This is a genomic window from Burkholderia sp. Bp9143 (assembly GCF_003853645.1).
In the GTDB taxonomy this organism is placed as follows: Bacteria; Pseudomonadota; Gammaproteobacteria; order Burkholderiales; family Burkholderiaceae; genus Burkholderia.
Map to the genome: position 1 here is coordinate 171,730 of NZ_QTPO01000005.1, position 48,697 is coordinate 220,426.

General features: G+C 68.6%; 42 protein-coding genes and 1 pseudogene. 22 read left to right on the top strand and 21 right to left on the bottom strand.

Annotated features, from left to right (window positions below; genetic code table 11):
* Nucleotides 1-51: 51 nt before the first annotated feature.
* The 4 genes from DIE23_RS05510 to DIE23_RS05525 form a co-directional block, all read right to left on the bottom strand.
* Nucleotides 52-2,283 (bottom strand): TonB-dependent siderophore receptor, encoded by a 2,232-nt coding sequence (locus tag DIE23_RS05510; protein WP_124611180.1) that lies wholly within the window; start codon nucleotides 2,281-2,283, stop codon nucleotides 52-54.
* A gap of 494 nt (nucleotides 2,284-2,777) precedes the next feature.
* Nucleotides 2,778-2,981: a DUF2970 domain-containing protein gene (locus DIE23_RS05515; RefSeq protein ID WP_124611181.1), complete on the bottom strand. Its 204-nt coding sequence runs from the start codon at nucleotides 2,979-2,981 to the stop codon at nucleotides 2,778-2,780.
* 132 nt (nucleotides 2,982-3,113) lie between these two features.
* Nucleotides 3,114-5,201, bottom strand: a complete 2,088-nt coding sequence (locus DIE23_RS05520; protein WP_124611182.1) for a pyridoxamine 5'-phosphate oxidase family protein — start codon at nucleotides 5,199-5,201, stop codon at nucleotides 3,114-3,116.
* A gap of 39 nt (nucleotides 5,202-5,240) precedes the next feature.
* Nucleotides 5,241-5,885: a glutathione S-transferase family protein gene (locus DIE23_RS05525; protein ID WP_124611183.1), complete on the bottom strand. Its 645-nt coding sequence runs from the start codon at nucleotides 5,883-5,885 to the stop codon at nucleotides 5,241-5,243.
* A 126-nt stretch (nucleotides 5,886-6,011) separates the two neighbouring features.
* On the opposite strand from DIE23_RS05525, the gene DIE23_RS05530 reads away from it, so the two are divergent.
* Nucleotides 6,012-6,965, top strand: a complete 954-nt coding sequence (locus DIE23_RS05530) for a LysR family transcriptional regulator (protein WP_124611184.1) — start codon at nucleotides 6,012-6,014, stop codon at nucleotides 6,963-6,965.
* Nucleotides 6,966-7,057: 92 nt separating this feature from the next.
* On the opposite strand, the gene DIE23_RS05535 is transcribed toward DIE23_RS05530, so the two are convergent.
* Complete coding sequence (locus DIE23_RS05535; protein ID WP_124611185.1) at nucleotides 7,058-7,714, bottom strand: TetR/AcrR family transcriptional regulator; 657 nt, start codon at nucleotides 7,712-7,714, stop codon at nucleotides 7,058-7,060.
* A gap of 88 nt (nucleotides 7,715-7,802) precedes the next feature.
* Here DIE23_RS05535 and DIE23_RS05540 point away from each other — a divergent pair, with 88 nt between their 5' ends.
* From DIE23_RS05540 to DIE23_RS05550, 3 genes are read left to right on the top strand one after another with little or no spacing between them, the layout of a single operon-like run.
* A complete protein-coding gene (locus tag DIE23_RS05540) occupies nucleotides 7,803-8,729 on the top strand; it encodes an SDR family oxidoreductase (RefSeq protein WP_124611186.1) in 927 nt (308 codons plus the stop codon).
* Complete coding sequence (locus tag DIE23_RS05545) at nucleotides 8,726-10,288, top strand: NAD(P)/FAD-dependent oxidoreductase (protein WP_124611187.1); 1,563 nt, start codon at nucleotides 8,726-8,728, stop codon at nucleotides 10,286-10,288. The genes DIE23_RS05540 and DIE23_RS05545 overlap by 4 nt, the downstream gene beginning before the upstream one ends.
* A 7-nt stretch (nucleotides 10,289-10,295) precedes the next feature.
* On the top strand, nucleotides 10,296-11,282 hold the full coding sequence (locus DIE23_RS05550; RefSeq protein WP_124611188.1) for an alpha/beta fold hydrolase: 987 nt from the start codon (nucleotides 10,296-10,298) through the stop codon (nucleotides 11,280-11,282).
* Between the two features lie 83 nt (nucleotides 11,283-11,365).
* Here DIE23_RS05550 and DIE23_RS05555 read toward each other — a convergent pair whose 3' ends face one another.
* On the bottom strand, nucleotides 11,366-11,764 hold the full coding sequence (locus tag DIE23_RS05555; protein ID WP_124611189.1) for a carboxymuconolactone decarboxylase family protein: 399 nt from the start codon (nucleotides 11,762-11,764) through the stop codon (nucleotides 11,366-11,368).
* Between the two features lie 377 nt (nucleotides 11,765-12,141).
* Nucleotides 12,142-12,978 carry a hypothetical protein gene (locus tag DIE23_RS40690; RefSeq protein WP_311767803.1) on the bottom strand — a complete coding sequence of 279 codons (837 nt, stop codon included), beginning with the start codon at nucleotides 12,976-12,978 and terminating at the stop codon, nucleotides 12,142-12,144.
* Between DIE23_RS40690 and DIE23_RS40695 the strand changes: the two genes are divergently transcribed.
* The 3 genes from DIE23_RS40695 (at nucleotide 12,962) to DIE23_RS05575 (ending at nucleotide 16,322) form a co-directional block, all read left to right on the top strand.
* Nucleotides 12,962-14,152, top strand: coding sequence for a collagen-like triple helix repeat-containing protein (locus tag DIE23_RS40695; RefSeq protein WP_311767804.1), 1,191 nt, complete (start codon nucleotides 12,962-12,964; stop codon nucleotides 14,150-14,152). The two genes, DIE23_RS40690 and DIE23_RS40695, sit on opposite strands and share 17 nt — an antisense overlap.
* Nucleotides 14,153-14,272: 120 nt before the next feature.
* Complete coding sequence (locus tag DIE23_RS05570; RefSeq protein ID WP_124611192.1) at nucleotides 14,273-15,556, top strand: isoprenylcysteine carboxylmethyltransferase family protein; 1,284 nt, start codon at nucleotides 14,273-14,275, stop codon at nucleotides 15,554-15,556.
* A 193-nt stretch (nucleotides 15,557-15,749) separates the two neighbouring features.
* Nucleotides 15,750-16,322 carry an NADPH-dependent FMN reductase gene (locus tag DIE23_RS05575; protein WP_124611193.1) on the top strand — a complete coding sequence of 191 codons (573 nt, stop codon included), beginning with the start codon at nucleotides 15,750-15,752 and terminating at the stop codon, nucleotides 16,320-16,322.
* A gap of 29 nt (nucleotides 16,323-16,351) precedes the next feature.
* On the opposite strand, the gene DIE23_RS05580 is transcribed toward DIE23_RS05575, so the two are convergent.
* Genes DIE23_RS05580 through DIE23_RS05595 form a run of 4 tightly spaced genes read right to left on the bottom strand, consistent with a single transcriptional unit; the run spans nucleotide 16,352 to nucleotide 21,439 of the window.
* A complete protein-coding gene (locus DIE23_RS05580; protein WP_124611194.1) occupies nucleotides 16,352-16,987 on the bottom strand; it encodes a DUF2894 domain-containing protein in 636 nt (211 codons plus the stop codon).
* Nucleotides 16,984-17,628, bottom strand: coding sequence for an OmpA family protein (locus DIE23_RS05585; RefSeq protein ID WP_124611195.1), 645 nt, complete (start codon nucleotides 17,626-17,628; stop codon nucleotides 16,984-16,986). The genes DIE23_RS05580 and DIE23_RS05585 overlap by 4 nt, the downstream gene beginning before the upstream one ends.
* A 3-nt stretch (nucleotides 17,629-17,631) precedes the next feature.
* On the bottom strand, nucleotides 17,632-20,679 hold the full coding sequence (locus DIE23_RS05590) for a DUF802 domain-containing protein (RefSeq protein WP_124611196.1): 3,048 nt from the start codon (nucleotides 20,677-20,679) through the stop codon (nucleotides 17,632-17,634).
* A 10-nt stretch (nucleotides 20,680-20,689) separates the two neighbouring features.
* Complete coding sequence (locus tag DIE23_RS05595) at nucleotides 20,690-21,439, bottom strand: DUF3348 domain-containing protein (RefSeq protein WP_124611197.1); 750 nt, start codon at nucleotides 21,437-21,439, stop codon at nucleotides 20,690-20,692.
* Between the two features lie 495 nt (nucleotides 21,440-21,934).
* On the opposite strand from DIE23_RS05595, the gene DIE23_RS05600 reads away from it, so the two are divergent.
* Entirely contained in the window at nucleotides 21,935-23,146 is a 1,212-nt protein-coding gene (locus DIE23_RS05600; protein WP_124611198.1) for a hypothetical protein, read from the top strand.
* Nucleotides 23,147-23,278: 132 nt separating this feature from the next.
* Here the strand turns inward: DIE23_RS05600 and DIE23_RS05605 are convergent, their stop codons facing one another.
* The gene (locus DIE23_RS05605; RefSeq protein ID WP_124611199.1) at nucleotides 23,279-23,917 is read right to left on the bottom strand and encodes a LysE family translocator; all 639 of its coding nucleotides are present in this window, start codon (nucleotides 23,915-23,917) and stop codon (nucleotides 23,279-23,281) included.
* Nucleotides 23,918-24,080: 163 nt separating this feature from the next.
* On the opposite strand from DIE23_RS05605, the gene DIE23_RS05610 reads away from it, so the two are divergent.
* From DIE23_RS05610 to DIE23_RS05620, 3 genes are all read left to right on the top strand, one after another.
* Nucleotides 24,081-24,545: a GNAT family N-acetyltransferase gene (locus DIE23_RS05610; RefSeq protein ID WP_044845332.1), complete on the top strand. Its 465-nt coding sequence runs from the start codon at nucleotides 24,081-24,083 to the stop codon at nucleotides 24,543-24,545.
* Between the two features lie 8 nt (nucleotides 24,546-24,553).
* Nucleotides 24,554-25,144 carry a hypothetical protein gene (locus DIE23_RS05615; protein ID WP_124611200.1) on the top strand — a complete coding sequence of 197 codons (591 nt, stop codon included), beginning with the start codon at nucleotides 24,554-24,556 and terminating at the stop codon, nucleotides 25,142-25,144.
* A gap of 183 nt (nucleotides 25,145-25,327) precedes the next feature.
* The gene (locus DIE23_RS05620) at nucleotides 25,328-26,704 is read left to right on the top strand and encodes an FAD-containing oxidoreductase (RefSeq protein WP_124611201.1); all 1,377 of its coding nucleotides are present in this window, start codon (nucleotides 25,328-25,330) and stop codon (nucleotides 26,702-26,704) included.
* Nucleotides 26,705-26,757: 53 nt separating this feature from the next.
* Here the strand turns inward: DIE23_RS05620 and DIE23_RS05625 are convergent, their stop codons facing one another.
* Nucleotides 26,758-27,651 carry an SDR family oxidoreductase gene (locus tag DIE23_RS05625; RefSeq protein WP_124611202.1) on the bottom strand — a complete coding sequence of 298 codons (894 nt, stop codon included), beginning with the start codon at nucleotides 27,649-27,651 and terminating at the stop codon, nucleotides 26,758-26,760.
* Between the two features lie 95 nt (nucleotides 27,652-27,746).
* Between DIE23_RS05625 and DIE23_RS05630 the strand changes: the two genes are divergently transcribed.
* The 4 genes from DIE23_RS05630 (at nucleotide 27,747) to DIE23_RS05645 (ending at nucleotide 32,800) form a co-directional block, all read left to right on the top strand.
* The gene (locus tag DIE23_RS05630) at nucleotides 27,747-28,616 is read left to right on the top strand and encodes a helix-turn-helix transcriptional regulator (RefSeq protein ID WP_124611203.1); all 870 of its coding nucleotides are present in this window, start codon (nucleotides 27,747-27,749) and stop codon (nucleotides 28,614-28,616) included.
* 195 nt (nucleotides 28,617-28,811) lie between these two features.
* Nucleotides 28,812-30,041, top strand: coding sequence for a cyanate transporter (locus tag DIE23_RS05635; RefSeq protein WP_124611204.1), 1,230 nt, complete (start codon nucleotides 28,812-28,814; stop codon nucleotides 30,039-30,041).
* A gap of 150 nt (nucleotides 30,042-30,191) precedes the next feature.
* Complete coding sequence (locus tag DIE23_RS05640) at nucleotides 30,192-30,962, top strand: ABC transporter substrate-binding protein (protein WP_124611205.1); 771 nt, start codon at nucleotides 30,192-30,194, stop codon at nucleotides 30,960-30,962.
* 275 nt (nucleotides 30,963-31,237) lie between these two features.
* Nucleotides 31,238-32,800, top strand: coding sequence for a methyl-accepting chemotaxis protein (locus tag DIE23_RS05645; RefSeq protein ID WP_124611206.1), 1,563 nt, complete (start codon nucleotides 31,238-31,240; stop codon nucleotides 32,798-32,800).
* 107 nt (nucleotides 32,801-32,907) lie between these two features.
* Here the strand turns inward: DIE23_RS05645 and DIE23_RS05650 are convergent, their stop codons facing one another.
* From DIE23_RS05650 to DIE23_RS05675, 6 genes are all read right to left on the bottom strand, one after another.
* Complete coding sequence (locus tag DIE23_RS05650; RefSeq protein WP_124611207.1) at nucleotides 32,908-33,291, bottom strand: hypothetical protein; 384 nt, start codon at nucleotides 33,289-33,291, stop codon at nucleotides 32,908-32,910.
* A gap of 131 nt (nucleotides 33,292-33,422) precedes the next feature.
* The gene (locus DIE23_RS05655; protein ID WP_124611208.1) at nucleotides 33,423-34,895 is read right to left on the bottom strand and encodes an amidohydrolase family protein; all 1,473 of its coding nucleotides are present in this window, start codon (nucleotides 34,893-34,895) and stop codon (nucleotides 33,423-33,425) included.
* A gap of 103 nt (nucleotides 34,896-34,998) precedes the next feature.
* Nucleotides 34,999-36,477 (bottom strand): sodium:solute symporter, encoded by a 1,479-nt coding sequence (locus DIE23_RS05660; RefSeq protein WP_124611209.1) that lies wholly within the window; start codon nucleotides 36,475-36,477, stop codon nucleotides 34,999-35,001.
* Nucleotides 36,474-36,695, bottom strand: a complete 222-nt coding sequence (locus DIE23_RS05665) for a DUF3311 domain-containing protein (protein ID WP_124611210.1) — start codon at nucleotides 36,693-36,695, stop codon at nucleotides 36,474-36,476. The genes DIE23_RS05660 and DIE23_RS05665 overlap by 4 nt, the downstream gene beginning before the upstream one ends.
* A 39-nt stretch (nucleotides 36,696-36,734) precedes the next feature.
* Complete coding sequence (locus DIE23_RS05670) at nucleotides 36,735-37,862, bottom strand: porin (protein WP_124611229.1); 1,128 nt, start codon at nucleotides 37,860-37,862, stop codon at nucleotides 36,735-36,737.
* A 292-nt stretch (nucleotides 37,863-38,154) separates the two neighbouring features.
* Nucleotides 38,155-39,054, bottom strand: coding sequence for an IclR family transcriptional regulator (locus DIE23_RS05675; protein ID WP_124611211.1), 900 nt, complete (start codon nucleotides 39,052-39,054; stop codon nucleotides 38,155-38,157).
* A gap of 294 nt (nucleotides 39,055-39,348) precedes the next feature.
* Here DIE23_RS05675 and DIE23_RS05685 point away from each other — a divergent pair, with 294 nt between their 5' ends.
* From DIE23_RS05685 to DIE23_RS05715, 7 genes are read left to right on the top strand one after another with little or no spacing between them, the layout of a single operon-like run.
* Nucleotides 39,349-40,431 carry an ABC transporter ATP-binding protein gene (locus DIE23_RS05685; protein WP_059532006.1) on the top strand — a complete coding sequence of 361 codons (1,083 nt, stop codon included), beginning with the start codon at nucleotides 39,349-39,351 and terminating at the stop codon, nucleotides 40,429-40,431.
* Complete coding sequence (locus DIE23_RS05690; protein WP_124611212.1) at nucleotides 40,432-41,433, top strand: ABC transporter permease; 1,002 nt, start codon at nucleotides 40,432-40,434, stop codon at nucleotides 41,431-41,433.
* Nucleotides 41,430-42,224 (top strand): ABC transporter permease, encoded by a 795-nt coding sequence (locus tag DIE23_RS05695; RefSeq protein ID WP_057925826.1) that lies wholly within the window; start codon nucleotides 41,430-41,432, stop codon nucleotides 42,222-42,224. The genes DIE23_RS05690 and DIE23_RS05695 overlap by 4 nt, the downstream gene beginning before the upstream one ends.
* A 2-nt stretch (nucleotides 42,225-42,226) precedes the next feature.
* Nucleotides 42,227-42,571 (top strand): (2Fe-2S)-binding protein, encoded by a 345-nt coding sequence (locus DIE23_RS05700; protein ID WP_124611213.1) that lies wholly within the window; start codon nucleotides 42,227-42,229, stop codon nucleotides 42,569-42,571.
* A complete protein-coding gene (locus tag DIE23_RS05705; RefSeq protein WP_124611214.1) occupies nucleotides 42,568-44,007 on the top strand; it encodes an NAD(P)/FAD-dependent oxidoreductase in 1,440 nt (479 codons plus the stop codon). Before DIE23_RS05700 ends, DIE23_RS05705 begins: the two co-directional genes overlap by 4 nt.
* Entirely contained in the window at nucleotides 44,000-45,151 is a 1,152-nt protein-coding gene (locus tag DIE23_RS05710) for an FAD-binding oxidoreductase (RefSeq protein WP_124611215.1), read from the top strand. The genes DIE23_RS05705 and DIE23_RS05710 overlap by 8 nt, the downstream gene beginning before the upstream one ends.
* Nucleotides 45,148-46,194, top strand: coding sequence for an ABC transporter substrate-binding protein (locus DIE23_RS05715; protein WP_124611216.1), 1,047 nt, complete (start codon nucleotides 45,148-45,150; stop codon nucleotides 46,192-46,194). The genes DIE23_RS05710 and DIE23_RS05715 overlap by 4 nt, the downstream gene beginning before the upstream one ends.
* Before the next feature lie 627 nt (nucleotides 46,195-46,821).
* Here DIE23_RS05715 and DIE23_RS05720 read toward each other — a convergent pair.
* Both DIE23_RS05720 and DIE23_RS40010 read right to left on the bottom strand, forming a co-directional pair.
* On the bottom strand, nucleotides 46,822-47,712 hold the full coding sequence (locus DIE23_RS05720) for a hypothetical protein (protein WP_260435979.1): 891 nt from the start codon (nucleotides 47,710-47,712) through the stop codon (nucleotides 46,822-46,824).
* Nucleotides 47,678-48,697, bottom strand: a pseudogene (locus DIE23_RS40010) (type VI secretion system tip protein VgrG); the annotation flags it as partial. The gene DIE23_RS05720 and the pseudogene DIE23_RS40010, both read right to left, overlap by 35 nt.

The window sequence follows — 48,697 nt, forward strand, 5'->3', positions numbered from 1 at the left end:
CTCTCCTGGTTAGCTGCCGGAGCTGCGCGTCACGCGGCCGGATCCGGACGATCAGAAATCATAGGTCAACGATACGCGCGCGGTGCGCGGCGCGCCCGGGAACAGGTACGCATCGCCCTGCTGCTCGCCCGCGTCGCGCCAGTAGAACTTGTTGAACAGGTTGTCCACCGATACGCGCAGCACCGTGCGATGGCCCGCGATCTTCGTCGTATAGCGCGCGCCGAGATTGAACACGAACCACGACGGCACGCGCGCGGTGCCCTCTTCGTTCGCATTGCGGCCCGCGCTGTACTCGACGCCGCCCAGCATGTTCAGGCCCGCGACGCCCGGCACCGCATAGTCCGCATACAGCGACGCACGCAGCGCCGGCACGTTGATGATCTGGTGCCCTTCGTACGCCGGCGAACCCGAATCGTACGCGCGCGCGCGAATCGCCGCGGCGCTGGCCGTCAGCGACAGCCGCTCGGTGAGCCGCCCGGCCGCGCCGAGCTCGATCCCCTGGTGGCGCTGCGTGCCGCGCTGCACGAAGGTATAGCTCGTGCCCGACGCATCGGGGTCGGCGAACTGGAACGGCTTGCTGATCGAGAACACGGCAGCCGTCAGGCTCAGCCGATCGAGCCAGTCGTATTTCGCGCCGAGCTCGAACTGGTGCGATTCGACCGGCGGCAGGAACGCATACGCGTTGGTCGCGCGCACCGGCGCCTGGTCGCCGAGCGACAGCGCCTTGCTGTACGACGCGTACAGCGACAGCACGTTCACCGGCTTGTAGACGAGCGCGACCTGCGGCAGGAACACCGAGCGGTCGGTGTGCGTCGCGTCGCCGTCGAGGCTGCTCCAGCTGCGCTGGCGCAGCAGCACTTCCTTGCCGCCCGCGAGCACCTGCCAGTGCTCGCCGATGCTGATGCGGTCGAGCCCGAACACGCCGTACTGCCATGAGTCGAGCTGCGGATACGACGGCCCGGCCGTATTCGGCGACGGTGCGAACGCGACGTCAGGCCCGTAGATATTCTCGCTGCCCACATAGTCGTAAACGGCATTCGCCATGTGCACGACGCGGCGCTGCACGCTCACGCCGAGCGTCAGCTCGTGGCGCAGCGGGCCTGTCGCGAACCTGCCCGTCGTGACCGCGCGCAGGTCGTCGTTGCGGCGGTATTCGCCCGGGCTGCGGAAGTCGTACACGTCGTAATCGCCGTTCGCGCCGAAGAAGAACGGCGACGTCGTGCCGGCCGCACAGCTCGCCGCGTAATAGCAGCCGTACGCGAACGCGCTGTTGTCGTCGATCATCGTGCGGCTGCGGCCCGCGGCGATGTAGGCCTTCCAGTCGTCGTTGAACTGGTAGTCGAAGCGCGCGTTCAGGTTCAGCGCGTCGGTCGTCACCGGCTTCGCCCACGGCTGCGTGCCGAGCGCCTTCGACGTCGTGTTGACGGACGGCACGACCGTGCCGCCGAGCAGCTGGTAGCCGGGCGCGGAACGCTGGATCCACTGCTGGAATTCCGCGTTGAGCTGCAGGCTCGCACGCGGGCTGATGTCCCAGTCGGCGGCGATCGAGCCGAACGTGCGCCGTCCGTTCGTGCCGTCGATATACGAGTGCATGTTCTCCTTCGCGGCATTGATCCGGAAGCCGAACTGGTTGTCGGGGCCGAAGCGCCGGCCGAGATCGACGGCCGCCGACGTCGAGCCGCGGCTGTCGACGCCGGTCGTCACGCTCGCGACGTTCGCCGAGCGTTTCGTCACGAAGTTGATCACGCCGCCCGGCGCGACCACGCCGCTGTCGATGCCGGCCAGCCCCTTCAGGATCTCGACGCGCTCCTTGTTCTCGAGCGGCACGTTCTGCTCGCCGGACACCGTCAGCCCGTCGATCCGGATCGCACTCGCGAGATCGACCGGGAAACCGCGGATCGCGAAGCCTTCGAAATAGCCGACCGGCGCATAGTCGTTGACGACCGACGCGTCGTTGCGCACCACGTCGCTCAGGCGCTTCGCCTGCTGGTCGTCGATCTGCGCGCGCGTGACGACGTTGACGGAGGCCGGCGTGTCACGCAGCGGCGCATCGTCGAGCCCCGCGACCGATGCTTCGCGCACGCGAAACGCGCCGCCGCGCTCGCCGCTGACCGTGATCGTCGGCAGCGTCGCGCTGCCGGCCGCGTCGGCGTCGGATACCGCCGTGTCGCCCTGTGCCGCGGCAGCCTGCGCCGCGAAAAGCGTGATGCCGAGACCGACGCCAAGCCCGACCTTCGTGCGCCGCCGCCATGCGGGCGCCGCTGTTGTTCTATTCACCGTCATTGTTCTGGATGGAAAACTCGCCACTCGACCCTGTCGACACACTCGAAACACGTTACGCCGCCGCGAAGCGCGACCTCGCGCAAGAACCCGCGACGGTCCCGGCGGACCGCCTGGGACATACGTCGACACGATATTCATCAAACGAATCGGACGATCGGGCCGCATGCGTGCCGATCGATCGGGAAAGCGCAGGATGGGACATCGGATAGCGGTGACGCGCCGGGCACCGACGCAGCCGCCGATCCGTGGATCGCGAGCGGGTCGGGCGGCCGGCGACGCCGCGCGGTCTTGTCATGCGGGGGGACGCTTCGAACGCCCCGGCGCGGGCGCCGGGCATTTGCGTGCGCCGTTCGTCGGAACGGCGGAATGCCCGTCGCGCGCGACATCGCGGCGTGGCGCGCATTTTACCCCGGGTGGGGCTGACGGCAGGAGAATCGGCCGAAACGGGAGGCGGGAACGCGGGAGTGGGGCAACCCGCGTGATTCGGCGAGCGCTCAGAACCCCTGCATCGTCACCGTCGGATCGACGACCAGATGCACGACGCCGTAAATCACCGCGCCAACCAGTATCGCGAGAATGATCGCGACGAACGGCAGCAGCGTGAAGTTGACGTTCGCGAGATCGGACGCGTGCGCCTTGCTGTTGCGCACGCCGAAGAAACTCCACAGAACCAGGCGGATCATGCTGAACAGTTTCATGATGCTGCTCCTTTTCTCTATCGGTTGACGCTATCGTCGATCCGACAGGTCTCCGGAAAAAGAAGCAGTTGCGCGCGGTTTTTGCGCAGCACGCGTTGTGCGACCGCGTGTCGCATGGTCGTCGCATGCACGTCAGCGGTCGAGCACGAGCGGCTCCGTGGCCCCTTCGGCGGGTCGTGCGACGCATAGCAGCGCGCAGCCGGGTTCGATCGCCGCATCGTGCGACTGCACGTAATCGACCGCACCGGACAGCACGCGCGTCGCGCACGTGCCGCACGACCCCGACCGGCATTCGGACGGCACCGCCACGCCCTGGCCTTCGGCGAATTCGAGCAGCGTACCGTCGGCGGCCGTCCATGCGGCGTCGCGCGCCGAGCGGCGGAACACGACGGACCTGCTGACCACCAACGGCGCCCCAGCCGCGCGGGTCGCGCTGCGCACGACGCTCGACGGCCCGAACGCCTCGAACCGGATACGCTCGTCCGGCACGTTCAGCGCACGCAATCCGTCGTACAAATCGCGCATGAACGCGGACGGCCCGCACAGGTAGAAGTCGTAGTCGTCGAACGGCAGGATGCGCTTCAGTTGCGCGATGTCGATGCGGCCCGGCCGCGCCGCGCCGTCGCGCTGCGGCCGGCTGTCGAACCAGTGCAGCGATACGCGCGGGTCCGCGTCCGCGATGCGCGTCAGGTCCGCTGCAAACGGCCGGTCAACCGTGTCGCGCGCGCCGTGCACGAACACCACGCGGCGCGACGGTGCGTCGTCGGCCAGCGCGCGGCGCAGCATCGCGATCATCGGCGTGATGCCGATGCCGGCCGACACCAGCACGGCCGGACGCGGGCTCGCGACGTCGAACGTGAAGCGGCCGCGCGGCATCTGCGCGTCGAGCGTCATGCCGGCACGCGCGTGGTCGTGCAGCCAGGCCGATACACGTCCTTCGCGCTTCACGGTGATCCGGTAATGCGGCGCGCCGGGGGCGTCCGACAGCGTGTAGCTGCGGATCGTCGGCGCATCGCTGTCCGGCAACGCAACGCGCAGCGTCAGGTGCTGTCCGGCTTCGTAGCTCGGCAACGCGCCGCCGTCCGCCGGTTCGAAATGAAACGAGCGGATCGCGCGCGCTTCGTCGACGATCCTCACGATGCGCAGCGGGTGCCAGCTGGAGGCCGATGCCGATGTGGGCACGGACGCGGAGGTCGACAGCGATGCCGATGTGGCGACCGATGCCGCCTGCCCACCCGCGAGCGCAGCCCCCACCATCCCCGCGAACTGCGGCGCCCGCTCGACCGCCGACCACCGGAACGGCAGCACGCCCCGTGTGCGCCGCACCTCACGCACATGAAACCGCACGACCCGCTGCGCGCCGTCGAACGACGCGACGAGCGGCCCGTCCCACACGATCTCCGCATCCGCGGCGAGATACAGCAGGTCGCCGCTGTCGAAATCGACGAACAGCAGCCCCGCGCGCGGATCGTGCTGCAGGTTGCCGAGCGTGTTGAAGAAGCGGTTGCCGCTGAAATCCGGCGTCGTCAGCGTGTGTGCGTCGTCGACGCGCACGAAGCCCGGCATGCCGCCGCGATGCGACACGTCCGCGCCGCGCGCGGCCCCCGCAGCGGCCGCAGTGTTCGCACTCGCGACGAAGAACGTATCGGCCTGTGCGAGCAGCGCGCGGTCCGCGTCGCTCAATCGGTCCGACACGTCGGGCACGATGGACGCCCCGGCTTCTCGCGTCACGAACGTCGGCTTGCGCCCCTGAATGTACTTCGCGCAGTTGCCGAAGCTCTGCTCGACCGCGATCGTCAGCGCACCGCCGTCGACCGCGCGCACGACGCCGTTCACGCGATTGCGCCGGCGTGTGTCGAACTCGATCCCGAGCCCGCCGAGCGGCACGCCAGGCTGCCACGCACCGGTCAGCGGATCGCCGGGCAACCCATCGCCGTCGATGCGCAGCGTGCGGGCGTCCGGCGTCGTCACGAAGCCGGGCATCCCGACCCGCAGCGTCGCCCACGGCTGGCCGCCCGCATCGACGCCGCCGAGCACGAAGAACGGCAGCTGCGCGAAAAACGTCCGGTGCTGGTCCGGCATGAAGCGCCTGATCCCGCGCCGGCCGGCCGCGCCCGCGGCCTCCGTCACGCCCGCGCGCTGCTGCACGGCGAGTTCGCCCGCATGAAACGGCGCAACGTCGAGTTCCCAGCCCGGTACGGCGGCGGTCGGCGCGGTCATCGCATTCTCCCGGTAAAGGCGTGTCGTGGCCGCGCAGGGTCAGGCGGCGAGCAGGCCGGCACGGGTCGACGGCATCGCGACGAAACCCGGCAGCGCCTCGACGCGCGCGAGCCACGCGCGCACGTGCGGATACGGTTCGAGCGACACGCCGCCTTCCGGCGCGTGCGCGATGTACGTGTAGGCGGCGATGTCGGCGATCGTCGGCTGCGCACCGGCGGCGAACGGCTTGCCGGCGAGTTCCTGATCGATCACGGCAAGCACCTTCACGGCCGTGCGCTTGGCCGCGTCGTGATCGAGCGGCGCGCGGAACACGGTGACGAGCCGCGCGGCCGCCGGCCCCGTTGCGATCGGCCCGGCCGCGTACGACAGCCAGCGCTGCACGGTCGCCGCGCCGGCGGCATCGTCGGGCAGCCAGTGCGCGTCGCCGTAGCGCTTCGCGAGATAGACGAGGATCGCGTTCGAATCGGCGAGCACGGTTCCGTCGTCGTCGATCACCGGCACCTGGCCGAGCGGATTGAGCGCGAGAAACGCGGGTTCGCGCTGCGCGCCCGCCGCGAGATCGACGTCGACGGTCTCGAACGGCAGCCGGAGCAGCGACAGGAACAGCCGGACGCGATGCGCGTGCCCGGACAGCGGGAACGAATAGACACGAACCGGACGGGCGAGCTTGCTGGCGGCTGGCATGGAAAGGCTCCTGGATCTCGCGCCGCCGGGAATCGGCGACGAACGGCCCCAGCGTAGCGCTCGCCGTTCACGCCCAGAAGACGGATAATCGCTGAAACATTATCCGCTCCCATAGGACAATCGACGATGGCCGATCTGCGCTACGTGAACCTGAACCGGCTGGCGATCTTCGTCGCGGTGGTCGATGCCGGCTCGCTGACGGCCGCGGCCGAGCGGCTCGGCCTCGCGAAGACGGTCGTCAGCACGCACATGCAGCGCCTCGAGTCCGAGGTCGGCGCGAACCTGCTGGTGCGCACCACGCGGCGGCTGAGCGTGACCGATGCGGGGCGCGCGTTCTACGACGCGTGCCGCGACATCGTGCGCGCGACCGAAAGCGCGCTCGACGCGGTGTCGTCCGACACGGGGCCGCTGCGCGGCACGCTGCGCGTGAGCGTGCCGATCGACTACGGCGCGCTGGTCGTCGCGCCGGCCGTCGTCGCGCTGCGCGACGCGCATCCGGGGCTCGACGTCGAACTGATCGCGAACGACCGCGTCGTCGATCTCGTCGCCGACAATCTCGACGTCGCGATCCGCATCGGCCGCCTCGCGGATTCGAACTATCGCGCGGTGCAGCTCGGCGAGTACGAGAAATGGCTGGTCGCGAGCCCCGCGTTCGTCGCGCGGCACGGCCTGCCGCGCGATCCGGACGCGCTCGCCGCGCTGCCGTTCGTGATGCTGTCGACGCTGTCGCGCCCGCATACGGTCGAACTCGATCACGCGCGCGGCGGCCACGCGTCGGTGCGCTGCGTCGCGCCGGTTGTGTCGAACACCGCGACGGCCTGCCGCGCGATCGCGCTTGCCGGTGGCGGCTTCGGGCTCCTGACGGATTTTTCGATCGCGGAGGACGTCGCGGCCGGCCGGCTCGTCCGGCTGCTGCCCGCGTGGCGCTCGGCGCGAGCCGGGATTCACGCGGTGTATCCGTCGACGCGGTTGCCATCGCCGAAGGTGCGCGCGTTCATCGATGCGATGAAGGCGAGGATCGGGGAAACACGCGCCGCGCCGCCCGCGCGTGCGACGCGGTCGAGGCGCGCCGAAGATTGAAGGATCGACCGCCCGTCACATCATCTTCACGATCGGGCCTGGTCCTTGCGTGACGTTCTTGCAGGGCCCAGCCGGTGCCCGGCCGGGACCGCCTACCCCGCTTCCCGCAACGTCCCCAGCAGCACCTTCCTGCAGCTCGCGACCATCTGCGCCTCCGGGTCGCGATACCCGGTGAGCAGCCACGCCGCGCCGACGTTCGTCATCGCGCCAACCAACGCGAGCCCGACGAGCCGCTGCTCGGTGCGCTCGGCGGGTGTCACGGCCTCGCGCGCCGCGCCGATCGCCATGATCAGCTTGCCGAAGTCGATCAGCATCCGCTGGTACGTCATGTCGGTATCCGCGCTCACGCCCATCACCTCGAGCAGCAGCACGCGCGCCGCGCACGGGTCGCGCAGGAAGCCGAAGAACGCGGCGAGCCCCGCGTCGACGCTTTCGCTCAGATCGCCGCCGCGCTCGGCCACCGCGCGCGCGACCGCTTCGTGCAGGTGCTGCGCGTGATGCAGGTAGGTGCAGCGCAGCAGATCCTCGGTACTGTCGAACGCCGCATAGAAATAGCGGTCGTTGAGCTTCGCCTCCTGGCAGATCGACCGCACGGTCGCCTTGCGGAAACCGACCGTGCCGAACACGCGCGTCGCCGCGCGGATCAGCGCGTCGCGCCGCTCGGCGGCCCGTACCTCGGGTGCGACTCCGCCGTACGCCCGACCCCGCTTTTCCGTTTCGAGTGCTTTCTCCATTTCGCTATTTGACATCAGGACACCCGAAAACTAAAGTGGTGACGACCAACACCACAATAAGCGCGCCGCCGGCGCAGTGCAAGCGGAACGGGAGGAACGACAATTGAAGGGTTTTTCCGGCAAGGTCGCCGCGATCACGGGCGCCGGTTCGGGCATGGGCCGCAGCCTTGCGGTCGAGCTCGCGCGGCGCGGTTGCGGGGTCGCGCTCGCCGACGTCAACGATGTCGGCCTCGCCGGCACGGCGGCCGCGTGCACGAAGCACGGCGTACGCACGAGCGTGCGGCGGCTCGACGTCGCCGACCGCGACGCGGTGTTCGCATGGGCCGATTTCGTACGGGCCGAACACGGCAAGGTCAACCTGATCTTCAACAACGCGGGCGTGTCGCTGGCCGCGAGTGCCGAGACCGCGTGCATCGCCGATCTCGAATGGATCGTCGGCATCAACTTCTGGGGCGTCGTGCACGGCACGCAGGCGTTCCTGCCGCATCTGCGCGCGTCGGGCGACGGGCACGTGATCAACACGTCAAGCCTGTTCGGGCTCATCGCGATGCCGACGCAGAGCGCGTACAACGCAACCAAGTTCGCGGTGCGCGGCTTCACCGAGGCGCTGCCGATGGAGCTCGAACTCGACGGCGCGCCGGTCAGCGCGACCTGCGTGCATCCGGGCGGCGTCGCGACCAACATCGTCGACGCCAGCCGCGTCGACACCAGCATTCATGCGCTCACGGGCCAGGACGAAGCAACCCACCGCCGCCAGGCGAACCGCCTGATCAACGCGACGACGGCCGACGACGCCGCGCGGCAGATTCTCGCAGGCGTCGAGCGCAATGCGCGCCGCGTGCTGGTCGGCGCCGATGCGCGCCGCGTCGACAAGCTCGCGCGCCTGCTCGGCGCCGGCTATCAGCGGCTGATGCTGCGCCACGTGCGCCGCGCCCGCGCACGCAATCTTCGCCCGAAGGAAGCCCCCGTGGGAGAACGCGCGCACCCTGCGGCCCCGCTCCCGACCACACCGACCAAGGACCGCGCATGACCTCGACGACGACCGACCGGCGCGACGCGCCGTCCGCCTGCGGCGACAGCCGCGACCTCGACGTGCTGATCGTCGGCGCCGGCCTGTCCGGCATCGGCGCCGCCTATCACCTGAAAAAGCGCTGCCCGTATGCGAGCGTCGCGATCGTCGAGGCGCGCGACGCGATCGGCGGCACCTGGGACCTGTTCCGCTATCCGGGCATCCGTTCGGATTCCGACATGTTCACGCTCGGCTACAGCTTCCGCCCGTGGCACAGCGACAAGGCGATCTCGGATGGCCAGACGATCCTCGACTACATCCGCGACACCGCGCGCGCGTACGGCATCGACAAGACGATCCGCTACGGCCAGAAGGTGGTCGCGGCCGACTGGGATTCGAACCGCGCGTGCTGGACGGTGCGCATCGAGCGCACGCGGGACGGCACGGTCGACACGCTCGTCTACACGTGCCGCTTCCTCTATATGTGCAGCGGCTATTACGACTACGACGGCGGCTACCTGCCCGACTGGGCCGGCATGGAATCGTTCGGGGGCCAAATCGTTCACCCGCAGCAATGGCCGAAGGACCTGTCGTACGCGAACCGGCGCGTCGTCGTGATCGGCAGCGGCGCGACGGCCGTCACGCTGGTGCCGTCGATGGCGGCCGATGCGAAACACGTGACGATGCTGCAGCGCTCGCCGACCTACATCGTGTCGCTGCCCGCGCGCGACAGGATCGCGAACGCGTTGCGCCGCGTGCTGCCGTCGCGGCTCGCGCACCGGCTCGTGCGCGTGAAGAACGTGCTGCTGACGATGTACCTGTACAACGTGTCGCGCCGCAAGCCTGAGCGGACGAAGCAGTTCATCATCCGCGCCGCCGGCAAGCAGCTCGGCCCCGACTTCGACGTCGCGAAGCATCTGACGCCGCGCTACATGCCGTGGGACCAGCGCGTGTGCCTCGTGCCGAACGGCGACCTGTTCAAGTCGATCCGCGCGGGGCGCGCGTCGATCGTCACCGACGAGATCGAGCGCTTCACGCCGACCGGCCTGAAGCTGAAGAGCGGCGAGCAGCTCGACGCGGACGTGATCGTCACCGCGACCGGGCTGAAGGTGAAAATGCTCGGCGGCGCGCGCGTCACGGTCGACGGCCGCGCGGTCGATTTGCCGCAGACGGTGTCCTATAAAGGAATGATGTACAGCGACGTGCCGAACCTCGCGTCGTCGTTCGGTTACACGAACGCGTCGTGGACGCTGAAGGCCGAGCTGATCGCGCGCTACGTGTGCCGGCTGCTCAACCACATGCGCGCGAACGGCTACGACACCTGCGTGCCGCGGCTCGGGGCCGGCGATCTCGGCGACGTGCCGGCGGTGAACCTGAGCTCGGGCTATATCCAGCGCGCGGCCGGCATCCTGCCGAGGCAGGGGCACCGCAAGCCGTGGAAATTCCACCAGAACTACGTGCTCGATCTCGCGTCGCTGAAGTTCAGCGGGCTCGCCGATTCGGCCATGCAGTTCGAACGCCGCGCGAAAGCCGGCCCGGCCGACGCGCCGGTCGCCGAACCCGTACTCGAAACCCGTTGAGGCCGACATGAGCCATACGCTTCACCTGATCCAGAACGTGCTGCTCGGCGCCGTCGCGGTGCTCGCCGCGCTCGCGCTGTTTTCCGGCTACGTCGCGCGCCGCGTGACGCGCGCGTTTCCGCCCGAAGGCCGCTTCGTCGACATCGGCGGCGACCACATCCATTACGTCGAGTACGGCAGCGGCCCGCCGCTCGTGTTCGTGCACGGGCTCGCCGGGCAGTGGCGCAACTTCGCGTACCTGCCGCTCACGCGGCTCGCGCAGCACCATCGCGTGATCCTCGTCGACCGGCCCGGCGCCGGCCGCTCGCTGCGCGGCGCCAGCTCGCAGGCGAACGTGTTCGCGCAGGCCCGCACGATCGCCGCGTTCATCGACGCGCTGAAGCTCGACCGGCCCGTGCTCGTCGGCCACTCGCTCGGCGGCGCGATCGCGCTCGCGGTCGGCCTCAATCATCCGGAACGCGTGAGCCGGCTCGCGCTGATCGCGCCGCTGTCGCACGAGCAGACCGAACCGCCGGCGCCGTTCAAGCCGCTGATGCTGCCGTCGCCGCAGGTGCGCCGCTTCGTGTCGTGGACCTTCGCGATCCCGCTGACGATCCTGACCGGCCGCGGGGCCGTGAAGCAGGTGTTCGCGCCGGAAGCCGTGCCGCGCGACTTCCCGATGAAGGGCGGCGGCCTGCTCGGGCTGCGCCCGCATGTGTTCTACGCGACGGCGACGGACCTGCTGTCGGCGCCCGTCGACCTGCCCGCGATGGAGCGCCGCTACGCGGACCTCTCACTTCCGGTCGACGTGCTGTACGGCCGCGCCGATCCGATCCTGAACTGGCGCACGCACGGCGAGGCGCTGGCGCGGAAATCGGCGCGCGTGCGGCTGACGGTCGTCGAAGGCGGGCACATGCTGCCGGTCACGATGCCGGACGCGACGGCGGACTGGCTGCTCGATGTCGCCGCCGCGCCGGTCGATGCGCCGGCGCAAGGCACGCATATCGAGCATTGATCGACAGCGGGTCGACCGGGCGGTCGCGCGGATCATGGCGACGTCCCGGGGCCACGGCGCGACCGCCGGTCACGGCGCGCCGGTCAGCCTTCGTCGTCGGGCAACGACAGGCCGAGTTCCGCAATCACCTCGCGCGCGCTGCGGAACGCTTCCACTGCGGCCGGCGCGCCCGCGTATAGCGCGCTGTGCAGCAGCACCTCGCGGATCTCGACGAGGCTCGCGCCGTTGTTGAGCGCGCCGCGCACGTGGCCCTTCAGCTCGGTGCTGCGGCCAAGCGCCGCCAGCATCGCGCAGGTGCAGAGGCTGCGCGTCTTCAGGTCGATTCCGCCGCGCTGCCACGTGCTGCCCCACGCGTGCTCGTTCAGCCAGTTCTGCAGCGGCCGCGAAAAACCGTCGAGGTCGCGCATCGCGCGCTCGACGAACGCCTCGCCCATGACTTCGGTGCGTCGCGCCTTGCCCTGTTCCCTGTCCTGTTCGCTCATGTCGTGTCCTGTCTGACGTCGTGGCCGCTTCGGCGTCGCCCGCGGCCGGGTGGGTTCGCGTCATGTTCGCGGCCCGCGGGCGTTTCGTCAAAGACACTGCCCTCGGGTCGCGGCCGGCTGCGTCACACGCGGAACGTCAGGTCGAACGCTACGTAACATCCGGCCCGGCGTTACGGCTCCTTACGGGAACATCACGGCGCGCGCACCGGCGCACCTGGCGCGCCCGTCTCGCGAAACTGCCATTCCTCCGTTTAATTCGCGCCAATATTCCCGATTGCCGCAACAAAGCAACGGCGCGTTGCTCGAAAGGCGTCATGGCGCGGAATTTGCAGTAAAGGCCCGGACACAACTTCCAATGTCAAGGGCACCATGCACCATTACTTAAAGAAGACGACGGTATCGCTGGCCGTCTTGTCGCTCGTCACACTGTACGGCTGCGGCTCGGTCGACGGTCCGGTCACGCCGTCGATCAAGCCGAGCACGTCGGGAACGTCCGGCGCTTCGGGGCTTTCCGGGACGTCGGGCGGCGGCTCGTCGGGTACGTCCGGCGGCGGTAGTTCGGGGACTTCAGGTACGTCTGGTACTTCCGGTACTTCGGGCACCTCCGGTACTTCGGGCACCTCCGGTACTTCGGGTACTTCCGGTACGTCGGGCACCTCCGGTACGTCGGGCACTTCCGGTACTTCCGGTACTTCCGGTACTTCCGGTACTTCCGGCACTTCGGGTACTTCGGGTACTTCGGGTACTTCGGGTACTTCGGGTACTTCGGGTACTTCCGGTACTTCCGGTACTTCCGGTACTTCCGGTACTTCGGGTACGTCGGGCACCTCCGGTACTTCGGGTACGTCGGGCACCTCCGGTACTTCGGGTACTTCCGGAACGTCGGGTACTTCCGGAACGTCGGGTACTTCCGGTACCTCGGGTACTTCCGGCACTTCCGGCACTTCCGGCACCTCCGGCACCTCCGGCACCTCCGGCACTTCCGGCACTTCCGGCACTTCCGGCACTTCCGGCACTTCCGGCACCTCCGGCACCTCCGGGACCTCCGGGACCTCCGGCACCAGCGCCACCCCGCTCGGCAACGTCTTCCAGCAAACCGGAACGCTCGTCACCGCACTCGGCACGACGGTTGCGAACGGCGGTTCGCAGGTCGGCGGCGTACAAGTCCCCGGCACGAACCCGACGACGGCCACCAGCATCGGCAACGCGGTCACCAGCCTAGGCAGCGGCGTGCAGTCGCTCGGCAGCGGCGTCGCGGCCGGCCTCGGCTCGATCGGCGTGTCGCCGAACCCGCTCGGCCCGACGCTCACGTCGACCACCGGCCTGCTGACCGGCGCCGGCGGCGCGGTCAACAACCTCGGCAACGCAGTGACGAGCCTCGGCACCGGTCCGCTGTCGCCGCTCGCGCCGGCGACGACCCTGGTCGGCAGTCTCGTCAACACGGTCGGCACGGCGGTCAACTCGACCGCATCGGCGCTGAACACGGCGCTGAACAGCGCGCCGGTCCAGCAACTCGAGACGCAGCTCGGCAGCGTGATCAACCCGATCACGAACACGCTGACCGGCGGCGTCACGACGCCTGGCGCGACGCAGACGCTCGGCAACGCGACCCTGCTCGGCGCCCCGCTCAGCGGCCTGCTGAGCACGCTCGGCAGCGGCCTCGGCCTCGCCGGTTCGCAGGTCGGCAGCACGACCGGCAACCCGGTCGGCACGAGCGCCGGCAGCAGCGTGTCCCAGCTCGGCAACACGGTGACGTCGACCGGCGGCCTGCTGTCCAGCGGCAGTTCGAGCAGCGGCACCAACCCGCTCGCCCCGATTACCGGTCTGCTCGGTACGCTGACGGGCGGGCTCGGCGGCAGCAGTTCGAGCGGTTCGGCTGGCACCAGCGGGACGAGCGGCATCAGCAGCGGCCCGCTCGCACCGATCACCGGCCTGCTCGGCACGGTGACGGGTGCGCTCGGCGGCCTCGGTTCGAGCGGTACGGGCAGCACCAGCGGCACGAGCGGTACCGGCGGCTCGGGCGTCGGCGGCCTGCTTGCACCGGTCACCGGCCTCGTCAACTCGCTGACGCCGCTTGGCACAAGCCTCACCGGCACGGTCACGACGCCGGGCGGCAGCCTGACCGGCAACCTCGGCGGAGCGCTGACGAGCGGCCCGGTCGGCACGCTCACCGGCTCGCTGACGTCGCCGGCCGGCGTGCTCGGCGCGGCCGGCACGGCCAGCCCGAGCGGCGCGGCCGGCACGGTGACGACGCCGTCCGGCGGCGGCACCGTCATGACCGGCCTGACCGGCAGCTCGAACGGCGGCACCACGGCTGGCGCGACCAACCTGCTGGCGCCGGTGACGAACCTGCTCGGCGGCCTGCTCGGCGCCACCCCGAAACAGTAACGCTTCACGTATCAGAACAACGGGCCGATGGCCGGGCACATACCAATCCCAAGCCCGGCCGACGGCCGGCGCCACCCGCCAAGCGGGGGCGCCGGCCCTCATCCCGACGAGGATCCAATCATGAATTCCACGCTCGACGGCGTCGCCGCGGTCCAGGACCGCCCGCCCCGTTCCGCCACGCCATTCCGCGCCGGCCTGCTCAGCATCGCGGCCGGGCTTTTCGCGCTGTGGATCACCCGCGACCAGCCGACCCTCGACGCGGCCACGCGCGCGATCATCGCCAGCCTCGCGATCATCGGCACGATCGCGCTGCACGAAATCTTCGTCTCGCGCGTCTACCTGCGCCCGAGCGCGGGACTGTCGCGCCAGGCCGTGCGCCCGCTCGGGCTCGCTCGCGTCGCGACGCGGCTCGGCGCGCAGACGTCGATCTACGCCGGCATCGGCATGATCTACTGGCTGCTGCCCGAATATCACGGCGCGTTCTACCTGCCGTTCTGGTCGTTGCTGCGTTCGCTCGCGCCGTACGTGATCGTCGCCGCGCCGTTCTACTTCGCGTGGATGGATCGGCACCAGCGCGAGACCGACGACGCGTACCTGCTGTGGGGCCGCTACCTGTTCCGCCGCGAGCAGCCCGCGAGCTGGCAGCCCGTGCGCGAGATGCTCGCCGGCTGGGGCGTGAAGGCGTTCTTCCTGCCGCTGATGACCGTCTACCTGTCGAAGGACGCCGATCACCTGAGCGCGTCGCTCGCGAACGCGCTGCACGCGCCGATGACGCTCGCGACCTTCGTGTTCCTGTACGACCTGTCGTTCACGATGGACCTGATGTTCGGCACCGTCGGCTACCTGTGCACGTTCCGCATCCTCGACAGCCACGTGCGTACCGTCGAGCCGACCACGCTCGGCTGGGTCGCCGCGCTGATGTGCTACCAGCCGTTCTGGTCGCTGATCTCGAACAACTACATCCGCTACGAAGGCTCGCTGTTCTGGGACAACTGGCTGCTGTCCGCGCCGGCGCTGCGCGTGATCTGGGGTGCGGTGATCATCCTGCTGCTGATGACCTACGCGCTGTCGACGATCTCGTTCGGGCTGCGTTTCTCGAACCTCACGAACCGCGGGATCATCACGTCGGGCCCGTACCGCTTCACGAAGCATCCGGCGTACATCACGAAGAACCTGTCGTACTGGATGGTGTCGGTGCCGTTCGTCGAGCCGCTCGGCTGGCAGGTCGGGCTCATGCACTGCGCGGGGCTCGTCGCGGTCAACCTGATCTACTACACGCGGGCGAAGACGGAGGAGCGGCATTTGATGCGCGATCCTGACTATCGCGCGTATGCGGCGTGGATCGCGCAGCACGGGCTGTTCGCGCGGATCAAGCAGGCGTTCGGGGGGCGGCAGGCGGCGTGAGCCGGCGACGGGCAACCGGGATGGCGAACGTCGTTGTCGCATGGTGTCAGGACGCGAGATTTCCGCAGGAAGGACGCGAATTGCATCGCCGGCGCGGCACCGCCAGTGCGCGTCACGTCGCCCACGCACCGATGCGATAATCCGTCGGATCCGCGCGACGCCGTCGCGCAAGCCCCCACCGACACGCTCCCCGATGGCGACCGAACCCCGAACCGATTCCGAGCGCCGCATCGACATCGTCGCGCTGTGCGGCAGCCTGCGTGCGCAGTCGTACAACGCGGCACTGCTGGATGCGGCGGCACGCGTCGCGCCGCGCGGGATGCGCATCACGCGCTTCGATCGTCTCGGCGAGTTTCCGCTGTTCAATCCCGATACCGAATCTCCGTCGCCGGACGCGGTACGCGACCTGATCGAGCGGCTGAACGCGGCGGACGGCGTGCTGATCGCGAGCCCGGAATACGCGCACGGCGTGACGGGCGTGATGAAGAACGCGCTGGACTGGGTCGTGGGATGCGAAGCCGTCGTGTACAAGCCGGTCGCGGTATTGAACGCGTCGCCGCGCGCGACGCATGCGGACGCGGCGCTGCGGGAAACGCTGTCGGTGATGTCGGCGTGCATCGTCGAACGCGCGTCGATCGCGCTGCCGATCCTCGGCAGCCAGCTCGACGCGGCGGGCATCGCCGCGCATCCGCCGTTCGCGTCGGCGCTGACCGACGCGCTGCACGCGCTGCGCGCGGCGATCGACGCGCAGGCGCCTGGTCGCTAGACGCCGACCGGCGCGGCTGAAAACATGCGTTATCGCGCCTTGGTGCGCGTGGTCTTCCGCGCCGGTTTCACCGGCTTCGCCGCCTTCGCGCGCGGCGCTTCCTTCTCCGGCAGCGCGCCGCCGCCGGCGAGATCCTCGAGCCACGCCAGCGCATCGATGTACGACAGGAATTGCTGCAGGTATTCCGGCGACAGTTCGCGCATCGTCGCGAGCGAGCGATGCACGAGGCTGTTCGAATTGAGCGGCCCCGCGTTGCGCGGCACCTGGTCGAGCGACTGGCGATACTGCTGTTCGGTGCGGACCTTCGACCACATCGTGCGGAAGTAGTCGATCAGCGCGGGATCGATCCCGCGCCGGTCGGCCTGCGCATCGCGCGCGAGCTGCTCGACGAGCCCGCCGAGCAGGCTGCGCGCAGGCACCTGTGCGGTGGCTTGTACCGTCCCGCTTGCGGTTGCCGCGTCACCGGCGCGCGCGACGATCTCCGCAAATCCTTCCAGCAGCGTCGCGAGCCGCGCATCGAGCAACGCGCGCGCGTCGCCGTCGAGCGCGGCCGCGCGCTTCTCGAGCGCGTCGAGCCGATGGAAGCGCACCGGATCGAGCCGGTCGGCACCCTGCACGCGCCACGCGTCGAGCGTCGCGCGCACGTGCGTCGCGTCGTCCGTCACTTCGCCTTCCCCCCGCTCGATGCGGTCTTGCGCGGCACCGGTGCGATCTCCACCCGGCGGTTCTTCGCGCGGCCTTCATCGTCCGCATTCGAGCTGACCGGCTGCTCGGAGCCGAACGCGGCCGCGAACACCGACGGCGCCGGCACGCCGGCGTCGATCAGCGCACGCGTGACCGTCAGCGCGCGCTTGGCCGACAGTTCCCAGTTGTCCGCGAACTGGCGGTTGCCGGCACGCACCTGCTGGTCGTCGGCGAAACCGCTGATCATCAGGATCTCGTCACGCGTCTTCAGGTACGCGGCCAGCGGCCCGGCGAGCGTCTTCAGCAGATCGCGGCCAGCGGGCTGCAGCTGATCGGAGTTCAGCGCGAACAGCACGTTGCCGCTGATGCCGATACGGCCGTTCACGAGCGTCACGCGGCCGGCCGCGAGCGGCCCGGCGAGCGCCTCCTCGAGCGACTTGCGCTGTTGCGCTTCCTGCTGGCGCGCGCGCACCGCTTCCTCGAGCTTCGACGTGAGCTGCAACTGCATGCCGATCACGCCGACGAGGATCAGCACGAACGCGCCGAGCAACACCGACATCAGGTCGGCGAACGCGGGCCACACCGGCGCGGAAGGTGCGCCGTCGTCGATTTCGTCGTGCATGCGTTACGCTCCGACCGATGCCCGCCGACCGGCGATGTGCTGCAGGTCCTCGATGATCTGCTTCTGCGACATCATGCTCAGGTCGATCACCTCGCGCGCCTGCGCGACGTAGTACTCGAGCTGCTCGTCGCTGCGCGCGAGTGATTTCTCGAGCGCGGCCTCGATGCGCTGCAGGTGGTTCAGCAGCTTGTCGTTCGACTCGCCGAACACCTGCACGGCCGCACCGAATGCATCGCCGAGGCTCGCGACCTCGACGGCGCCCGCCGTGACCTGCGCGGCCACCGAATCGAGCTTGCGCGTTTCGGCATCGACGGTGTCGTTGAAGCGCGCCCCGACGCGGTCGAGCAGGTCGGCCGACGTGCTGACGAGCGCGTCGATCGCGGTGCGCTGTTCGGTCGACGCGTGGTTGACCGCGCCGAGCAGCGTCTCGAGCGTCGCGAGCAGGCGGCTGCGCTCCTCGAGCATCGCGGTGTCGCGCACCATGCTGTCGGACAGGCGCTGGCGCAGCTCGGCGACGACGTCGGCCGCGGCCTTCGGCGCTTCCGACGCGGCCTGCACGAGGCGCGAGATCTCGTTGATCGTGTCGCTCGCGTGCACCTGCGCCTGCGCGGTGATGTCGTTCGCGGTGCGGGTCAGCGTGTCGCAGATATCCTGCTGGCGCGTCGCGGCCTGTGCGCTCGTCCGCGCCCATTCGTCGCGCAGCGCGGCGGCCATGGCGGCCAGCGAGTCGTTCCATGCGGACAGGCGTTCTTCGTCGCGTGCGGCCAGTTGCGTCTGCAGGCCCGCATGGGATTCGCGGATCGTCGACAGCAGATCGTTCGAGCGTTGTTCGAACGTCGACGCTTGTGCGGTCAGGTCGCGCGTGGTTTGTGCGAGTGCGTCGCAGATTTCCTGCTGACGTCCGGCGCTGTGAACGCCCGCGCGTTGCCACTCGTCGCCGAGCTTCGTCGCCATCGCGGCGAGCGAGTCGTTCCACGCGGACAGGCGTTCTTCGTCGCGCGCGGCCAGTTGCGTCTGCAGGCCCGTATGCGATTCGCGAATCGTCGACAGCAGGTCGGTCGAGCGTAGTTCGAACGTTGCCGCTTGCGTGGTGAGATCGCGCGTCGTTTGCGCAAGTGCGTCGCAGATTTCCTGCTGACGGCCGGCGCTATGTACGCCCGCGCGTTGCCACTCGTCGCCGAGCTTCGTTGCCATCGCGGCGAGCGAGTCGTTCCACGTCGACAGACGCGCTTCATCGCGTGCGGCCAGTTGCGTTTGCAGGCCCGTATGCGAATCGCGAATCGTCGACAGCAGCTCGTTCGAGCGTTGTTCGAACGTTGCCGCTTGCGTGGTGAGATCGCGCGTGGTTTGTGCCAGCGCGTCGCAGATTTCCTGCTGACGGCCCGCGCTATGCACGCCCGCGCGCTGCCACTCGTCGCCGAGCTTCGTCGCCATCGCCGCCAGCGAGTCGTTCCATGCCGACAGACGTTCCTCGTCACGTGCCGCGAGTTGCGTCTGCAGGCCCGTATGCGAATCGCGAATCGTCGACAGCAGCTCGTTCGAGCGTTGCTCGAACGTTGCCGCTTGTGCGGTAAGATCGTGCGTCGTCTGCGCCAGCGCGTCGCAGATTTCCTGCTGACGGCTCGCGCTGTGCGCGCCCGCGCGCTGCCATTCGTCGCCGAGCTTCGCGGCCATCGCGGTCACCGAAGCATGCCACGCCGACAGGCGTTCCTCGTCGCGCGCGGCCAATTGCGTCTGCAGGCCCGCATGCGACTCGCGCATCGCGGCGAGCGCCGCGCCCGAATGCCGCTCGAACGTCGCGGCGGCTTCGCCCAGCGCCTGCGCATGCTGGCCGGCCAGCGTCTCGCCGACCTGCTCCTGGCGCGCGAGCGCATCGCGCCACGCGTCGGACAGCCGGCCTTCGGTCGATTCGAGGCGCGTCGCGACGCCGTCGAGCAGGTCCGTCGAACGCTGCGCGAAGGTGTCGGTGAACTGGCCGAGCGTCGTCTGCAGTTGCTGCGCGACGGCGTCGCCCGCGCGGCGCTGCTCGTCGAGCGCACGGTTCCAGACGGCCGTCACGTTCCCGGTGGTCTTCTCGAAACCGTCGGTCAGCCCGTCGAGCTGACGCTGAACGGCGCCCGTCACGGTGTCGCGCAGCGCGGCCATCTCCTGCGCGAGCCCCGTCATCGTCGCCGCGACGACCGGCTGCAGCGCGGCACCGGCCACGCGTGCGCTCTCGGCGGCGCTTTCCTTCAGCGCATCGCCGACGTTCGACGCCAGGCCCGCATACGCGCGCTCGGTCCGATCGAAGAACGCCTGCTGGCTTTCGGTCTGGCGATCGTGCAGCGCGACGCTGCGCGCCTCGAGCGTCGTCATCATCGTCTGCAGCCGGTCGACCAGCGCCGGCATCACGTCGGCCTGGCGCTGCAGCAGCCGGAACGATTCGTCGCGCTGGTGCGCGGACGAATGCACGCGCAGCGTCGTCGCGATCTTCGCGTCGAGTCGCTGGCCCGCGTCGAGCCGCTCGCGGCGCACGAGCGCGGACAGGAGGCCGAGCATCGCGGAAGTCGCGACACCCGCGATCGACGTGCCGAACGCGAAGCCGAGGCCCTTCACCGGTGCGATCAGCGACGCGCGGATCGCGTCGAGATCGGTCGCGCTTTCGAGCGCGGCGCCGGTCCCCTTCAGCGTCACGACCATCCCGAGCAGCGTGCCGAGCATGCCCAGCAGCACGAGCAGGCCGACGAGATACGGCGTCAGCGACGGGCCCGGCAGCGCGACGCGCGCGCCTTCGACACGCGCCCGCACGGCGCCGCGCAGGCCCGGGTGCAGCGTATCGAGCCACGCGTCGAGTTTCGCCGGCGGTTCGGTCAGGCCGGCCACCGCGCGCGACAGCGTGGCGGTCGCCTGACGGTAGCGCAGCAGTTCCCACGCACCGGCGACGTAGCACGCGCCGATCAGCAGCGTGACGGCCGTCGCGAGCGGGTTCGACGCGATATAGCCGACGCCGATCCAGCACACTGCGAGCAGGCCGGCGATGAAGACAACGAGATCAAGACGAATTCTGGACATAGCGTAGGGATTAGCAGGTACGAAGGGCCGCGAGCAGCCCGTCTACCGTTTGAAACCGGACTTCGAGTTCGGCGAGCAGGATGCTTTGCATCTCGTTGCGGAACGTGTCGAGCCACGTGCCGGGCACGATCGCCGCGGCGGACGGTGCGTCGCCCTCGGCGTCAAGAGCGGCCGCCGCCTGCCCGTCGGCCAGCGCCTGCCGTTCCGCGTCGCGCAGCCGCTCGAAGCGCGTGCCGAGCAGCGCGGGCACCGCGGACAGCAGGCCGCGCTCGCGCGCGCCGAGCACGCGCTCCATGATCGCGTCGAGCGTCGCGAGCCGCGCCATCCCGGACGCGCGCGCGGCGAGCGCGACCCGCAGGCGGCCGCGCAACTGGCCGATCGCCGTTTCCATTTCCTGCTGCAGCGACAGACAGCTCTGGCGGAAATCCGCGAAGTCGGCCGTGTCGGCGGGCGGCGGCGGCATCTCGCCGGGGCGCCGCCGCGTAGGCGGACGGTGGGCGACCGTGATCGCCTGCGCGAGGTCGTGGCGCACGCGCGCACAGTCGCGCTCGGCGTCGTAACCGCGCACGCCGGCCGCGACGCCGGGCGGGCTCGCATTCAGCGCGGACGACAGCGTGATCGCGTCGGTCCAGCCGAGCCACTGGCTCAGGCGGTCCGACAGCGTCTGCCGGGATTCCGCGACGTCGGCATCGGTCAGGCGCGCGAGCAGCCGGACGAGCGTCGGGCCGCTCAGTGCCGGGCGCGGGGGTGCTTGCACCATGCTGCAAACCGTCAAAAAGGCAGCAGTTTACACGTCGTCGGGAGGTCGACCGCCAGAATCGGGGAACCGGCCGGGTCCGGCACGTCGTGCAACGGACGCGAACGCCCGCCGCACAAGGCTCGCGGGCCGATTGCCGGGATTTCCCGGTGCGCCGGCGCGGCCCCGGTGACGCGCTCGGTCGCCTTTCGCGGCAGCGCCGGCGAGACGGTCGGCCGCCGACCGAAGCCGCCCCGGCGGGCGCCGGTTCTCGCCACGCCATGCCGCCCATGTTCGCCCGGGTACGATTTCGTCGCGGACGTGCGGTACCATCGCGACACCCGCCATGCGATCGCGCCCGATGCGGGCCCGCGCCGCCCTGCAACCGGCGCGCGGTCCGCCGGACGCGTGACGGATATCCGGCCGATATCCGCGGGCCGCAGTCGGCGCCCCGAGACGGGAGCTGCCGCCCATGACAACGACACACCAATAACAGACGGGCCCGCCCGACCGCACACGATGCTTTCAGACTTCGTCGCGCGCCTGCGCGAGCGCTTCAGCAAACCGCCCACCCGGCAGGACTTCGCCGAACGCCTGATCGCCGCGCTGCGCGCGACCGGCGACACGCGCGAGTGGCTTCACGAAGACGACAAGGGCCGTCTCGTGCAAGCGGATGTCCCGTCGAACATCATCAACCTGCACAACCTGTTCCGCGACTACGCCGACGCGAAGCCGGCCGAGCGCGAAGCGACGCTGCAGCGCCAGGCTAGCGCGATGATGCAGCACGAGATTCCGGCGAACTTCGCGGATGTCCGCGCGCGGCTGCGCCCCGTGATCCGCAGCGCGACCGAGCGCGGCGCGGTCGCGCTGCAGCTCGCCGGACAGCCGGGCGCGTCGGAGGTGGCGTTCCGGCCGCTGTGCGAGAGCCTCGAGATCGGCATCGCGTACGACGGCGAGTTCAGCGTCGCGCGACTGACGACCGCGCGCCTCGCCGAATGGAGCGTCAGCTTCGACGCTGCATGCGACATCGCGATCGACAACCTGCGCGGCGCATCGTCGGCGCCATGGGCCGCGTTGCGCGACGGCGTGTTCCTGTCGCAGTTCGGCGACTACTACGACGCGTCGCGGCTGCTGCTGACCGACCTGCTGCACCGTCAGCCGATCTCCGGCGCGCCGGTGGTGATGGCGCCGAACCGGGCCGTGCTGCTGCTCACCGGCGACCGTAACGCGGCCGGGCTCGCGACGATGGTCGAACTCGCGGAACAGGCGCGCGCGCAGCCGCGCCCGCTGCCGCCGCTGATGCTGCGCTGGGACGGCGCCGCGTGGCGGAATTTCATCCCGGCAGGACTGGAGGCGAAGCTGCACGCGCTGCGCGTGGACGAACTTGCCGGCGACTACCAGGATCAGCGGACGCTGCTGGACGCTCTGCACCGGCGGGACGGCACCGACATCTTCGTGGCGACGTACACCGTGTACCGGCGGCAGAACGGCGAGCTGTTCAGCGTCGGGGTATGGAGCGACGGTGTGCCGACGCTGCTGCCCGAGACGGACATCGTCGTGCTGTACCGGGAAGCGACGCGGCAGTCGGCCCACGTGCCGATGGCCGCGCTGCGGGACACCTGCGGCGACCTGATGACGGCCACCGCGCATCGCCCGGTGCGGTATGAAGTGACGGCGTTTCCGGATGAAGCGCGCTTCGCGGCGCTGATCGAGCGGTTTCCGGCGGTGTGACGCGCGGTTGCACGGGGCGGGGGCCGTGAGTCGGGCCCATGGATCGGCCCCGCCACGTTCCGGAATGACCGGCCGTGGCGGCATGCCTGTCAGGAATGAAACGGCAGTGCGCCGACGCTGCACCGCCTGCCGTCAGATCCCGGCCTTCGGCGCGTTCAGGATCAGCCGCAGCCCGAGCAGCGTGATCGCGCCGGCCGCGACGCGGTCGACCCACTTCTTCGCGCGCAGGTAGAGTTCGCGCGGCCGGCGGGTCGAGAAGCACAGCGCGACGATCGTGTACCAGCCGAATTCGACGCCGAACACGAGCGGCGGCAGTGCCAGGTAGCACCACAGCGGCGGATGCTGCGGCAACAGCGCCGCGAAGATGCTGCCGTACCAGATCGCCGTCTTCGGGTTGCTCAGCTGGGTCGTGAGGCCGGTCCAGAACGACTTGCGCGCGCTGCCTGCGACGACGGCCTGCGAATCGTCCATCGCGATCGGCCGGTCGGCGCCGCGCCAGATCTTCGACGCCATGTAGATCAGGTACGCGCCGCCCGCCAGCTTGAGCCCCACGTACAGCCATTCGACCGCCTGCAGCAGCGTATAGAGCCCGGCCAGCGCGACGCCGCCGAACGCGATCCCGCCGACGCCCATGCCGAGCGCAGTCGCCAGCCCGTCGCGGCGCGACAGCCCGATCGAATTGCGGGCGACCAGCACGAAGCTCGGGCCCGGAATCATCGCGCCAAGCCACAGCGCGGCCAGAATGGCGAGTACGGCAGCCGATGCAGTCATCGAAGTCTCCTTGGTCAGCGACGCCGAAGCGCCGGCGCCTGCGTGTCGTATCGTGTCGAATCCCGACGGTGAAGCCGATGATTCTGGCACGCTTCGCGGGCCGCCGGAAGCACCCGCGCGCTGCTATGCTGGCTGCCGTTCCCGCCATCCCGCACCACCCGCCATGATCGAGATCCGCGCCGCCCGCTATCCCGACGATGCCGCCGTCGTCGAAGCGATCTTCCGCGAGTACATCGCGAGCCCCACCGTCAGCCTCGCGTTCCAGGATTACGAGCCCGAACTCGCCGCGCTGCCGGGGAAGTACGCGGCACCGCGCGGGCAATTGCTGCTCGCGTGGCACGGCGAACGTGCCGTCGGCTGCGCCGCGTTTCGCGAAATCGACGCGACGACGTGCGAGATGAAGCGCGTGTACGTGCGTCCCGACGCGCGCGGGCTGAACGTCGGCCGCCAGCTCGTCGAACGGCTGCTGCGCGACGCGAAGGCGGCCGGCTATGCGCGGATGTGTCTCGACGTGCTGCCCGAATTCGTCGCCGCAAGGCAACTGTATGGTTCGCTCGGCTTCACGCCCGCGCCGCCCGTTGCGTTCAATCCGGTGCCCGGCACCGAGTTTCTCGGGCGGGATCTGTGAGGAGCACGATGCGCGCGCCGGCCGCGGCGGTTCGTCGAGCCCTCCTCGTTCCGCTGTTCGCCGCGTGGTGCTGCCATGCGCAGGCAACCCCGCTGCTGCCGCCGTCGATCGCCGCGCAGTTGCCGGCCGGCTATCAGCCGTTCGTCGCGCAGCCAGGCCCGGCACTCGGCAACGGCCTGCATAGCCTGCTCGTCGTCGTGCATCGCGCGACCGACACGCGCGAGCAGCCGTCGCCGCGGCCACTGCTCATCTATGAGGAACAGGCCGACCACACCTACCGGCTCGCCGCGCGCAACGACCGTGTCGTGATGCGTGCGAACGACGCGATGCAATGCGACCCGTTCGATCCGGAATCCGCCGCCGACGACGGGATCGCGGTGAAGGGGCGCTATTTCACGGTGCAGAACGACATCGCGTGCGGGCAGCACTGGAGCGACTACGTGACGTTCCGCTACGACCCGCGCACGCAGGGATGGGTGTTTTCCAGCGATATCCACACCGAATCGTTTCCGCTTGAAGGCAAGCCGGATTTCGTCCGTGCGACGCGCGCCGATGCGCGCAAGCCGGTTTCGTTCAGCCAGTGGAAACGCAAGGAATAGAAACCCGCGCCCAGTCGCACCTGCACCCTGTTTCAACGCGCCGCATCCGGCACCGCCAGGCGGCACTCGCTAGCACGGGCCAACCGGTCTACCATAGGCGCTCGTCGCCGTTCGGGCGCGCGCCGGCGCGGCATGCGGCTTGCGCGTCCCCCTTCCCACGTTGAACCTGCGCAGGAGGACGTCATGACGCAACACTTCGACGCGATCGTCATCGGCACCGGACAAGCCGGGCCGCCGCTCGCCGCGCGGCTCGCGGGCGCCGGCATGAAAGTCGCGATCGTCGAGCGCGGCCGCTTCGGCGGCACTTGCGTGAACACCGGCTGCATTCCGACCAAGACGCTGATCGCGAGCGCGTACGCCGCGCAGCTCGCGCGGCGCGCGGAAGAATATGGCGTGTCGGTCGGCCCCGTCAGCGTCGACATGAAGGCCGTGAAGGCGCGCAAGGACCAGATATCCGGCCGCTCGAACCACGGCGTCGAGCAATGGGTGCGCGGGCTCGACAACACGACCGTGTTTCAGGGTCATGCCCGATTCGAGCGCCCCGATGCGGTGCGCGTGGGCGACGATCTCCTCGAGGCCGACCGCATCTTCATCAACGTCGGCGGGCGCGCGCAGATCCCGCCGATGCCGGGCCTCGACTCCGTATTGTACCTGACCAACTCGACGATGATGGACGTCGACTTCCTGCCCGAGCATCTCGTGATCGTCGGCGGCAGCTACGTCGGGCTCGAATTCGGTCAGATGTACCGCCGCTTCGGCTCGCAGGTCACGATCGTCGAGAAAGGGCCGCGCCTGATCCGTCGCGAGGACGAGGACGTGTCGCAGGCCGTGCGCGAGATTCTCGCGAACGAAGGCATCAACGTGCAGCTCGACGCGAACTGCCTGACCGCGCGGCGCGACGGCGACGGCGTCGTGATCGGCCTCGACTGCACCGGCGGCGCCCGCGAGGTCGCGGGCTCGCACCTGCTGCTCGCGGTCGGCCGCGTGCCGAACACCGACGATCTCGGGCTGGAGCACGCGGGCGTCGCGACCGATTCGCGCGGCTACATCACGGTCGACGACCAGTTGCGTACCAACGTGCCCGGCATCTGGGCGCTCGGCGACTGCAACGGGCGCGGCGCGTTCACGCACACCGCGTACAACGATTACGAAATCGTCGCGGCGAACCTGCTCGACAACGATCCGCGCAAGGTGTCCGACCGCATCACCGCGTACGCGATGTACATCGATCCGCCGCTCGGCCGCGTCGGCATGACGCTCACGGAAGCGAAGCAGACCGGCCGCCGGCTGCTGGTCGGCACGCGACCGATGACGCGCGTCGGCCGCGCGGTCGAGAAAGGCGAGAGCCAGGGCTTCATGAAGGTGATCGTCGACGCGGACAGCCATGCGATTCTCGGCGCGTCGATTCTCGGCGTGACGGGCGACGAGGTCGTCCACGGGCTGCTCGACGTGATGGCCGCCGGCGCGCCGTACACGACGATCAGCCGCGCGATGCACATCCACCCGACCGTGTCGGAACTCGTGCCGACATTGCTGCAGGATCTGCATCCGGTCGATTGAGCAACTGCGGGCGGGCGCACCGGCCGGCAACGTCGGCACGCCGCACGCGCGTGTCAGGATTCGAAATACCGCGGCCGATCGATGTCGGCCAGCAGCCCTGCCTGCGTCGGCGCCCAGTCAAGCAATGCCCGCGTGCGTTCGCTCGTTGCGGGTGCATCCATCCCTGCGAACATCGCGAACCAGCCGAAGTGTTCGCCGGCTTGCGCGCCCGATTTCGACATGACTGGCACGTTCAGCCGGCGGCCGATCACTTCCGCGATCTCGCGCAACGGCACGCCCGTATCGTCGACCGCGTGATAGCGCGCACCGGCGGCGCCGCGCTCGACCGCGAGCCGGTACACGCGCGCCGCGTCGAGCCGGTGCACGGCCGGCCAGCGGTTGCCGCCGTCGCCGGGATACACCGAGGCCCCCTTCTCCCTCGCGAACGCGATCAGGCGCGGCACGAAGCCGTGATCGCCGTCGCCGTGCACCGACGGCGGCAGGCGCACGACCGACGTGCACACGCCGCGCGCGTCCAGGGCCGCTGCGGTCGCTTCGGACGCACGCGGATAGGCGGCCGATACCGGCACGTGCGGATCGTCCTCCGTCGCCGCGCGCCCGGGCGCGACGAGCGCGAGGCCCGACGTGACGACCAGCGGCCGTGCCGACCCCGCGAGCACCGCACCGATCGTCTCGATCGCGCGGCGATCGAGTTCGCAGTTTTCCGCGAAGCGCGAGAAGTCGTGATTGAATCCCGTGTGGATCACCGCATCGACGGCCTCCGCGCCGCGCGTCAGGCTGTCGAGGTCCTCCAGCGACCCGCGATGGACGTCGGCGCCCACAGCCGCTACCGCCGCGGCGGCCGCGGCGGAGCGCGCGAGGCCGAGCACCGAATGCCCGGCGGCCACGAGTTCGGCGACGACCGCGGAGCCGACGAAACCTGATGCTCCCGTAACGAGGACACGCATGTTCAACACCTCCGAATGAATGGGAGGCTTACTATCCATCGACCGTCGCGCGCGGTGAAGACGTGACGGTTTACCGGTAAACGAACTAACAGGCTATGGCTGACGCACCCGACAACCTGCTCGGCGCGTACCTTCGGGACCGTCGCGAGAAACTCGATCCGGCCGCGTTCGGGCTACCCGTCGCGCGCCGCCGCACGCCAGGCCTGCGCCGCGAGGAAGTCGCTCAGCGCGCGCACGTGAGTGCCGCGTGGTACACGTGGCTCGAACAGGGGCGCGGCGGCGCGCCGTCGGCCGACGTGCTCGACCGGCTCGCCCGCGCGCTGCTGCTCAACGACGCCGAACGCGAGCACCTGTTCCTGATCGGCCTCGGCCATCCGCCCGGCGTGCGCTATCACGCGAGCAGCGGCGTCACGCCGCGCCTGCAGCACGTGCTCGACTCGCTCGACGCCAGCCCCGCGATCGTGCGAACGGCGACATGGGACGTCGTCGCATGGAACGACGCGGCCGCCGCGACGCTGACCGACTACGCGACGCTGCCGCCGTCCGCACGCAACATCCTGCGGCTGATCTTCGTCGACACCGCGGTGCGCTACGCGCAACCGAACTGGGAACGCGTCGCGCGATTCGCGGTGGGGGCGTTTCGCGCCGACATCGCGCGCGGCGGTGCGACGCAGGCCGTGCAGGCATTCGTCGACGAGATGCGCACGACGAGCGCCGAATTCGACGCAATGTGGCGCGACCACGACATCCATTCGCACGAGGAAGGGACGAAGGAGATCCGTCATCCGCGGGCAGGCCGGATCGCGCTCGAATACTCGGCGTTCTCGGTGACCGGCCGCCCGGACCTGAGCCTCGTGATCTTCACGCCTGCGACGCCAGCCGACCGTGCACGCATCCGGACGGTCGTCGCCGCGCGTGAAGAGGCCCGAGAACAGGGCCGCGGGCCGCACGCACCGGCGGCCTGACGACGCGTCGAATCCCGCCGGCACGCGCTGCATCGCCCGGTCCGACAGCCTTCCCCATCCGGCCCCGTCACATCGCGCCGCGCCATCGCATTCCGCACTGATACCCAGTCGAATATTTAATTTTCATCTGGACAAGCGCGCCTTTACCCTTTCGGCATCGCATCACAGGGCCACCGGCCCCCCTGGAGCATTCCGATGACCGACCCCGGCACCGCGCAAGCCGTTCCCCGCCCGCACGCGGCTTCCGTATCCCATGGCGCGCTCGCGCTGCTGGTGCTGGCCGGCCTCAACCTGCGTCCGTTCCTGACCGCGTTCGGCCCCGTGCTCGACCTCGTGCGTGCCGACACGGGCCTCGGTTTCCGCGCGGCCGCGCTGCTGACCACGCTGCCGTTCGTGCTGATGGGTGTCATCGCCGGCATCGGCGTCGGGATCGCGCGGCGCGTCGGCGAGCAGCGCGCGCTGATCGGCGCGCTGGCGTTGATCGCCGCGGGTTGTACCGCGCGCCTGTGGAGCGGCAGCAGCACCGGGCTGGTCGTCACGTCGATCGTCGCGGGTGCGGGCGTCGCCGTGGTCCAGTCGCTCGCGCCGGGCCTCGCAAAGCGCTGGTTCGTCGACCGGCTGCCGCTCGCGATGGGCCTCTACTCGGCCGCACTGGTCGGCGGCGGTGCGTTCGGCGCGGTCGCGAGCCCGTGGCTCGCCGCGCACGGCGGCTGGCATCTGTCGCTCGCCGTCTGGGCCTTGCCCGCGCTCATCACGCTCGCGCTGTGGCGCGCGAAGGCGCCGCGCGACGTGGTGCATGCCGCGGCGGTATCGGCGCCCGTCACCGCGTTCGTGCGGATGCCGCGCGCATGGCAGCTCGCGCTGTTCTTCGGCCTCAGCAACAGCGGCTATGCGAGCCTCGTCGCATGGCTGCCCGCGTTCTATCGCAGCGTCGGCACGAGCACGCAGGCGAGCGGCAACCTGCTCGCGTGGATGGCGCTGTTCCAGGCGGTCGGCGCGCTCGCGATGCCGATGCTCGCGAAACGCTCGCACGATCGTCGTCCGGTGCTTTGGCTCACGCTTGCGCTGCAGACGGCAGGCTTCGTCGGCTTCGCGACGATGCCCGTGCTCACGCCGTGGCTGTGGGTCGCGAGCGTCGGCGTCGGGCTCGGCGGCTTCTTCTCGATGAGCCTGATCGTCACGCTCGACCACCTGCCCGATGCGCGACTCGCGGGCGCGCTCGCCGCGTTCGTGCAGGCCATCGGCTTCCTGATCGTCGCCGCGAGCCCGTGGTTGATCGGCTGGCTGCGCGACGCCGGCGGCGGCTTCGCGATCGCGTGGTGGATGCATATCGGCGTGATCGCGTCGATGGCCGCGTTGAACGCCACGTTCTCGCCCGCCGGCTACCGGCGCAGCATGGCGCGCCTCACCGGCGCCGCGCGCTGACACCGCCCCCCCGGATTCCCTGATCCGGACGAGCGCCGGCCTCTTCCGGCGCTCGTCCAGCCGCCCGTGCATGGCCGGGCGCGGGCTGTCACGCCCATCGGCCGCGTAACGCTTCACCTCGAACTACATCAATCGGTAATGGAGACAGTCATGAAAAAGCTCGTCATCGCCGTCGCGCTCGCGCTGACGGCAGGCGCCGCCGCCGCGAAAGACCCGGCCGTCCTGCGCCTCGGCGTCGATCCCAGCTACGCGCCGTTCGAATCGCTCGCGCCCGACGGCAAGCTCGTCGGCTTCGACATCGATCTCGGCAACGCGATCTGCGAACGCATGAAGGTGCGCTGCGTGTGGGTCGAGAACGCCTTCGACGGGATGATCCCGGCGCTGAAGGCACGCAAGTTCGACGGGGTGCTGTCGTCGATGAGCGTGACCGAGAAGCGCCTCGCGCAGATCGCGTTCACCGACAAGATCAACAACGTGGCGCCGCGCCTCGTCGCGCGACGCGGCGCGAACCTGCAGCCGACGGCCGAGTCGCTGGCCGGCAAGAGCGTCGGCGTCGAGCAGGGATCGACGCAGGAGACCTATGCGCGCACGTACTGGGAGCCGAAGGGCGTGATCGTGCGCACGTACCAGACGCAGGACCTCGTCTATCAGGATCTGATTGCCGGCCGCCTCGACGCGTCGCTGCAGTCGTCGGTGCAGGCGGATCTCGGTTTCCTGAAGACCGCGAAGGGCGCGAACTTCGAATTCGCGGGGCCGCCGCTGCACGATCCGAAGACACTCGGCGTCGGCTCGGCGATCGGCGTGCGCAAGGACGACGACGCGCTGCGCACGCAGATCAACCAGGCGCTCGCCAGCCTGATTCAGGACGGCACGTATCAGCGAATCGCGAAGAAGTATTTCTCGTTCGACATCTACAACTGACGGACGCGGCCGGCTGCGACTGGTTGCCACCGGTTTCGGCCGGTGGCACGAGCGTGCGTCGGCACGGTCGTCTTGCGTCCGCCCCCCAAATCCCCCCCTTCTGTCGGATTCTTCCGTATCGACGTCGCATACAGACAAAAACTTTCGTTCCCCGCCGCCGTTAACTCGTTCGCAGTCCCGGCGCCCCGCATTGCGAAGCGGCGCCCGTCGTCGTTCGTGATCCGGAATCCATATCCGCCGTCGGCCGCCCTTCGGGCCACCGGCAAGGGAACGTCATGCGTAAACTCACCATCCGCGGCGGCCTCGTCGCGACCATCGCCGGCTATACCGTGCTACTCGTGCTGGTGGTCGGCGCGTGCATCGCCGCGCTCTACGCCGGCAACGGCTCGCTCGAAGCGATGTACCGCGACGACACGGCGTCGTTGCTGCACCTGAAAACCAGCTCCGAGCGCATGCTCGTGTTGCGCGAACGCGTGAGCGACGTCGGGCAGATCATCAGCGCCGGCCAGCCCGCCAAGGCGGAAATCGCGCAGCTTCATACGCTTCTCAAGCAAAGCAACGACGAACTGGATGCGTACTCGCGCCTGCATGCGCGCGACGCCGACGAGCAAGCGTTGTTCGACACGCTGCAGAATCGCCGTCGCGCATTGCTCGACCAGATTTTCCTGAAGGCGATGTCGCAACTCGATCACGACAATTCGTTCGACTTCCTCGACACGCTGCGCACGGCGCCGTCGGCGCTGTTCGCCGCATACCAGGACGCGATCGACGCGCTCGAATCGTTCCAGGTCGCGCGCCAGAAGGCGCGCTACGACGCGGCCGGCGAACGCTTCCACCGGATCGTGTGGGCCATGGCAGCGGTCGCCGCGTTCGCGCTGGTGGTCGGCTTCGTCGCGCAGCGCGTGCTCGCGAAGGCGATCATCGCGCCGATCCATCTCGCCGTCGCGCATTTCGACAGGATCTCGAAAGGTGACCTGACCGGCACGGTCGTCATCCCCGGCGAAAACGAAATGGCGTATTTGTTGAATGCGCTGAAGCGGATGCAGGACGGCCTCGTCGAAACCGTGAGTCAGGTCCGCACGAGCACCGAGACGATCGTCGGCGACGTCCGCACGATCGCGAGCGGCAACGTCGACCTTTCCGCGCGTACCGAGCAGCAGGCCGTGTCGCTGCAACAGGCCGCGGCGAGCGTGGAGCAACTGACCGCAACCGTACGCCAGAATGCGGACAACGCACGCGATGCACGCACGTATGCGGAAGGTGCGGCGGGAATCGCAGCGAAAGGCGGGGACGCGATGCAGCGTGTCGTCGAAACGATGTCCGCGATTTCAAGCAGCTCCGCGCGCATCTCCGGCATCGTCGGCGTAATCGAAAGCATCGCGTTCCAGACCAACATCCTCGCGTTGAACGCCGCGGTCGAAGCGGCGCGCGCAGGCGAACAGGGGCGTGGTTTCGCAGTGGTCGCGACCGAAGTGCGCGGGCTCGCGCAGCGCTGCGCGTCGGCGGCGAAGGAGATTCGCGAACTCATCGGCAATTCGACGCAGCGCGTCGAAGACGGCAGCGGTCTCGTCGCGCTCGCCGGCTCGGCGATGACCGAACTCGTCGTCGCGGTCGAGCGCGTGAACGCGATCATGGGCGAGACGAGCATCGCATTCGAAGAGCAGTCCGCCGGCATCGAGCAGGTGAATGCCGCGGTCATCCAGATGGAGCAGACGATGCAGCGCAACGCCGCGCTGGTCGAGGAAGCGGCCGCCGCGGCGCTGTCGCTCGAGGATCAGGGCGCGCGGCTCAGCGATGCCGTCGCGCAATTCCGTCTTCGAGAAGCGGCGGCGGCGTGATGTAACCGGCCCGATTCGGGGCCGGCTGGCCGGCACGGCACGACACCCGAGCCGCGGCCCGGTGTCGTTGCTGGCAACCTGTGGATCGTCCGGTGTGCCGCCAGCGACTACGCCACCCGTTCCAGCAGGTCCGTCGCGAACGACTTCGCATGCGCGATGGCCTCCTGTGCATCGGGGAATACACCGAGCTGATCCCAGTGCTCTTCGGCCGCGTAGGTTCCTCTCACCGCCAGCGCGCGCTGAACGCACAACTGCGCCGCGTATTTGCCGTCGTCCAGCGGCCGGGCCGTCGCGACGACCTTGTGCGGCGGGCTCGCTCTCTCCGGCTGCACCAGCTCGACGGAGCCACCGGCCGTGCCGACAGCCATCAACTCGTTCCTGGCCTTGCAGTCCGGGCAGTAGAAGCACCATCCCGCGCCATCCTGAAGAGACCTGACCTGGCCGCGCGCAAGCACGGCACGACATTCAACGTTTTCGCAGATGAACGGCATAGCAGTCTCCGAAGTTGTTTGAGAGAAATCCTAGCATGTCCGTCGACGGCGAAACCAGAAAAAAAGCCGGCCCCAAATGGACCGGCCTCGCCGACATCACGCCGCGCAAACCTCTGCCGGCGCAGCGTCGTTCAGTAGTGACTGCGCCCCCACAGCGTCTTCGGCTCGTCGAGCAGGCGACGCAATCCGCTGCGCTCGATCGTCTTCTCCGCGACTTCCATCACGCGCTCGAGAATCTCGCTCTCGTCGACCGACAGCACGCGACGATCCTCCATCAGCACGCGTCCGCCGACCATCGTCATGCACACGTCGGCCGCGTTCGCGAAGCACGTCACGCGATACACCGGCATGTTCATCGGCATCATGTGCGGGCGGAACAGGTCGACGAGAACGATGTCGGCGAGCTTGCCGGCTTCGAGCGAGCCGATCTCGCGATCGAGCGACAGTGCCTTCGCCGCGTCGATCGTCACCATTTCCAGAACCTTGCCGTGCGGCAGCACGTCCGGGTCGCGGAAGTGGCGGCGATGGTAGTGCATGCACTGCCACATGTGCCGGAACATGTCGTAGCCGCGGTCGGGCGCCGCGCCGTCCGACGCGATCGCGACCGTCACGCCCGCATCGATCAGCTCGGGCACCGGGCAGCGGCCGATGATCGACATGATCGCGCTCGGGTTGTGGACGATCGCGGTGCCGGTTTCCACGCATGCGGCGATGTCGTCGTCGGTCAGGTCGATGCTGTGCGACATGAACGACGTCGGGCCGAGCAGCCCGAGCTCGCGATGCGCGAACGCGAGCGTGCCGGCGCGATGGCCGTCCTGCGTGAACGTCAGGCCGCGCTCGCGCGCAAGCGCGCCGTAGCACGCCGCCTGGTCGCGGAAGTCGCGCTCGTACCGCGCGAGTTCGGGGTCGTGCTGGGGGCCGTACACCGGCAGCGTGAGCGCGATCCGGATCCGGCCGTCGGCATCGCCGTGGCATGCATCGACGATGCGCTCGCACACGTCGTACATCGTGTCGAAATCGATGTCGCGCGTCGCGCTGCCACCCGGTGTGTGGCGTGTGTACGCACGCGGCGCGGGCGGGCGCGACGGGCCGACGGCGACGATCGAGCGCGTGCCGGTGCGCACCACTGCGTCGCAGTGGCGCCGCGCGTAGACGGGATCGTCGACACGCATGATCGAGTTGCCGCCGCCGAGCAGCGACACGCCCGTCGTCACGCCGGCCTTCAGCCGTTCGAGCGCCGCGAGGTGCGATTCGGTTTCCCAGAACGCTTCGTCGGATGCGCGCGTGTAGATCGTCTCGGCCGCGGCCGACCACGCATCGCCATCCGCGCCGCCGATCGTGCGCAGCATCGCGTGGCCCGCGTGCGCATGCGCATCGATCAGCCCCGGCAGCACGGCCTTGCGGCGTGCGTCGATCGTGCGCGCGGCACGGAAGCGCGCCTGCAGCGCCGCGGTATCGCCGACGGCGACGATGCGATTGCCCTTCACGGCGACCGCGCCGTTCTCGATCACGCGCCGCAGCGGGTCCATCGTGATCACGCAGCCGTTCGCGATCAGGGTGTCGATCGCCTCGCGCCGGTCGTCGGCTTGGTCCTCGGTAGTCATCGTTTGGTGTCCTGTCTTGATACGAAATGGTTCGGGTGCCGCCGAACGGAAAAACCGCCGGACAACTGCCCGGCGGCTCAACGGCGGCAAGACCAACGGGCTGTCACGCGGAGCGGACCGGCGCCGCCACGCGCGCCTTCAGCTTGCGCTGCACCGCGCTGATCGCGATGAACACCACCGCGTTCACGGCGAGTGCGACCAGCCCGGGGTTGATCGACGTCAGCGTGCTCGATGCGCCGGGGAACAGCGATGCGAGCGTCACGCCGTAGTAGTTCGTCATCGCGATCACGATCGCGCCGGCGACGATCCCCGCGAATGCGCCTTCCCGCGTGCCGAACGGCCGCTTCAGGAAGCTCGACGCGAGCATCGGCACGAGCTGCGTGAGCAGGCTCGACGAGAAGATCGCGAGCGTGACGAAGGTCGCGCCGCCGCGCAGCACGAAGTACACGACCACCAGCGTGAAGATCGGCAGCGCGATCCGCGCGACGCGCGTCACCTCGCGATCGGTCGCATTCGGCGCGAAGCCTTCGCGATAGATGTTGCGCGCGATCGTCGTCGACGCGTTCAGCATGATCAGCGAGCCCGGCACCAGCGCGGTCAACAGGCCCGTGCCGCCGACGACGCCGACGAACCACGCGGGGAACGTCTGCTTCACGAGACGCAGCAGCGCGAGGTCGGTCTGCGCGCCTTCGAGCCCGTGCACGGTCATCACGGCCGCGAAGCCGACGAGGAACAGGAACGCGATCAGCACCTGGTACAACGGCATCAGGATCACGTTGCGGCGCAGCGCGCGTTCGTCCTTCGCGACGTAGATCGCGGTGAAGCCGTGCGGATACAGGTAATAGCCGAGCGACGTGAGCAGGATCGTCGAGTTGTACCAGCTCAGGTTGAAGCCGTGCTCGGGCATGCGCAGCAGTTCGGGATGCGCGGCGTCGATCTTCGCGAACATCTCGCCGAGACCGCCGTAATAGTGCATCGGCAGGTACAGGCCGAGGAAGATCGCGATCGCGAGGATCAGCACGTCCTTGAAGATCGCGATGCTCGCGGAGCCGTGAATGCCCGACACGACCATGTACACGGCCATCAGCGTCGCGGCGATCCAGATCGCGGCCGCTTGCGGGATCAGCCCGTACGACATCTCCGACACGATCACGCCGAGGCCGCGCAGCTGGATCATCAGCAGCGACACCATCGCGAACACGGCCACCACCGACACCAGCACGCCGATCGCGCGGCTGTCGTACTTCGACGCGAAGTAATCGGCGAACGACACGAGCCCGCGTGCCTTCGCGTAGCGCCACACCGCGGGCAGCATCCAGTAGCCGATCACGAACGCGAGGCAGCCGTACGACAGGATGTAGAACGCGGGCACGCCCTTGCTGTAGGTCCAGCCGCTCGCGCCGAGGAACGAAAACGTCGAGAACGCCTCGCCGGCCATCAGCAGGAACGTGAGCAGCGAGCCGAAGCCGCGTCCGCCGACCGCCCACTGCTCGAGCGTGAGCTTGCGGCCGCGCCGCGCCATCACGCCGATCGCGAGCGCGAACACGGCGAACGCCGCGATGATGATGATCGATGCGTTCATCGCGCGTCTCCCGTGCGGCCGTCGCGGGCCGAGTCGCGCGCGTCGCGCTCGTCGAGATGGAACAGGATCGCGAGGATCGCGGCGGTCGCCGCCATCCAGATCAGGTTCCACACGAGCAGGAACGGCAGGCCGAACAGCAGCGGCCGCACCTCGGCGATCGAGCCGCCGGTGTACATCCCGACGAACGGCAACGCCGCCAGCAACAGTTTGAATTTCATTTCAGTCTCCTCCGGAAGACGCGCGAACACGACAGGACTTCAGAACTTCTGGCGGATGCCGACCACCACCGCCACCTGCGACGTCGTCGACGACGGGCCGTCGGTCCCGTCGATCCATGCGTGGCCGACGCCCGACGACGCCTTCTGGTAGAAGCCGTTCACGTACACGTCGGTGCGCTTCGACAGCAGGTACTGAAGGCCGGCCGACACCTGCTGGTAGTGGCCGTCATCGGCGCCGCGCGCGACCTTCGTATACGTGTAGCCGGCCGCGGCCATCAGCGCGGGCGTGATCAGGTAGCGCACGCTGCCTTCGTAGTTGCTGAAGCGCAGCGCGCCGCCCGTCGCCTGGCCGAAGTTCGAGCCCGTGTACAGCAGCCCGAGCGTCGCCTGCCCGATCGTGTAGTTGCCGCCCGCACCCCAGATCTGCTGGCGCACCGCGCTCGACAGGCCGGCGCCGAACACCGACGCCGATCCCGGGTAGTAGTTGTCGGATGCGACAGCGCCGGTCGCGCTCGCCGCCGGATGGTTCACGCGCGCATACGCGGCGCCCGCGTTCAGCGGCCCGTTCGCATACGTGACGCCCGCGCTCCAGCTGTTGTCGTTCGCGAAACCCGTCGAGTTCGAGAAGCCATACACCAGGTTCGCCTGCAGGCCCGCGATCGTCGGCGACACGTACTTGACCGCGTTGTTGGTGCGGAACGTGTTGTTGATGTCGTCGTTGTCGAACGGGTGCGTCGAGTACTGCGCGAGGAAGCTGCTCATCTGCAGCGAGCCGAGGATGTCCTGCGTCGAGTTGTACTGGCGGCCGAGCGTCACCGCGCCCCAGTTCGCGCCGCTCAGGCCGACCCATGCGGAGCGGCCGAACATCCGGCCGCCCTGCCCGAGCGCGCCGTTCGCGACGTTGAAGCCGTTCTCGAGCCGGAAGTTCGCCTTCAGGCCGCCGCCGAGATCCTCGCTGCCGATCAAGCCCCAGCGCGGGCCCGATTCGTTGCCGCCCGTGAACTGCCACAGCGCATGGCCCTTCGCGTTGTTCGTGTAGGTCACGCCGGCATCGACGATCCCGTACAGCGTCACCGTCGACTGCGCGTGCGCGGCGCCGGCGAACACCATCGCGATGGCCGCGCTCATGCACGCGGCGCCCGTCGTCCTGCCCATCATTCGCACCATCTCCGTCATCTCCTCTCCAAACCGTCTTGTCGATGTTGTGTTTTGTCGATGCTGCCCATGCGCCCGATCGGGTTGTATAGACAGTGGCTGGATGGTATCCAGACGCAATCGCATCAAGAAATGAAATGTTCAACTGGCCAGCAGTTGAAAATCGAATGGAGGGGAAATGAGCGGGGCAGGTGTGCCGTCGCAAGAGAAACGAAAGCGTGCAAGCCCGCCGGACAATGCGCGCTTTGATCTGACGTGAAGGGCTCGCGTAAGAAAGCTGACGGAACGGTGACGCGCGACGCGTCTATACGGTTTTCCCGGATAGCCCGTGCATCGGTCGCCGTAATGCGGCATCGAACGGGTTCGTGCGCGGGCCGATCGCATCGGCCTGGCGCCTGAGCAGTTCGACGATCATCGGCATCCGGTCGTCGCCGAGGCGCGACGCCAGCGTGCCGACGCTCAGCGCGCCGACCGGATAACCGGTACGGTCGAGGATCGGCACCGCGACGCCGGCCATCCCGTCGAGCACGCCGCTGTTGCGGCCCGCATAGCCGAGCTGGCGCACGCGTTCGATCTCGGTGCGCAGGTAGACCTCGTCGAGCACGCCGTAGCCTCGAACGCGCGGCACGTTGAAGCGGATCACTTCCTCGCGCTCGGCTTCCGGCAGGAACGCGAGGATCGCGAGGCTGCCCTGCCCGACGCCGAGCGCGACGCGCCCGCCGATGTCGCCGGTGAACGATCGGATCGGGAACGGCCCTTCGCACAGGTCGAGACACACCGCGTCGAAGCCGCTCTTCACGAGCAGGAAGATCGTCTCGCCGAGACTCGCGCACAGCCGCAGCAGCGCGGGCCGGCACAGCGTGCGCATGCTGCTCGGATTGCCGGCCAGTGCGGCGAGCGCGAAGAAGTCGACGCTCAGCCGGTACAGCTTCGACTGTTCGTCCTGCTCGACCATCCCTTCGGCGATCAGCGATTGCAGGATCCGGTGCGCGGTGCCCTGCGTGAGGCCGACGGCCTTCGCGAGGTGCGTGACGCGCACGCCGTCCTGCTGCATGCCGGCCAGCGCGCGCAGGATCGCGAACGCACGCTGGAGCATGCCGGTGCCCGGCGCGCCGGCCGCATCGGCGATCTCGACGGCGGCGTCCTCGTCCGGGGACGGCAGGCGCGCGGCACGCGACGTTCCGGGCGATTGGGGTTCCTGCATGCCGGCTCTCCTCGAAGATTTCATTGAACGGAATACGCGAGCCGTCATTGTCGACCCGCCGGAATGCCGCGGGCATCCGGGTGTGCACGGGATTGACGCGTGCTTTTCACCACCTGATCGCCCTTCATTCAACGGAACGATTCGCGCGCGGTTCTTCAAATCGTTCCGCTCATCGGAATTTTTCTGAAATTCATCCCGTTGAACAGAATTCGAAATTGACGCTCCGAAATATGGCTGGCTAGAGTCCGCGTCAATGACGCACCGGCCATGCGGTGTGCGAACCCGGAGCTCCCCATGTCGTTTCTCACGCTTACGGATCTGACGAAATCGTTCGGCGAGCTCACCGCCGTCGCCGACGTCAACCTGTCGGTCGAACAAGGCGAATTCGTGTCGCTGCTCGGGCCGTCGGGCTGCGGCAAGACCACGACGCTGCAGATGATCGCCGGCTTCGTCGACGTCACGCGCGGCCGCATCGCGCTCGACGGGCAGGACATCACGCACATGAAGCCGAACCGCCGCGGGCTCGGCATCGTGTTCCAGAGCTATGCGCTGTTTCCGCACATGAGCGTCGCGGAGAACGTCGGCTTCGGCCTCGACATGCGCGGCGTCGACAAGGCCGAGCGCGCCGAGCGCATCCGCGCGGCACTCGCGCTCGTGCGCCTCGATGCGCTCGCGCACCGCTTTCCGCGCGAACTGTCCGGCGGTCAGCGGCAGCGCGTCGCGATCGCGCGCGCGGTCGTGATCGAACCACCGGTGCTGCTGCTCGACGAGCCGATGTCGAACCTCGACGCGAAGCTGCGCGAGGAGATGCAGTTCGAGCTGCGCGCGATCCAGCGCAAGATCGGCACGACGACGATCATGGTCACGCACGATCAATCGGAAGCGCTGTCGATCAGCGACCGCGTGGTCGTGATGGAAGCCGGCCGCATCACGCAGACCGACACGCCGTACCGCGCGTACGAACGCCCGGAGAACCACTTCGTGTCGCAGTTCATCGGCAAGGCGAACCTGCTGCCCGGCACGATCGTCGCGCACGACGGCGACGCGATCCGCATCGACCTCGGCCACGATCTCGCGGAGACGGGCCGCACCGCGCACCTGCCGGCGCGCGAGCGCGACGTACGCATCGGCGACGCCGTGTCGGTCTGCATCCGCCCCGAGAAGCTGCGGCTGTGCGCGCCGGGCGCGGGCCGCTTCGCCGCGACCGTCACGAGCCGCTTCTTCCTCGGAAGCCAGTGGCTGTACCGCGTCGACAGCGCGCTCGGCGAAGTGCTCGTGTGCTGCCAGAACGAAGGCGCGGAGCCGCTCGCGGAAGGCGCGCCGGTCGGCGTCGACTGGCACAGCGACGCGGTGCGCGTGATGCGCCGGGAGGCCTGAATGGGACAGCCTGCCCGCCCGCTTTCGACCGACGGCGCGCCGGCCGCGCTCGCGCAATCGACCGCGACCGCCGCCTCGGCCACCGCCTCTGCCGATACGGCGCCGCCCCGCGCCGCCGGCGACCGCACGCTGCGCGCGACGTGGCGTGCGCATGCGCCGTTGTGGCTGATGTGCGCGCCCGCGTTCGCGCTGTTCGCCGCGCTCGTGCTCGTGCCGCTCGCGATGACCTTCGCGCTCACGTTCTACCGCTTCGACCCGGCCACCGGCCCGATCGCCGCGTTCCAGCTCGGCAACTACGCGGAAGTGCTCGGCTCGTCGTACTTCCATACGATCTTCGCGCGCACGTTCGGCATCGCCGCGCTGACCACCGCGATCTGCGTCGCGATCGGCACGCCGGAAGCGTACGTGCTGTCGAAAATGCGCGATCCGTGGCGCTCGCTGTTCCTGCTCGTGATCCTCGCGCCGCTGCTCGTGTCGGTCGTCGTGCGTGCGTTCGGCTGGAGCATGCTGCTGAATACGAGCGGCCTCGTGAACCAGGCGCTCGGGCTCGTCGGCCTCGGTCCGTACAAGCTCGAATACACGACGTTCGCGATCGTGATCGGGCTGGTGCACGTGATGCTGCCGTTCATGGTGATTCCCGTGTGGACCGCGCTGCAGCGGCTCGATCCGCAGACCGAACACGCGGCGCTGTCGCTCGGCGCATCGCCGTTCACGACACTGCGCCGCATCGTGGTGCCGCAGCTGATGCCAGGCGTGCTGTCGGGCAGCCTGATGGTGTTCGGGCTGTCGGCGAGCGCATTCGCGATTCCGGGCCTGCTCGGCGGACGCCGCTTGAAGGTCGCGGCGACCGCCGTCTACGACGAATTCCTCGGCTCGCTGAACTGGCCGCTCGGCGCGACGATCGCGGTCCTGCTGCTGGTCGCGAACCTCGTCGTGATGCTCACCTACTACCGCGTGCTCGAACGCCGCTATGCGCGCAGCCTCGGAGGCGCTTCCCGATGAGAAAGAACGGCCCCTTCGCCCTCGCGTTCCATACGCTCGTGATCCTGTTCGTGCTCGCGCCGCTCGTGATCGTCGTGCTCGTCGCGTTCACGCCCGACGAAACGCTGACGCTGCCGACGCACGGGCTGTCGCTGCGCTGGTTCCGCGCGATCCTCGACTATCCCGACTTCGTCACCGCGTTCGCCAACAGCGTGAAGCTCGCGTTCGCGTCGGCGACGCTGTCGCTCGCGATCGCGTTGCCCGCCGGGCTCGCGATCGGTCGCGCGACCTTTCCCGGCCGCGCGTTCCTGAACGGCCTGCTGCTGTCGCCGCTCGTGATCCCCGGCCTCGTGCTCGGCATCGCGCTGCTGCGCTTCTTCGCGCTGATCGGCGCGACCGGCTCGTTCGCGTGGCTGGTGCTCGCGCACATGATCGTCATCACGCCGTTCGTGATGCGGCTCGTGCTCGCATCCGTCGCCGGCCTCGACCGCAGCGTCGAGCAGGCCGCGTGCTCGCTCGGCGCCGATCCGTGGACGACGTTCCGCCGCATCACGCTGCCGATGATCGTGCCCGGCATCACCGGCGGCTGGCTGCTCGCGTTCATCAACAGCTTCGACGAACTGACGATGTCGATCTTCGTCACGTCGCCGCAGACGGTCACGCTGCCGGTGCGCATGTACATGTATGCGACCGAATCGATCGACCCGATGATGGCGTCGGTATCGGCGCTCGTCATCTTCATCACCGCCGGCGCGATGCTGCTGCTCGATCGCGTGTACGGCCTGAACCGGATCCTGATCGGCCAACACTGACGATGACTTCCGTTTCCCGTTCCCCCGACATCGCCGCCGACGGCGCGCAATTCGTGCGCGTCGCCGAACGCGAGCGCACCGCCATCGCGTTCACGCTCGACGGCCGACCCGCGCAGGCGCTCGCCGGCGACACCGTGCTCACCGCGATCCTCGTCGCGCAGCGCCGCGTGCGCGTGAGCGACTTCAGCGGCACGCCGCGCGCGGGCTTCTGCCTGATCGGCGCATGCCAGGACTGCTGGGTGCGCACCGAGGCCGGCACACGCGTGCGCGCATGCTCGACGCCGATCGCCGAAGGCATGCGGATTCTCACCGGCGCGCAGCACGCCATGACCGGAGATGCTTCATGAGCGACGCACTGCGACCGGTGATCGTCGGCGCGGGGCCGGCCGGCGTGCGCGCGGCCGAGGCGCTGGTCGACGCGGGGCTGCGCCCCGTCGTGATCGACGAGAACGCGCGCTGGGGCGGACAGATCTACCGGCAGCCGCCGGCCGACGGCGCGTTCGCCCGCGGCAAGCGCGCGCTGTACGGCTTCGAGGCCGCGAAGGCCGATGCCGTGCACCGGACGATGGCCGCCCTGCTGCCGCACGTCGACTACCGGCCGAACACGCTCGCCTGGGCGTGCGGCGCGGGCCGCGTCGACACGCTGCAGGACGGCCGCGAAACGACCGTGCCGTTCTCGCATCTGATCGTCGCGAGCGGCGCGACCGATCGCATGCTGCCGGTGCCGGGCTGGACGCTTGCCGGCGTCTATACGCTCGGCGGTGCGCAGGTCGCGCTGAAGTCGCAGGGCTGCGCGATCGGCGGCCGCATCGTGTTCGCGGGCACGGGGCCGTTGCTGTATCTCGTCGCTTATCAATACGCGAAGGCCGGCGCGCAGGTCGCGGCCGTGCTCGACACGAGCCCGCTGCGCCGACAGGCGGCCGCGACACGGGCGCTGCTGCGCATGCCGGCGACCTTCGCGAAGGGGCTGTACTACATCGGCTGGCTGCGCGCGCACGGCGTCGCGATCGAAACGGGCGTCACGCTCGAACGCGTGCTCGGCGAGCGGCACGTGACGGGCCTCGCATGGCGCGCGGCCGGAAGCGACGCGCCGCCGCGGACGATCGATTGCGATGCGCTCGGCCTCGGCTTCGGGCTGCGTTCGGAAACACAGCTCGCCGATCTCGCCGGCTGCCGGTTCCGCTTCGACCCGCTCAACGGCGCGTGGCTGCCGGAACGCGACACGGCCGGCCGCACGTCGGTGCGCGGCATCTACGTCGCGGGCGACGGCGCCGGCATCGCGGGCGCCGACGCGGCCGAGGCGTCGGGGCGATGCGCGGCGCTCGCGCTGCTCGACGACGCGGGCATCGTGACGCCGTCGTCCGCGCCTTCCGGCAAACCCGACGCGGCGACGCTCGAACGCACGCTCGCCCGGCTCGGCGCGTTCCGCGCGGGCCTCGAAGCGGCCTTCGCGCCGCCTGCCGCACTCGCCGCGCGCTGCCCGGACGACACGATCGTGTGCCGCTGCGAGGAAATCGACGCGGGCACGCTGCGGCGCTGCATCCGCGACGGCGAGGCCACCGAGCTGAACCGGCTGAAAGCGCTGACGCGCGCCGGAATGGGTCGCTGCCAAGGCCGCATGTGCGGCGACGCAACCGCGCTCTTGCTGGCCGCCGAAACCGGCCGCCCGCTCGCGGACGTCGGCCGGTTGCGTGCGCAACCGCCGGTGAAGCCGTTCCCGATCTCCGCCGCGCTCGCGGGCGACGACGTCGCGGCGATTCCCGACGAGGCACGCGATGAGTGAGATCCGTCACTACGACATCGCGATCGTCGGCGGCGGCCTCGTCGGCGCGTCGGCCGCGCTGGCGCTCACGCGGCGCGGGCTGCGCGTCGCGCTGTTCGAGCGTCGCGACTGCGGCGCGCAGGCGAGCGGCGTGAACTACGGCGGCGTGCGCTGCCAGGGCCGCCCGGCCGAACAGCTGCCGCTCGCGTTGCGCGCGCGGCGCATCTGGGATCGCCTGCCCGAACTGATCGGCATCGACGGCGAATTCGTCGTATCGGGCCATTTGCGGCTCGCGCGCAGCGACGCCGATCTCGACGCGCTCGATGCGTACGCGACGCTCGCCGGCGAGCACGGCCTGCCGCTGCAGGTGATGCGCGGCGACGCATTCCGCCGCCGCTACCCGTGGCTCGGCCGCGCGGCGCTCGGCGGCTCGCTGTGCGCGACCGACGGGCACGCAAACCCGCGCATCGTGTCGCCCGCGTTCGCGCGCGCGGCCCGCGCGGCGGGCGCCGACGTCTTCGAGCACACGCCGGTCGACGACGTCCTGCACGACGGCACGCGCTTTCACGTCCATGCGGGCGGCCGCGCGTGTACGGCGACGTGGCTGATCAACTCGGCCGGCGCATGGGCGAACACGATCGCCGAACGCTTCGGCGAAGCCGTGCCGATGGAGCCGATCTACCCGAACATGTGGGTGACCGAACCGCTGCCGCCGTTCATCACGCACAACCTCGGCGTGTACGGCGGCGGCGTGTACGCGCGGCAGGTCGCGCGCGGCAACTGCGTGATCGGCGGCGGGCGCGGCCGCGGCGACGGCGAATTCGGCCAGCCGTCGGTCGATACGACGCGCGCGGTGATGCGCGATGCATGCGCGTTGCTGCCCGCGCTGCGCGACGCGCTGCTGATCCGCACGTGGAGCGGCGTCGAAGGCTGCACGCCCGACCACAACCCGATCATCGGCGCGAGCCGTACGACGCCGAACCTGCTGCATGCGTTCGGTTTTTCCGGCGGCGGCTTCCTGCTCGCACCGGGCGTCGGCGAGGTGCTCGCCGATCTCGTCACGACCGGCGAAACCGCCACGCCACTCGATGCATTCTCGATCGGCCGCTTCATCCGCCAAGCCGCGCCGACCGCCCCTTTCCGTCAAGAGGAGACCCAACGATGAAACTGCTCGGAACGATCGCGGCGGCTGCCGCTCTCTGCATCGCAGGCGCCGGCGCGCCCGCGTTCGCGCAAACGAAGACGATCTATGTCGGCATGAACGGCGGCCCGATGGAGAAGGCCTATACGAGCCAGGTGCTGCCCGACTTCGAGAAGGCGAACAACGTGAAGGTCGTCGTCGTGCCCGGCACGTCGTCGGACGTGCTCGCGAAGCTGCTCGCGAACCGCAACAAGCCGCAGATCCACGTCGCGTTCCTCGACGACGGCGTGATGGCGCGCGCGGTCAGTCTCGGCGTGTGCCAGAAGCTCGACGATTCGCCGGTGCTCAAGGAGCTGTATCCGTTCGCGCGGATGAAGGACGACGTCGGCGCGGGCGTGCAGCTCGGGATGACCGGCATCGCATACAACAAGAAACTGTTCGCGGAAAAAGGCTGGGCGCCGCCGACGTCGTGGATGGACTTCGCCGACCCGAAATACAAGGGCAAGGTCGTGTTCCAGTCGGCATCGAGCAGCACCTTCGGGCTGCATGGCTTCCTCGCGATCAACCGGCTGCTCGGCGGCAGCGAACAGAACGTCGAGCCCGGCTTCAGCAAGTGGGCGAGCACGGTCGGGCCGAACGTCGTCGAATACATCCCGAACTCGGCGAAGATCTCCGAGATGGTGCAGACGGGCGAAGCCGGCCTGTTCCCGCTGACGCCGACCGGCGTCGGCGACCTGCAGGACAAGGGCATCCCGGTCGCGTATGCGAACCCGAAGGAAGGGCCGGTGCTGTTGCTCGTCGACCTGTGCGTGGTCGCGAACAACCCGGATCCGCAACTCGCGCAGAAGCTCGCGCAGTTCCTGTTGTCCGCACCCGCGCAAATGAAGGCGGCCGAGGCCGGCAAGCAGATTCCGACCAACCGTCTCGCGAAGATGCCGGCCGCGATGCAGCAAAGCCTCGGCAGCGTCGACGATCTGGTGCGCAAGGTGACGGTGGTCGACTGGACGGCGATCAACGCGCGCCGCGCGCAGTGGGATACGCGCTGGAACCGGCAGATCGAGCGATAACGGGAGACGGCGTACGGGCGGCGTGGCGAATGCGGACGACAGCACCGGGTCGCACCCGGTTCCGTTATCGCCGTCGGCGGAAGCGCCAGTCACCGCGAGGGCAGGATAACCTCCGGTTTGCGTCGCCACGTGGCAGGGTGTTGAGCGACGTGTCGCGCAGCGCGCTGCCACGTCGCATGACGGCCAGGAGCGATACACCGGGTTGCGTTGAGATCGCGCGCGCTTCAGGCCGAACAGCCACGACCGGTCCAGCGAACACGACTACACGCGTGATCCGCGGCCGAACGCTCGCGTGGGCATACGGTCGGGAATAAGGCTGACGCTGCGTATCGCCGCACGAAGCTGCTCGGTCAATGCCGCCCGAAGACGTAAGCGTGCGCGCGGCACGGAAAACATGATTGCGCTGTGGAGATGGGTATTGCCGACGCGACAGAACCACTCGGATATCGCCGCGCCCCATTTCTACACGTATCTCTACTTCCATTTCAGTCAGTTTCTACGACCGATCAACCCGCCGGAATTTTCCGGTGAAACGTCGATATGCGCAAAGAAAGGAGGGCCGGTGGGGACGTCCGGCAGCGCGAGATCGTTGTCGGAAGCCCCGCCGCCCATGCTGCAATTTCCAGGTCAGCCTTCCTTCATCCACTCCGGCTCCACATATTCCTTTACCCACATCCACTGACCCGGCTCAAACAGGTTCGTGTACTGGTTTCGCTCCGCTTGCTCTCGAGGGGTTAGCGTGCGGACATCGGGGAATTTATGTCCCTTCCGGATCATATGAATATCCGAACTGGAAGTTTTCGTGTATCCCTGCCAGATCCCCGTTTCAGGACACAGCATCCCCGTACACAGATTCATCAACCCGTATTTGTGGCGCTTCGCTTGTTGCTCTTCTAACCGGCGCTGTTCGCGTTCTTCTGGCATCAAAATCTCGTATGTGCGGCGTATCTCGACTATCCACAGTCGCTGCGGAAATGATCCATCCACCGGATTGATGTAACCAAGATCGACATCGATCGGAAATTTACTCCCTGGAATATCTTTTGAGCGGTAGCGGAAGGACTGCAAGTTGGGAGCATCGGGGGTGCGCGTCCTTATTTCATTCCCATATCGACGATTCCCTCGATGATCAATCCAATAGTCCTCTAACTGGAGAAGCGACTTGATTTCCGTGTCAGGCAGATTGGCGACCCTTGCGTCAACGACAATTCTTACCCCAGCCGGAACAATTTTCACCTTATCGCGATCCTCACTGTAGTCCTCCGGATCGTCGCCAGTGGAAAACTCAATCTCCGTCCCACGCAGCGCACGATTTGCGTACTTATAAAGAAACCCTTTTGCAGGATGGTGCGTCCACGTCGTGTAGTTTGCCCCAAAGACAATATGTTTCGGATCGTATGGCGCATCATCGCGCAGGATTGCCATTGCTGCTTCGAGAATGGTGCGCAGCACGACACGCTGCTCTTCGTCTGTCGTCTGCATTTCAAATCCCTCCCCCAATGGCGTTAAGTGAAGCATTGTATTCTCCTGTGCATGTACCGGGGTTACGCACGAAAGCACGATCAGGACGGTCCCAATAGGCTTGCACCACTTCCGCACACGCATAAGCATCTTCTTCATGTAACTGGCTCCGGTATCCATCTTCGAAATTCACCATCTTGGCCGCCGTTTCTGGCGACACTCTCAACAGCTTGCACACCTCGGCCTGTGCAATCGGCACGTCGGACTTCACATAGGCTCCGCCCGCCTGATTTTGCATGTGCGAAATCATCCAGTAATAGTGAAAAACCAACATGCGATGCAGCCCCGCCATTACCCGCGCGTCATCTGGAAGTCGCGTCTTTTCGGCCGCGTCAAAGACATCCTTGCGCATACTGTCTCCATACACCTGCATTGCCTGCGAGAACATCGCATAGTCGCTCGGATGTTGTTGAAGCAAGGCAATCATCCAGAATGTTTGCTGGCAATGTCGCGCTTCGTGATACAGCAGATCCGCGAAGGCCTTCAGGGTGCCGTCCAAGGCAGCTGCATTGCTCGACGATGCAACTATCTTCGTGATTTCTCTCTCTTGGATAGCGATTACCCAGGGTATGCCGATAAATGACGCCCTGACATCCGGGCGCATGTTGTATTGGGATTGCCCATCATTTTCATTAACGATATTTATCTTGGGAGTTGCACCATTTGATCCAATCGGATCACCTAACGGGCCATTGGGTAACCCAAATGGCCCTGCGGCAAGGGCGCTGCTCAGTATATTTTCAACCGCGAGCGCGATATTTGCCTTTAGGCTTCTTGTTATCTCGCCGCTCAACGTATTGAACCTGCCCCACTCGATCCCCTTGAGTGCCTTTTTGATCGCCGCCGTATAGGCCTTCGTCACTGGATACTCAACATCGCGGCGTATCGGCATATCGGGTGGCGTGTCGCCCTGTTTAGCCCCGTCGATGAAGTGATGGAAGCGCAACCCGAAGTTGAGCGGATCGCAGGTCGCGAACGCGGC

Excerpts from the sequence above, each read along its gene's own strand:
- DIE23_RS05510 (WP_124611180.1), bottom strand. The coding sequence starts at position 2,283 with ATGACGGTGAATAGAACAACAGCGGCGCCCGCATGGCGGCGGCGCACG.
- DIE23_RS05515 (WP_124611181.1), bottom strand. The coding sequence starts at position 2,981 with ATGAAACTGTTCAGCATGATCCGCCTGGTTCTGTGGAGTTTCTTCGGC.
- DIE23_RS05520 (WP_124611182.1), bottom strand. The coding sequence starts at position 5,201 with ATGACCGCGCCGACCGCCGCCGTACCGGGCTGGGAACTCGACGTTGCG.
- DIE23_RS05525 (WP_124611183.1), bottom strand. The coding sequence starts at position 5,885 with ATGCCAGCCGCCAGCAAGCTCGCCCGTCCGGTTCGTGTCTATTCGTTC.
- DIE23_RS05530 (WP_124611184.1), top strand. The coding sequence starts at position 6,012 with ATGGCCGATCTGCGCTACGTGAACCTGAACCGGCTGGCGATCTTCGTC.
- DIE23_RS05535 (WP_124611185.1), bottom strand. The coding sequence starts at position 7,714 with ATGTCAAATAGCGAAATGGAGAAAGCACTCGAAACGGAAAAGCGGGGT.
- DIE23_RS05545 (WP_124611187.1), top strand. The coding sequence starts at position 8,726 with ATGACCTCGACGACGACCGACCGGCGCGACGCGCCGTCCGCCTGCGGC.
- DIE23_RS05550 (WP_124611188.1), top strand. The coding sequence starts at position 10,296 with ATGAGCCATACGCTTCACCTGATCCAGAACGTGCTGCTCGGCGCCGTC.
- DIE23_RS05555 (WP_124611189.1), bottom strand. The coding sequence starts at position 11,764 with ATGAGCGAACAGGACAGGGAACAGGGCAAGGCGCGACGCACCGAAGTC.
- DIE23_RS05570 (WP_124611192.1), top strand. The coding sequence starts at position 14,273 with ATGAATTCCACGCTCGACGGCGTCGCCGCGGTCCAGGACCGCCCGCCC.
- DIE23_RS05575 (WP_124611193.1), top strand. The coding sequence starts at position 15,750 with ATGGCGACCGAACCCCGAACCGATTCCGAGCGCCGCATCGACATCGTC.
- DIE23_RS05585 (WP_124611195.1), bottom strand. The coding sequence starts at position 17,628 with ATGCACGACGAAATCGACGACGGCGCACCTTCCGCGCCGGTGTGGCCC.
- DIE23_RS05590 (WP_124611196.1), bottom strand. The coding sequence starts at position 20,679 with ATGTCCAGAATTCGTCTTGATCTCGTTGTCTTCATCGCCGGCCTGCTC.
- DIE23_RS05595 (WP_124611197.1), bottom strand. The coding sequence starts at position 21,439 with ATGGTGCAAGCACCCCCGCGCCCGGCACTGAGCGGCCCGACGCTCGTC.
- DIE23_RS05600 (WP_124611198.1), top strand. The coding sequence starts at position 21,935 with ATGCTTTCAGACTTCGTCGCGCGCCTGCGCGAGCGCTTCAGCAAACCG.
- DIE23_RS05605 (WP_124611199.1), bottom strand. The coding sequence starts at position 23,917 with ATGACTGCATCGGCTGCCGTACTCGCCATTCTGGCCGCGCTGTGGCTT.
- DIE23_RS05610 (WP_044845332.1), top strand. The coding sequence starts at position 24,081 with ATGATCGAGATCCGCGCCGCCCGCTATCCCGACGATGCCGCCGTCGTC.
- DIE23_RS05615 (WP_124611200.1), top strand. The coding sequence starts at position 24,554 with ATGCGCGCGCCGGCCGCGGCGGTTCGTCGAGCCCTCCTCGTTCCGCTG.
- DIE23_RS05620 (WP_124611201.1), top strand. The coding sequence starts at position 25,328 with ATGACGCAACACTTCGACGCGATCGTCATCGGCACCGGACAAGCCGGG.
- DIE23_RS05625 (WP_124611202.1), bottom strand. The coding sequence starts at position 27,651 with ATGCGTGTCCTCGTTACGGGAGCATCAGGTTTCGTCGGCTCCGCGGTC.
- DIE23_RS05630 (WP_124611203.1), top strand. The coding sequence starts at position 27,747 with ATGGCTGACGCACCCGACAACCTGCTCGGCGCGTACCTTCGGGACCGT.
- DIE23_RS05635 (WP_124611204.1), top strand. The coding sequence starts at position 28,812 with ATGACCGACCCCGGCACCGCGCAAGCCGTTCCCCGCCCGCACGCGGCT.
- DIE23_RS05640 (WP_124611205.1), top strand. The coding sequence starts at position 30,192 with ATGAAAAAGCTCGTCATCGCCGTCGCGCTCGCGCTGACGGCAGGCGCC.
- DIE23_RS05645 (WP_124611206.1), top strand. The coding sequence starts at position 31,238 with ATGCGTAAACTCACCATCCGCGGCGGCCTCGTCGCGACCATCGCCGGC.
- DIE23_RS05650 (WP_124611207.1), bottom strand. The coding sequence starts at position 33,291 with ATGCCGTTCATCTGCGAAAACGTTGAATGTCGTGCCGTGCTTGCGCGC.
- DIE23_RS05655 (WP_124611208.1), bottom strand. The coding sequence starts at position 34,895 with ATGACTACCGAGGACCAAGCCGACGACCGGCGCGAGGCGATCGACACC.
- DIE23_RS05660 (WP_124611209.1), bottom strand. The coding sequence starts at position 36,477 with ATGAACGCATCGATCATCATCATCGCGGCGTTCGCCGTGTTCGCGCTC.
- DIE23_RS05665 (WP_124611210.1), bottom strand. The coding sequence starts at position 36,695 with ATGAAATTCAAACTGTTGCTGGCGGCGTTGCCGTTCGTCGGGATGTAC.
- DIE23_RS05670 (WP_124611229.1), bottom strand. The coding sequence starts at position 37,862 with ATGGTGCGAATGATGGGCAGGACGACGGGCGCCGCGTGCATGAGCGCG.
- DIE23_RS05675 (WP_124611211.1), bottom strand. The coding sequence starts at position 39,054 with ATGCAGGAACCCCAATCGCCCGGAACGTCGCGTGCCGCGCGCCTGCCG.
- DIE23_RS05685 (WP_059532006.1), top strand. The coding sequence starts at position 39,349 with ATGTCGTTTCTCACGCTTACGGATCTGACGAAATCGTTCGGCGAGCTC.
- DIE23_RS05690 (WP_124611212.1), top strand. The coding sequence starts at position 40,432 with ATGGGACAGCCTGCCCGCCCGCTTTCGACCGACGGCGCGCCGGCCGCG.
- DIE23_RS05695 (WP_057925826.1), top strand. The coding sequence starts at position 41,430 with ATGAGAAAGAACGGCCCCTTCGCCCTCGCGTTCCATACGCTCGTGATC.
- DIE23_RS05700 (WP_124611213.1), top strand. The coding sequence starts at position 42,227 with ATGACTTCCGTTTCCCGTTCCCCCGACATCGCCGCCGACGGCGCGCAA.
- DIE23_RS05705 (WP_124611214.1), top strand. The coding sequence starts at position 42,568 with ATGAGCGACGCACTGCGACCGGTGATCGTCGGCGCGGGGCCGGCCGGC.
- DIE23_RS05710 (WP_124611215.1), top strand. The coding sequence starts at position 44,000 with ATGAGTGAGATCCGTCACTACGACATCGCGATCGTCGGCGGCGGCCTC.
- DIE23_RS05715 (WP_124611216.1), top strand. The coding sequence starts at position 45,148 with ATGAAACTGCTCGGAACGATCGCGGCGGCTGCCGCTCTCTGCATCGCA.
- DIE23_RS05720 (WP_260435979.1), bottom strand. The coding sequence starts at position 47,712 with ATGCTTCACTTAACGCCATTGGGGGAGGGATTTGAAATGCAGACGACA.